Source organism: Caballeronia zhejiangensis (assembly GCF_022879815.1).
GTDB classification, from domain to species: Bacteria; Pseudomonadota; Gammaproteobacteria; order Burkholderiales; family Burkholderiaceae; genus Caballeronia; species Caballeronia zhejiangensis.
Genome location: NZ_CP084285.1, coordinates 171011 through 227678, shown reverse-complemented (window position 1 = coordinate 227678; position 56668 = coordinate 171011). Strand labels below are relative to the sequence as shown.

The 56668-nt window shown below is 62.9% G+C and carries 53 protein-coding genes (1 of these 53 only partly in view); 40 read left to right on the top strand and 13 right to left on the bottom strand.

Annotated features, from left to right (window positions below; all coding sequences use genetic code 11):
• The 7 genes in view from LDZ23_RS22100 to LDZ23_RS22070 are tightly spaced (at most 60 nt apart) and all read left to right on the top strand, a layout consistent with a single transcriptional unit that may run on beyond the window.
• Positions 1-1614, top strand: the 3' portion of a protein-coding gene (locus LDZ23_RS22100) for an aldehyde dehydrogenase family protein (RefSeq protein WP_008348187.1). Its footprint begins 777 nt before the window's first position; 1614 of the gene's 2391 nt are visible here — the last part of the coding sequence; the start codon falls outside the window, past its left edge; its stop codon occupies positions 1612-1614.
• Positions 1615-1674: 60 nt separating this feature from the next.
• Entirely contained in the window at positions 1675-2157 is a 483-nt protein-coding gene (locus tag LDZ23_RS22095; RefSeq protein ID WP_008348185.1) for an RbsD/FucU family protein, read from the top strand.
• The gene (gene rbsK / locus LDZ23_RS22090; RefSeq protein WP_008348182.1) at positions 2154-3086 is read left to right on the top strand and encodes a ribokinase; all 933 of its coding nucleotides are present in this window, start codon (positions 2154-2156) and stop codon (positions 3084-3086) included. Before LDZ23_RS22095 ends, rbsK begins: the two co-directional genes overlap by 4 nt.
• Positions 3083-4126, top strand: a complete 1044-nt coding sequence (locus LDZ23_RS22085) for an ABC transporter permease (RefSeq protein ID WP_008348180.1) — start codon at positions 3083-3085, stop codon at positions 4124-4126. The genes rbsK and LDZ23_RS22085 overlap by 4 nt, the downstream gene beginning before the upstream one ends.
• A gap of 52 nt (positions 4127-4178) precedes the next feature.
• On the top strand, positions 4179-5183 hold the full coding sequence (locus tag LDZ23_RS22080; protein WP_008348178.1) for a substrate-binding domain-containing protein: 1005 nt from the start codon (positions 4179-4181) through the stop codon (positions 5181-5183).
• Positions 5184-5230: 47 nt separating this feature from the next.
• The gene (locus LDZ23_RS22075; RefSeq protein WP_008348176.1) at positions 5231-6751 is read left to right on the top strand and encodes a sugar ABC transporter ATP-binding protein; all 1521 of its coding nucleotides are present in this window, start codon (positions 5231-5233) and stop codon (positions 6749-6751) included.
• A gap of 38 nt (positions 6752-6789) precedes the next feature.
• Positions 6790-7809: an ABC transporter permease gene (locus LDZ23_RS22070; protein ID WP_235366231.1), complete on the top strand. Its 1020-nt coding sequence runs from the start codon at positions 6790-6792 to the stop codon at positions 7807-7809.
• Positions 7810-7883: 74 nt separating this feature from the next.
• On the opposite strand, the gene LDZ23_RS22065 is transcribed toward LDZ23_RS22070, so the two are convergent.
• Together LDZ23_RS22065 and LDZ23_RS22060 are read right to left on the bottom strand one after the other, a co-directional pair.
• Positions 7884-8606, bottom strand: coding sequence for a DeoR/GlpR family DNA-binding transcription regulator (locus LDZ23_RS22065; RefSeq protein ID WP_008348173.1), 723 nt, complete (start codon positions 8604-8606; stop codon positions 7884-7886).
• A gap of 112 nt (positions 8607-8718) precedes the next feature.
• Complete coding sequence (locus LDZ23_RS22060) at positions 8719-9399, bottom strand: dihydrofolate reductase family protein (RefSeq protein ID WP_008348172.1); 681 nt, start codon at positions 9397-9399, stop codon at positions 8719-8721.
• Between the two features lie 125 nt (positions 9400-9524).
• Between LDZ23_RS22060 and LDZ23_RS22055 the strand changes: the two genes are divergently transcribed.
• The 5 genes from LDZ23_RS22055 (at position 9525) to LDZ23_RS22035 (ending at position 13538) form a co-directional block, all read left to right on the top strand.
• Complete coding sequence (locus LDZ23_RS22055; protein WP_008348170.1) at positions 9525-10739, top strand: YeeE/YedE family protein; 1215 nt, start codon at positions 9525-9527, stop codon at positions 10737-10739.
• Between the two features lie 79 nt (positions 10740-10818).
• Positions 10819-11070: a hypothetical protein gene (locus tag LDZ23_RS22050; protein WP_033536209.1), complete on the top strand. Its 252-nt coding sequence runs from the start codon at positions 10819-10821 to the stop codon at positions 11068-11070.
• 262 nt (positions 11071-11332) lie between these two features.
• Positions 11333-11620, top strand: a complete 288-nt coding sequence (locus LDZ23_RS22045; RefSeq protein ID WP_034470895.1) for a DUF3649 domain-containing protein — start codon at positions 11333-11335, stop codon at positions 11618-11620.
• Positions 11596-13245 (top strand): PepSY-associated TM helix domain-containing protein, encoded by a 1650-nt coding sequence (locus tag LDZ23_RS22040; protein WP_244808218.1) that lies wholly within the window; start codon positions 11596-11598, stop codon positions 13243-13245. Before LDZ23_RS22045 ends, LDZ23_RS22040 begins: the two co-directional genes overlap by 25 nt.
• Complete coding sequence (locus LDZ23_RS22035; protein WP_034470898.1) at positions 13242-13538, top strand: DUF3325 domain-containing protein; 297 nt, start codon at positions 13242-13244, stop codon at positions 13536-13538. The genes LDZ23_RS22040 and LDZ23_RS22035 overlap by 4 nt, the downstream gene beginning before the upstream one ends.
• On the opposite strand, the gene LDZ23_RS22030 is transcribed toward LDZ23_RS22035, so the two are convergent.
• Positions 13526-14650, bottom strand: a complete 1125-nt coding sequence (locus LDZ23_RS22030) for a DSD1 family PLP-dependent enzyme (RefSeq protein ID WP_034470899.1) — start codon at positions 14648-14650, stop codon at positions 13526-13528. The two genes, LDZ23_RS22035 and LDZ23_RS22030, sit on opposite strands and share 13 nt — an antisense overlap.
• Before the next feature lie 22 nt (positions 14651-14672).
• Positions 14673-14969 (bottom strand): hypothetical protein, encoded by a 297-nt coding sequence (locus tag LDZ23_RS22025; protein ID WP_034470903.1) that lies wholly within the window; start codon positions 14967-14969, stop codon positions 14673-14675.
• Positions 14970-15135: 166 nt separating this feature from the next.
• On the opposite strand from LDZ23_RS22025, the gene LDZ23_RS22020 reads away from it, so the two are divergent.
• From LDZ23_RS22020 to LDZ23_RS21960, 13 genes are all read left to right on the top strand, one after another.
• A complete protein-coding gene (locus tag LDZ23_RS22020) occupies positions 15136-15441 on the top strand; it encodes a non-heme iron oxygenase ferredoxin subunit (protein WP_034470905.1) in 306 nt (101 codons plus the stop codon).
• Between the two features lie 14 nt (positions 15442-15455).
• Positions 15456-16700 carry an NAD(P)/FAD-dependent oxidoreductase gene (locus LDZ23_RS22015; protein WP_034471019.1) on the top strand — a complete coding sequence of 415 codons (1245 nt, stop codon included), beginning with the start codon at positions 15456-15458 and terminating at the stop codon, positions 16698-16700.
• On the top strand, positions 16687-17979 hold the full coding sequence (locus tag LDZ23_RS22010) for an aromatic ring-hydroxylating dioxygenase subunit alpha (RefSeq protein WP_034470908.1): 1293 nt from the start codon (positions 16687-16689) through the stop codon (positions 17977-17979). The genes LDZ23_RS22015 and LDZ23_RS22010 overlap by 14 nt, the downstream gene beginning before the upstream one ends.
• Positions 17980-18489, top strand: coding sequence for an aromatic-ring-hydroxylating dioxygenase subunit beta (locus LDZ23_RS22005; RefSeq protein WP_034470910.1), 510 nt, complete (start codon positions 17980-17982; stop codon positions 18487-18489).
• Between the two features lie 20 nt (positions 18490-18509).
• Entirely contained in the window at positions 18510-20915 is a 2406-nt protein-coding gene (locus LDZ23_RS22000; RefSeq protein WP_051996433.1) for a xanthine dehydrogenase family protein molybdopterin-binding subunit, read from the top strand.
• On the top strand, positions 20912-21748 hold the full coding sequence (locus tag LDZ23_RS21995) for an FAD binding domain-containing protein (RefSeq protein ID WP_034470914.1): 837 nt from the start codon (positions 20912-20914) through the stop codon (positions 21746-21748). Before LDZ23_RS22000 ends, LDZ23_RS21995 begins: the two co-directional genes overlap by 4 nt.
• A 10-nt stretch (positions 21749-21758) precedes the next feature.
• Positions 21759-22949 (top strand): xanthine dehydrogenase family Fe-S subunit, encoded by a 1191-nt coding sequence (locus LDZ23_RS21990; protein ID WP_034470917.1) that lies wholly within the window; start codon positions 21759-21761, stop codon positions 22947-22949.
• A 71-nt stretch (positions 22950-23020) separates the two neighbouring features.
• The gene (locus LDZ23_RS21985) at positions 23021-23986 is read left to right on the top strand and encodes an amidohydrolase family protein (protein WP_034470920.1); all 966 of its coding nucleotides are present in this window, start codon (positions 23021-23023) and stop codon (positions 23984-23986) included.
• Between the two features lie 34 nt (positions 23987-24020).
• Positions 24021-24773, top strand: a complete 753-nt coding sequence (locus LDZ23_RS21980) for a maleate cis-trans isomerase family protein (protein WP_034471022.1) — start codon at positions 24021-24023, stop codon at positions 24771-24773.
• Between the two features lie 11 nt (positions 24774-24784).
• Complete coding sequence (locus LDZ23_RS21975) at positions 24785-25633, top strand: alpha/beta fold hydrolase (RefSeq protein ID WP_034470923.1); 849 nt, start codon at positions 24785-24787, stop codon at positions 25631-25633.
• The gene (locus tag LDZ23_RS21970; protein WP_034470926.1) at positions 25620-26654 is read left to right on the top strand and encodes a 2,5-dihydroxypyridine 5,6-dioxygenase NicX family protein; all 1035 of its coding nucleotides are present in this window, start codon (positions 25620-25622) and stop codon (positions 26652-26654) included. Before LDZ23_RS21975 ends, LDZ23_RS21970 begins: the two co-directional genes overlap by 14 nt.
• Positions 26655-26672: 18 nt before the next feature.
• Positions 26673-27296, top strand: a complete 624-nt coding sequence (locus LDZ23_RS21965; RefSeq protein ID WP_008348163.1) for an N-carbamoylsarcosine amidohydrolase — start codon at positions 26673-26675, stop codon at positions 27294-27296.
• Positions 27297-27343: 47 nt separating this feature from the next.
• Positions 27344-28939, top strand: a complete 1596-nt coding sequence (locus LDZ23_RS21960; RefSeq protein WP_008348160.1) for an MFS transporter — start codon at positions 27344-27346, stop codon at positions 28937-28939.
• Here the strand turns inward: LDZ23_RS21960 and LDZ23_RS21955 are convergent, their stop codons facing one another.
• Positions 28940-29446, bottom strand: coding sequence for a MarR family winged helix-turn-helix transcriptional regulator (locus tag LDZ23_RS21955; protein WP_200889168.1), 507 nt, complete (start codon positions 29444-29446; stop codon positions 28940-28942).
• Positions 29447-29736: 290 nt separating this feature from the next.
• Between LDZ23_RS21955 and LDZ23_RS21950 the strand changes: the two genes are divergently transcribed.
• Both LDZ23_RS21950 and LDZ23_RS21945 read left to right on the top strand, forming a co-directional pair.
• Positions 29737-31059, top strand: coding sequence for an MFS transporter (locus LDZ23_RS21950; RefSeq protein WP_033536208.1), 1323 nt, complete (start codon positions 29737-29739; stop codon positions 31057-31059).
• Between the two features lie 75 nt (positions 31060-31134).
• On the top strand, positions 31135-32343 hold the full coding sequence (locus LDZ23_RS21945) for a benzoate/H(+) symporter BenE family transporter (RefSeq protein WP_008348155.1): 1209 nt from the start codon (positions 31135-31137) through the stop codon (positions 32341-32343).
• A 1-nt stretch (position 32344) separates the two neighbouring features.
• Here the strand turns inward: LDZ23_RS21945 and ptsG are convergent, their stop codons facing one another.
• Both ptsG and ptsP read right to left on the bottom strand, forming a co-directional pair.
• Positions 32345-34129: a PTS glucose transporter subunit IIBC gene (ptsG, locus tag LDZ23_RS21940; protein ID WP_008348153.1), complete on the bottom strand. Its 1785-nt coding sequence runs from the start codon at positions 34127-34129 to the stop codon at positions 32345-32347.
• A gap of 21 nt (positions 34130-34150) precedes the next feature.
• Complete coding sequence (gene ptsP, locus LDZ23_RS21935) at positions 34151-36682, bottom strand: phosphoenolpyruvate--protein phosphotransferase (RefSeq protein ID WP_033536207.1); 2532 nt, start codon at positions 36680-36682, stop codon at positions 34151-34153.
• Between the two features lie 320 nt (positions 36683-37002).
• On the opposite strand from ptsP, the gene LDZ23_RS21930 reads away from it, so the two are divergent.
• Together LDZ23_RS21930 and LDZ23_RS21925 are read left to right on the top strand one after the other, a co-directional pair.
• Positions 37003-37215 (top strand): DUF6900 domain-containing protein, encoded by a 213-nt coding sequence (locus tag LDZ23_RS21930; protein WP_008348149.1) that lies wholly within the window; start codon positions 37003-37005, stop codon positions 37213-37215.
• Positions 37216-37367: 152 nt separating this feature from the next.
• On the top strand, positions 37368-38279 hold the full coding sequence (locus LDZ23_RS21925; RefSeq protein ID WP_008348147.1) for a LysR family transcriptional regulator: 912 nt from the start codon (positions 37368-37370) through the stop codon (positions 38277-38279).
• A gap of 9 nt (positions 38280-38288) precedes the next feature.
• Here LDZ23_RS21925 and LDZ23_RS21920 read toward each other — a convergent pair whose 3' ends face one another.
• Both LDZ23_RS21920 and LDZ23_RS21915 read right to left on the bottom strand, forming a co-directional pair.
• Positions 38289-39593 carry an MFS transporter gene (locus LDZ23_RS21920; RefSeq protein WP_008348144.1) on the bottom strand — a complete coding sequence of 435 codons (1305 nt, stop codon included), beginning with the start codon at positions 39591-39593 and terminating at the stop codon, positions 38289-38291.
• 100 nt (positions 39594-39693) lie between these two features.
• On the bottom strand, positions 39694-40503 hold the full coding sequence (locus tag LDZ23_RS21915; protein ID WP_008348142.1) for a class II aldolase/adducin family protein: 810 nt from the start codon (positions 40501-40503) through the stop codon (positions 39694-39696).
• Between the two features lie 337 nt (positions 40504-40840).
• Here LDZ23_RS21915 and LDZ23_RS21910 point away from each other — a divergent pair, with 337 nt between their 5' ends.
• From LDZ23_RS21910 to LDZ23_RS21865, 10 genes are all read left to right on the top strand, one after another.
• Positions 40841-42073, top strand: a complete 1233-nt coding sequence (locus LDZ23_RS21910) for an urea ABC transporter substrate-binding protein (protein WP_008348141.1) — start codon at positions 40841-40843, stop codon at positions 42071-42073.
• A 72-nt stretch (positions 42074-42145) separates the two neighbouring features.
• Positions 42146-43015 carry an ABC transporter permease subunit gene (locus tag LDZ23_RS21905; protein WP_008348139.1) on the top strand — a complete coding sequence of 290 codons (870 nt, stop codon included), beginning with the start codon at positions 42146-42148 and terminating at the stop codon, positions 43013-43015.
• 8 nt (positions 43016-43023) lie between these two features.
• The gene (locus tag LDZ23_RS21900; protein ID WP_008348137.1) at positions 43024-44106 is read left to right on the top strand and encodes an ABC transporter permease subunit; all 1083 of its coding nucleotides are present in this window, start codon (positions 43024-43026) and stop codon (positions 44104-44106) included.
• Positions 44103-44813 (top strand): ABC transporter ATP-binding protein, encoded by a 711-nt coding sequence (locus LDZ23_RS21895; RefSeq protein ID WP_008348134.1) that lies wholly within the window; start codon positions 44103-44105, stop codon positions 44811-44813. Before LDZ23_RS21900 ends, LDZ23_RS21895 begins: the two co-directional genes overlap by 4 nt.
• Positions 44810-45517 carry an ABC transporter ATP-binding protein gene (locus LDZ23_RS21890; protein ID WP_008348132.1) on the top strand — a complete coding sequence of 236 codons (708 nt, stop codon included), beginning with the start codon at positions 44810-44812 and terminating at the stop codon, positions 45515-45517. Before LDZ23_RS21895 ends, LDZ23_RS21890 begins: the two co-directional genes overlap by 4 nt.
• 12 nt (positions 45518-45529) lie before the next feature.
• A complete protein-coding gene (locus LDZ23_RS21885) occupies positions 45530-46516 on the top strand; it encodes an acetamidase/formamidase family protein (RefSeq protein ID WP_008348131.1) in 987 nt (328 codons plus the stop codon).
• 81 nt (positions 46517-46597) lie between these two features.
• On the top strand, positions 46598-47752 hold the full coding sequence (locus tag LDZ23_RS21880) for a transporter substrate-binding domain-containing protein (protein ID WP_008348129.1): 1155 nt from the start codon (positions 46598-46600) through the stop codon (positions 47750-47752).
• A gap of 1 nt (position 47753) precedes the next feature.
• A complete protein-coding gene (locus LDZ23_RS21875; protein ID WP_008348127.1) occupies positions 47754-48404 on the top strand; it encodes an ANTAR domain-containing response regulator in 651 nt (216 codons plus the stop codon).
• 46 nt (positions 48405-48450) lie between these two features.
• Entirely contained in the window at positions 48451-49215 is a 765-nt protein-coding gene (locus tag LDZ23_RS21870; protein ID WP_008348126.1) for an SDR family NAD(P)-dependent oxidoreductase, read from the top strand.
• A gap of 29 nt (positions 49216-49244) precedes the next feature.
• Positions 49245-50786 (top strand): amidase, encoded by a 1542-nt coding sequence (locus LDZ23_RS21865; RefSeq protein WP_008348121.1) that lies wholly within the window; start codon positions 49245-49247, stop codon positions 50784-50786.
• 63 nt (positions 50787-50849) lie between these two features.
• On the opposite strand, the gene LDZ23_RS21860 is transcribed toward LDZ23_RS21865, so the two are convergent.
• The gene (locus LDZ23_RS21860) at positions 50850-51722 is read right to left on the bottom strand and encodes a DMT family transporter (protein ID WP_034470932.1); all 873 of its coding nucleotides are present in this window, start codon (positions 51720-51722) and stop codon (positions 50850-50852) included.
• Positions 51723-51856: 134 nt separating this feature from the next.
• Between LDZ23_RS21860 and LDZ23_RS21855 the strand changes: the two genes are divergently transcribed.
• Positions 51857-52708: a LysR family transcriptional regulator gene (locus LDZ23_RS21855; protein WP_008348117.1), complete on the top strand. Its 852-nt coding sequence runs from the start codon at positions 51857-51859 to the stop codon at positions 52706-52708.
• 21 nt (positions 52709-52729) lie between these two features.
• Here LDZ23_RS21855 and oxlT read toward each other — a convergent pair whose 3' ends face one another.
• The 3 genes from oxlT to LDZ23_RS21840 form a co-directional block, all read right to left on the bottom strand.
• Positions 52730-54010, bottom strand: a complete 1281-nt coding sequence (gene oxlT / locus LDZ23_RS21850; protein ID WP_244808217.1) for an oxalate/formate MFS antiporter — start codon at positions 54008-54010, stop codon at positions 52730-52732.
• 101 nt (positions 54011-54111) lie between these two features.
• A complete protein-coding gene (locus LDZ23_RS21845) occupies positions 54112-55731 on the bottom strand; it encodes a gamma-glutamyltransferase family protein (RefSeq protein WP_008348114.1) in 1620 nt (539 codons plus the stop codon).
• Between the two features lie 134 nt (positions 55732-55865).
• Positions 55866-56624, bottom strand: a complete 759-nt coding sequence (locus LDZ23_RS21840) for a GntR family transcriptional regulator (RefSeq protein ID WP_008348112.1) — start codon at positions 56622-56624, stop codon at positions 55866-55868.
• Positions 56625-56668: the final 44 nt, after the last annotated feature.

The window sequence follows — 56668 nt, the reverse complement described above, 5'->3', positions numbered from 1 at the left end:
GGCAAGTCGCTCACGCTCGAACTCGGCGGCAAGTCGCCGTTCATCGTGTTCGACGATGCCGATATCGACAGCGCCGTCGAAGGTGTCGTCGATGCGATCTGGTTCAATCAGGGACAAGTGTGTTGCGCGGGCTCGCGTCTGCTCGTGCAGGAAGGCATCGAAGCGCGCTTCGTCGAGAAGCTGAAGCGCCGCATGGATACGCTGCGCGTCGGCACGTCGCTGGATAAGGGCATCGACATGAGCGCGGTCGTCGACGACATTCAGCTCGAACGCATTCGCGCGCTCGTCGACAAGGGCGAGCGCGAAGGCTGCGAAGTCTATCGATCGCCGCGTGCCACGTTGCCCGAGAGCGGTGCATTCTTTCCGCCGACGCTCGTCACCAACGTCGCGCCGGCATCGACGCTCGCGCAGGAAGAGATCTTCGGGCCCGTGCTCGTGACGATGAGCTTCCGCACGCCGGAAGAAGCCGTTGCGCTCGCAAATAACACGCGCTACGGCCTTGCCGCGAGCGTGTGGAGCGAGAACATCAGCCGCGCGCTCGACGTCGCGCCGCGCCTGCAATGCGGCGTCGTGTGGATCAACGCGACCAATCTCTTCGATGCGGCCGTCGGCTTCGGCGGATATCGCGAGTCGGGCTTCGGACGCGAAGGCGGACGCGAGGGCATCTACGAATACCTGAAGCCGCGCGCATGGGCCAAGCTTCCGGTGCGCGGCGAAACCAAATCGTTGCAGGCGCAACCGGATTCGCTCGTCGATGCGGGCAATGTGAGTGCGCTCGATCGCACGGCGAAGCTCTTCATCGCCGGCAAGCAGGCGCGGCCCGACAGCGGTTATTCGCGGCTCGTGCATTCGCCCGCCGGTGAGATCGTCGGCGAAGTGGGCGAAGGCAATCGCAAGGACATACGCAATGCGGTCGCAGCCGCGCGCGGCATGACGAAATGGTCGTCGGCGAGCGCGCACAACCGCGCGCAAGTGCTGTACTACCTCGCGGAAAACCTGAGCGCACGCGCCGATGAATTCGCGAAGCAGCTCGTCACGCGCGCCGGTTCGAGCGAGCGCGATGCGAAGCGCGAAGTCGATGCATCGATCGCGCGGTTCTTCACGTATGCCGCTTGGGCCGACAAGTACGACGGCGCCGTGCATGCGCCCCCGCTGCATGGCGTCGCGCTGGCGATGCACGAAGCGCTGGGCGTGATCGGCATCGTGTGTCCCGATGAAGCGCCGTTGCTCGGGTTCGTGTCGCTCGTCGCGCCCGCGCTCGCGCTGGGCAATCGCGTGGTCGTCGTGCCGAGCGAGACGTGTCCGCTGATGGCGACGGACTTCTATCAGGTCGTCGAGACATCGGATGTGCCGGGCGGCGCGCTGAACATCGTCACCGGCGATGCGCGTTCGCTGGCTCAAACGCTCGCGCAGCACGATGACGTCGATGCGCTCTGGTGCTTCCACGGCGCGGCGCTATCGGCGATGGTGGAGCGCGAGTCGATCGGCAATCTGAAGCGCACGTTCGTCGATCAGGGCCGCGTGTTCGACTGGCACGATGCCGCAAGCGAAGGGCTGCCGTTCCTTCGACAGGCGGTGCAAGTGAAGAACATCTGGGTGCCGTACGGAGACTGATCAAGGAATTGACTCGGCGCGATTCCGATACGGAACGCGCTCATGCATGGAGGAGACGCTGTGCTGAAGAACATCGATCCGCTCTTGAACGCCGATATCCTGTACGCGCTTGCCGCGATGGGCCACGGCGACGAAGTGGTGATCTGCGATGCCCATTTCCCCGCTGACTCTGTCGCGCGCAAAACGGTGCTCGGCCGCGTGCTGCGCATGGACGGCGTGAGCGCGCCGCGTGCGGTGCGCGCCGTGTTGTCGGTGCTGCCGCTCGATACGTTCGTCGACGATCCCGCGGGCCGCATGGAGATAGTTGGCGATGCAACTACCTTGCCCGCCGTGCAACGGGAAGCGCAACGCGAAGTGGACGATGCCGAAGGCCGCGCGCTGCCCTTCGCGCCGGTCGAACGCTTCGCGTTCTACGAGCGCGCGAAGAACGCATATTGCGTGATCGCGACGGGCGAAGCGCGCGGCTATGGCTGCTTCATCTTCAAGAAGGGGGTGCAACTCGCGCCGGATGCGCCCGAAGCCGCGCACGGAGGCACGCGATGAAAAGCGTCGTCATTCTCGGCATCTATGTGACGGACCTCGCGTTTCGCGCGCAACGCATGCCGCTGCTCGGCGAAACGGTCGCGGGTTCCGCGTTCCAGATGGGACCGGGCGGCAAGGGCTCGAATCAGGCGGTGGCCGCCGCACGCGCGGGCGCGGACGTGATCTTCTGCACCCGCATCGGCGCGGATGCGTTCGGCGATATCGCGCAGGCGACATGGAGCGCCGAAGGCATCACATCGCGCGCAACGGTAATGAACGATGTCGCGACGGGCGCCGCGCATATCTATGTCGATGAGAACACGGGCGGCAATGCGATCATCGTCGCGGCGGGCGCCGCGGGCACGCTCGCGCCCGAAGACGTCGATGCGATCGAAGACGATATCGCGCGTGCCGGCGTCTTCGTCACGCAGCTCGAACAACCGATTCCGGCCGCGCGCCGTGGACTCGAACTCGCGCGCAAACATGGCGTGACGACGGTGTTCAATCCCGCGCCCGCCTTGCCGCTGACGGACGATATCTATCCGCTGTGCGACTACATCACGCCGAACGAAACCGAAGCGCAGGCGCTCACCGGCATCGAGATCGCTTCGGCGGACGACGCACGCCGCGCCGCGAACGTACTGCTCCAAAAAGGCGCACGCGCCGTGATCGTCACGCTCGGCGAAGCGGGCGCGCTCTTGCATACGTCGAACGAATCGACGCTCGTGCCTGCTTTCGAATGCGGCCGCGTCGTCGAGACGGCGGGCGCGGGCGATGGCTTCACCGGCGGCTTCGCGGCGGCGCTCGCACGCGGCGAAAGCCCTGTGGATGCAGTGCGCTTCGGCTGCGCGCTCGCGAGCATTTCGGTGACGCGTCCGGGCACCGCGCCGTCGATGCCGCGTCTCGATGAAATCAACGCGCTGCTAGCGGAAAGGAGCGTCACGCAATGAAAGCGTCGAAGTGGCTCGCGGATCGCCAGTTCAACTTTCTGATCGGCGTGAACGTGCTCGTGGTGATCGTCGCAACGTGGATGTCCCACGGCCAGTTCCTCGACATCGACAATCTTCAGTCGATGGGCGGCCAGTTGCCCGAGCTCGGCCTGCTTGCGCTCGGCATCATGCTGTCGATGGTGTCGGGCAACGGCGGCATCGATCTGTCGGGCGTGGGCCTTGCGAATCTCTCCGGCATGGTCGCCGCGATGATGCTGCCGCATATGGTCTCCGCCGACGATTCGCCCGCGCTCTATACCGCGGTATTCGTATGCATCGTCATGGTGATGGGTGCGCTCGGCGGCTTGCTCAATGGCGTCGTCATCGCGAAGCTGAAGCTCACGCCGATTCTCTGCACGCTCGGCACGCAGTTGCTCTTCACCGGCATCGCGGTGGTGTTGAGCAACGGCGCATCCGTACGCGTGGAATACGTCGATCCGCTGTCGAACATCGGCAACGGCACCTTCCTGCAAGTGCCCATTTCACTGTGGATCTTCATCGCCGCGGTTCTGCTGCTCGGCTGGATTCTGAAGCGTACGCCGTTCGGCCTGCGTCTCTATCTGATGGGCACGAACCCGAAGGCCGCGTTCTACGCGGGCATTCCGCGCGCGCGCATGCTGATTCTCACGTATGGCATGTGCGGCGTGCTCGCCTCGCTCGCGGGTCTCATCAGCGCGACGCATACGTCGAGCGCGAAGTGGGACTACGGCAATTCGTATCTGCTGATCGCGATCCTGATCGCGGTGATGGGCGGCGTGAATCCGGCGGGCGGTTATGGACGCATCGTCTGCGTGTTTCTCGCCGCGACCGTGTTGCAATTTCTGTCGAGCCTCTTCAATCTGCTCGGCGTATCGCAGTTTTTCGGCGATTGCGCGTGGGGCTTCCTGCTGCTCGCATCGCTTGCATTCGCGGGCGGCGATCGCGTGCGCGCGATCTTCGGCATCGGCGGAGCCGCGCCCAAGAGCAATGTTCCACCGCCGCCCGCATCGACCGGACGTTAGTGTTGCGTGTGATGTTCAAAGAGACCAATGGATAGATAAAGGAGACAACGCAATGAAGCTGAACAAACTGGGCACCGCACTCACCGCGATCGCACTCGCGGCGGGCGCGATCGCAGCGGCGCAGGCCGCAACCAACGAAACCATCGTGACGGTCGTGAAAGTGACCGGCATCAACTGGTTCAATCGCATGGACGAAGGCGTGAAGGAGTTCGGCAAGGAGAATCCGAACATCAATGCATATCAGACGGGTCCGGGCCGCGCCGACGCCGCGCAGCAACTCAAGATCATCGAGGATCTGATCGCGAAGAAGGTCACGGCAATTGCGGTAGTGCCCTACGATCCGCCGACGCTCGAACCCGCGCTCAAGAAAGCGATGGATCGCGGCATCAAGGTCGTCACGCATGAAGCGGACAACGCGAAGAACACGATGGTCGACATCGAAGCCTTCGACAACACCGCATACGGCGCGGGCCTGAACGAGCGCCTCGCGAAGTGCATGAATAATCAGGGCAAGTGGGCCGTGCTGGTCGGCTCGCTCGGCTCGCGCTCGCAGGTGCAATGGGCCGATGGCGGCATCGGCAATGCGAAGGCCAAGTATCCGAAGATGGATCTGGTCGAACCGAAGCTCGAAACGAATAACGATGGCGAGCGCGCGTATCAGGTCGCGAAGGAAGTGCTGCGCAAGCATCCGGATCTGACGGGCTTCCAGGGTTCGTCGTCGCTCGACGTCATCGGTATCGGCCGCGCGGTCGAAGAGGCCGGCAAGGTCGGGAAGATCTGCGTGTACGGCACCGGCTTGCCGACCGAAGCGGCCAAGTTCCTCGAAAGCGGCGCGATCAACGGCATCGCGTTCTGGGATCCGAAGCTCGCCGGTCTCGCGATGAACAAGGTCGCGCAGATGCTCGTCGACGGCAAGGAAGTGCAGAACGGCGCAGACCTCGGCATCACCGGCTATAACAAGGTGACGGTCACGAAGGGCCCGGGCAAGGGCGTGATCGTGCGCGGCACCGGCTGGGTCGATGTCGACAAGTCGAACTACAAGCAATACAACTTCTGATGCCATTCGCGAGGCGCACTGCGGTGTGCCTCGCTCGACTACACGATATGACACCGCTCCTCGAAGTCGTCGATATCCATAAACGTTTCACCGGCGTCTATGCGCTGCGTGGCGTAAGCCTCTCGTTCGAGCGCGGCCAGATCTATCACTTGCTCGGCGAGAACGGTTGCGGCAAGAGCACGCTCATCAAGATCATCTCGGGCGCGCAACCGCCCGATGAAGGCGAGCTCGTGATCGAAGGCGCGCGTCACAAGAAGCTTTCGCCGCTCGAATCGCTTTCGGCGGGCATCGAAACCGTTTATCAGGACTTGTCGCTGCTGCCGAACATGAGCGTCGCGGAGAACGTCGCGCTGACATCCGAACTCGCGGAACATGCGGGCAAGCTCGCGCGCACGTTCGATCGCAAAGCGCTCGCACAAACCGCCGCGCGTGCGTTAGAAGCCGTCGGACTGCCGGGCGACGCGGATTTCCAGAAGACGCTCATCGAGCAACTGCCGCTCGCGACGCGCCAGCTCGTTGCGATCGCGCGCGCCATTGCGAGCGAAGCGAAGTTCGTCATCATGGACGAGCCGACGACATCGCTCACGCAGAAAGAAGTCGATAACCTCATCGCCGTGCTTGCGCGTTTGCGCGCGGATGGCGTCGCCGTGCTGTTCGTGAGTCACAAGCTCGACGAGTGCTATGCGATCGGCGGCGAAGTGATCGTGCTGCGCGACGGCCAGAAGATGGCGCAAGGTCCGATCGAAAACTATACGAAGGCGCAGATCAGCGAGCTCATGACCGGCAAGCATCTGTCGACGGAACGCTATCGCGCGGAAGGTGACGGAGCCGCGTCGCAGATCGTGCTCGACGTGCAAGGTCTCGGCCGCAAGGGCCAGTTCGCCGATGTGTCGTTCAAGCTGCACAAGGGCGAGATTCTCGGCGTGACGGGGCTGCTCGATTCGGGCCGCAACGAACTTGCGCGTGCGCTTGCGGGCGTCGCGCCTGCGGACACGGGCACGGTGACGCTCGACGGCATGCGCGTGCGTCTGCATTCGCCCGCGGATGCGAAGGCGCAACGTATCGGCTATGTGCCCGAAGACCGCCTGAACGAAGGGCTTTTTCTCGACAAGCCGATTCGCGACAACGTCGTCACCGCGATGATCGCGAGCCTGCGTGACCGCTTCGGTCAGATCGATCGCAAGCGTGCGCAAGAGCTTGCCGAGCGCACCGTGAAGGACTTGCAGATCGCGACGCCCGATGTCGACAAGCCGGTGCAATCGCTTTCGGGCGGCAACCAGCAGCGCGTGCTGATCGGCCGCTGGCTCGCGATCGATCCGCGCGTGCTGATCCTGCATGGTCCGACCGTGGGCGTCGATGTGGGATCGAAGGACATCATTTATCGCATCATGCAGCGGCTGTCGAAGGAGGGCATCGGCATCATATTGATCAGCGACGACCTGCCCGAACTGCTGCAGAACTGCGACCGTATTCTGATGATGAAGAAAGGCCGCGTCGCGAACGAATATCGCGCGGACCGCTTGAACGAGGCCGATCTTTATCACGCGCTACTTTCAGAGGCAGCATGAGCATGAGCGAATCCATCCGCCGCACGGGAAGCGAGACGATGCCGCAACACGCGGCCCAGGTCGCGCCGCGCGTGCGCAAGGGCAATCTGTATGCGCAACTGATGCGCAATCCGGAGTGGTTCACGGTCGGGCTGATCGTGGTGACGTGTCTCGTCGTGGGCAGCATCAATCCGCGCTTCTTCCAGTTCGCGACACTGTTCGACATGCTCCATTCCGCGACGACGGTCTCGCTCTTCGCGCTCGGCACGCTCGTCGTGCTGGCGTCGGGCGGCATCGACGTGTCGTTCACGGCAATCGCCGCGTTGACGATGTATTCGATCACGAAGGCTGTCTTCGCTTGGTGGCCGGAGTGCCCGTTCGTGCTGATTCTGCTTGCGGGCGCAATCGGCGGCGTGATTCTCGGCGTCATCAACGGCATGCTCGTGCATCGATTGAAAGCGCCTTCCCTGATCGTCACCATCGGCACGCAATATTTGTATCGCGGATTGTTGCTGACGTTCGTCGGCACGCAGTTCTTCATGAACATTCCGCACAGCATGGATACGTTCGGGCGCCTGCCGCTGTTTTTCTATCACACGCCGGATGGCTTGCGCGCGGTTTTGCCGGTGTCCGTGCTCGCGCTCGTGATCGCGGCGATCGTGACCTGGTGGCTGCTCAATCGCACGATGATGGGCCGCGGCGTCTATGCGATGGGCGGCTCGCTCGCCATTGCAGAACGTCTCGGTTATAACTTGCGCGCCATTCATCTTTTCGTGTTCGGCTATACCGGCTTGCTGGCGGGCGTGGCGGGCATCCTGCACGTGTCGACGAACCGGCTTGCGAACCCGTTCGATCTCGTCGGCACGGAACTCGATGTGATCGCGGCGGTGATTCTCGGCGGTGCCCGCATCACGGGCGGTACGGGAACGGTGGTGGGTACGCTTTTGGGCGTCGTGCTGGTGACGCTCATCAATAGCGTGCTGATTCTCATCGGCGTGCCGAGCACCTGGCAGAAGGTCATCATCGGCGCGTTCATTCTCGTTGCGGGGACGTTGTTCGCGCTGGGACGCAGACAGTAACGCCCTTCGAAAAGCGGAACAAAAAAGGCTCGTTCGAAACCTGAACGAGCCTTTCTGATTTTTATCGGAACGATTCAGACGCGTTTGCGGAGCTTCTGACCTTCCTCGGTAATCACCGAATCGAACTCGGAAAGCTGCGAGAAGCGCACGGCCTTGACCTTGCCGAACTTGCTCGCGTCGACGACGAGATGACGTTCCACCGAACTCGCCATCGCGGCTTGCTTGATGGCGACTTCATGAAAGTTCCAGCACGTCACGCCGCGCGCTTCATCGACGCCGCCCGCCGACATGAACGCCTTGTTGATGCCCATGCGCCGCAAGGTTTCGACGCTCTCGTCGCTGGCGAACGATTCCGATGACGGCACATAGACGCCGCCGAGCAGGATCATCCGCACGTTGGGCTTGCGCCGCAAAATTTCCGCGACATTGAGCGAATAGCACACGACAGTGAGATGCATCTCCGTGGGAATCTGCCGCGCGAGCGTGGTCAGCGTCGTGCCGCAATCGATGAAGATGGTTTCGCTATCCGCGAGCAGACGCGCCGCGTGATTCGAAGCGACCGCCTTCGCTTGCGCGAAATGGTCTTTCTCTTCCTCGATCGTGTAGCCCGCGTTGGGGACATCGGCGGCGCTGACGATATAGCCGCCGAGATAGGTGAACTGGCCGGGATGCGCGGCGATATCGCGGCGCACCGTCATCTCCGAAACGCCGAGCAGCGCGGCCGCATCGCGCAGACGCATCACGTTCTGTTTTTCGAGCGCGCCGGAAAGGGCACGCAGGCGGTCGTTCTTGGCCATCGGAGCGGCGCGAGGAATGATGTTAGCTTTTATTCGCGGGATGAAAGAATTATAACAATGCAAGCCGCATTTTTAACGGCTTGCATGCGGTGGCGCGGGTAAATCCCGAGGTTCAGGACTTGCGCGTATAGCGCAGCCAGACGACGTCGTGTTCCAGTTTTTCGATGGAATCCAGCTTGAGGTAGGCGGGCGTTTTCCACTTGTCCATCGCGACTTCGAACGCCGACGTATGCGCTTCGCGTCCATCGACGAGCGGCATGATCAGCACGCTGACTTCATCGGCAAGCTGCGCATTGACGAACGCGCCCGACACATGTCCGCCGCCTTCGACGATCAGCTTCTTGATCTTCAACTCGCGTTCGAGCGTTTCGACGACGCGCTTCAGTTCGATATCGTCCTTGCCGCCGAACACATACGATGCGTCGATCGATTGCAGATACGCGAGGTAATCGTCATCGACGCTCTCGCTCAGCACTTCGACGATATGCGATTCGAGCGCCGTATTGCTCTTCCAGGCGACACGTCCCTTCGGATCGATGGAAATCGCGTACTGGCTCGCGTCGCGTTTCGCGAAATGATCGGTGCGTGGAATCGGACGCTTCGCGAGCCCGCGCGGATAGTCGCGGTCCTTGCCATGCGAGATTTCCTGCATCGTGACGCGGCCGCATACCCACGCATCGGCGTTGAAACGCGCGGCGGTGTCTTCGTAGGTGGGCGACGCGAAATCGAGGTTCCAGTTGTCGGTGAGACTGCGGCCGTCGATCGACGACATCATGTGACAGACGATATGCATCTTCTTCTCCGTGCAGGAAAGGGCTTCGATGCAACGGCCGATGCAAGCGCTGTGCCGCCTGCGAAGATCAGCCAAACGCGAGAAAATAGGTAGCTGTTCCGCATTTTTTCGAAACGCTTATCGTCATGTCAGATCTCGCTACTCCTCTTGCACGCCGCGCGGATATCGATCCGAAGCCGCTCGGCATCGCCGCGTTGTTGATCGTGCTCGGCGCGGTGTATCTCGGGCAAACCGTCGGCGCGCGCCAGGCTGCGCTTTACGTGGTCGGCGCGCTGCTCGGCGTCTCGCTTTATCACGCGGCGTTCGGTTTCACGTCGGCGTGGCGCGTGTTCATCTCCGATGGCCGCGGCGCCGGGCTGCGCGCGCAAATGCTGATGCTCGCGGTCGGCGTCGCGCTGTTCTTTCCCGCGCTCGCGGCAGGGTCGCTGTTCGGCACGCCGGTGACCGGGCTCGTGTCGCCGGTAGGGACGTCGGTGGTCGTGGGCGCGTTCATCTTCGGTATCGGCATGCAACTGGGCGGCGGCTGTGCGTCGGGCACGTTGTACACGGTCGGCGGCGGCAGCACGCGAATGATCGTGACGCTCGCTGCGTTCATCGCGGGTTCCGTCATCGCGACCGCGCACATGCCGTTCTGGACCGCATTGCCGCAAATGCAACCGGTATCGCTCGTGAAGACGCTCGGCGCGGGGCCCGCGCTCGCCGTCAACTGGATCGTGTTCGCGCTGATCGCGGCGGTCACGGTCGTCATCGAGAAGCGCCGTCATGGCAAGCTCGTCGCCGCGCACGTGCAGCCGGCGCATACATCGCCATGGCTGCATGGACCGTGGCCGCTCGTGGCAGGCGGCATCGCCCTCGCCGTGCTCAACTTCGCGACGCTCGCACTGTCCGGGCGTCCGTGGGGCATCACGTCGGCGTTCGCATTGTGGGGCGCGAAAGCGGCGGCCCTGTTCGGCGTCGATACCGCGAGCTGGCCATACTGGATGAGCAAGGCCAACGCGGCCGCGCTCGCCGCGCCGATTTCTCACGACGTTACATCCGTGATGGATATCGGCATCGTGCTCGGCGCGATGCTCGCCGCCGCGCTCGCGGGCCGCTATGCGCCCGTCTGGCGCGTGCCGATGCGCTCGCTGATCGCGGCGATCGTCGGCGGCTTGCTGCTCGGTTATGGCGCGCGGCTCGCGTACGGCTGCAACATCGGTGCGTATTTCAGCGGCATCGTATCGGGCAGCCTGCATGGCTGGCTGTGGCTCGTCGCGGCCTTCTTCGGCAATGTAGTCGGCACGCGACTGCGTCCGTTTTTCGGACTCGAAGTCGAGCGCGTGCGGCCGACGGCTTGCTGAGAGTCACACCGCGCGTGACACGTTCGTTCCGTTTTTTTGCGGAACGGAGCGGTCCGCGCGATATGCGAAAATCGCCGGCATGAAAAAGACCACCTTGCTCATCGTTCCGGCCTTGCTGATCGCGCTCGGCCCGTTGGCACATGCGAGCGTCGAATCGGGCGCCCATCAGTTCAAGGAAGACGTGAAATCGGCCGGGCGCCAGACCGGACATGCGGCGCGCGATGCGGCGCACGCCATCGGCGACGGCGCGAAATCGGCCGGACATGCCATCGCCGATACGTCGAAGCGCGGCTATCACGCGACGAAAAAGTGGGTCACGGGCAAAGAATAAACGCCGCCAGTTCGTCCATTTTGTGCTCGCCGATGCGCCACACGCGCATCGCATTGTGTTCGCGCGATCGCGCCACAGCGTTCCACTTTTAAGCGTTGCTTGACAAGCTTGCGGAGCGTTATTGATAATTATTATCATTTACGCCGCGCAACGCGGACCTCAACGCGCCTGATTCCGTCTCGTCGTTGCAGACGTGCATCCGGCCAATCTTTCGCATAAGAACGCCTTGAAAGCCTATGACGCGCCGACGCGTACACGACCAATGAGCGCGCTCGTCCGGCACGGCCCGCTCGTCTCTCGCATCGTGGCCGCGATATTCGGCGGATACGCGCTCGCCGCGCTCGCGAGCGTCGCGGCACTGGCCCTGCCGATGAGCAAGCCGCAAGCCGTGCTCACCGGCATGCTCGTGAGCTTCGTCGTCTACGTGTGCGCGGTGATCTGGGTGTTCGCGGTTCGCAGCGCGCGTCGGGCATGGAGCGGGCTCGCGTTCATCGCCGTGCCGCTGTTGATGGCCGCATGGACGGTATGGCCGGGAGGACACGTCTCGTGAGAAGCGCGCGCGATTCCAAAGCGAAAGGCCGCGGCATTCGCCAGAGCATGTCCGATCTGCATACGTGGGCGGGCCTGCTCGCAGGCTGGATTCTCTACGCGATGTTCCTTACCGGGACCGTCAGCTACTTCAAGGACGAAACGTCGCAATGGATGCGGCCCGAGCAAGCGCAGCAGCGCGACATGCCGGATGCGGCGCTCGTCGCGCAACGCGTCGTCGAGACGCTCGGCAAGATCGCGGCGGGCAGTACGCAGTGGAGCTTCGCATTGCCGGACGAACGCACGAGCGTCATCGATTCGTTCTGGCGTACGCCGGGCGCATCCAAGGGCAACCGCGCATTCGAATCAGCCCGTTTCGATCCGGTCACGGGCGAGCGCACAACCGCGCGCGAGACCCTCGGCGGTGAATTTTTCTATCGCTTTCATTTCCAGTTTTATTACATGCCGGTGTTATGGGGGCGCTGGCTCGCGGGCCTGTGCGCCATGTTCATGCTCGTCGCGATCGTGAGCGGCGTCATTACGCACAAGAAAATTTTCGTCGACTTTTTCACATTCAGATGGGGCAAGGGTCAGCGTTCTTGGCTCGACGCGCATAACGCGCTGTCGGTATTCGGTCTGCCATTTCACGCGATGATCACCTACACCGGCCTCGTCACGTTGATGGCGATGTACATGCCGTGGGGCGCGCAGACCGCCTTCAGGACACCCGCCGAACGCGCCGCAATGACTTCGCAACTCAGCGCGTTCATTCAGCCTCGCGAGTCTTCCGGACAGAACGCGCCGCTTGCACCCGTCGATGCGATGGTGCGCGAAGCGCAAGCGCGCTGGGGCCGCGACAAGGTCGGTCGCGTGACGATCACCAATCCCGGCGACAGCACCGCGCGCGTGGCTGTTTCGCGAGGTGAGGCGTCGCGCGTGTCGATGAGTCCGCAGTACATGCTCTTCGATGGCGTGACGGGCAAGCTCATCGAAGTGAAGGACAGCGTCGGCGGCGCGGCCGAAACGCGCGGCGTGCTGTATGCGCTGCATCTCGGACGCTTCAGCGATATGCAACTGCGCTGGCTGTACTTCATCGTCAGTCTCGCGGGCACGGCGATGGTCGGCACGGGGCTTGTCATGTGGACGGTCAAGCGCCGTCAGAAGCTGGCCGACCCGGCGCGGCCGTACGTCGGCTTCTGGCTCGTCGAACGTTTGAATATCGCGAGCATCGCGGGACTTTCCATCGCGATGACGAGCTTTCTGTGGGGCAATCGGCTGCTGCCGCTCGGCATCGCCGCGCGTGACGATGCCGAGGTCAATGTTTTCTTCGCGATGTGGGGCGCGACGCTGCTATATGCGTTCGTGCGTCCCGCGAGGCGCGCGTGGATCGAACTGCTTTGGCTCGCCACGGCGATGCTCGCGTTCGTGCCGGCGCTCAATGCGCTGACCACGAACCGGCCCTTGTGGCGCAGCATCGCGCAAGGCGATTGGGTGTTCGCCGGCTTCGATCTGATGATGTGGGCATTCGCCCTGCTGCATGCGGCATTGGCGATACGCGTGACACGCCATCGTCCGCGCACGAAGCCCGTCGGCAAGCGCATCGCGGCGCGTGCCGTCATGCCCGAGCGCGAAAAGGAAAGCGCATGACGCATCTCTTGAGCATCGTTTTCTGCCTGATGGCCTTCGCTTGCCTCGCGGTCTCGATGGATCGTCATCAGATGATGCTATTCGGCCGCGCGCTTCGCGCAGGGCAAACGCGCGGCTTTCGAATAGCAGGATGGTGCGGTCTCGTGCTCGCGCTGCGCTTCATCGTCGACTATCAAGGATGGGCGCTCGGCCTCGTCAGCTATAGCGGCTGCACGAGTGTTTCGGCGGGAATCGTGTTTGGCGGTCTCATCGTTTATGAGCGGCTTTCCGCTCGTCGATCTCACCAGCCGTGAAAGCGCGGCCATGCGATGGTGCTGCCGTCGGCGGCTAACGCCTGGTACTCGGGGTATTGCGCGCCCGTCGCGCATGCATGATTCGGCAGGATGCGCAGCTTCATGCCGATGGGAAACCGCTTCGTGATCTCATCGCGACATTCGACGGCGAGAATGCCGTGCTCCTGATTCGCACCGACGAGTTCGCAGCCTTCGAGAGGCGTACCGTCGAGCGCGCATGCAAGTCCATAACCGTAATCGTGCGTCTGCTTCGACGTGCCGCGGTCGCGGCTCATCGCCATCCATCCCGCATCGACGATGACCCAGCCCTTGTCGGGTTGATGACCGATGACGCTCGTGAGCACGCTCAACGCGATATCGTTTGCATCGCAAACACCGACGTTCGCCATCACGAGATCGAAGAACACATAAACGCCGGCGCGCACTTCGGTGACGCCTTCGAGATGCTTCGCGGCGAGCGCGGTCGGCGTCGAGCCGACGCTCACGGTCCTGCATGCGATGCCCGCAGCGCGAAGCCGTTCGGCCGCGCGCACGCATCCCGCGCGCTCCTGTTCCGCGAGCGCGGCGAGCGCTTCTTGATCGTTCAATTCGTAGCTGGAGCCAGCGTGCGTCATCACGCCGCCGACTTCGATGCCGCCTTCCTGAAGCACGCGGCCGATCTCGATGAGCGCGTCGTCATCGGGCGCGAGGCCTGAGCGATGACCATCCGTATCGATTTCGAGCCACACTTCGAATATGTCGTTCGCGTGCTTGCAATACGCGACGATCGCCGATGCCGCCGCTGCGTTGTCGGCGATGATCTTCAGATCGCAGCCTTTTTGCTTGAGGGCCATCGCGCGCGGCAACTTCGCGGGCACGATACCCACCGCGTAGAGAATGTCGTCGATGCCCGCCGCGAAGAATGCTTCCGCTTCTTTCAGCGTGGATACGGTGATGCCTTGCGCGCCTGCTGCAATCTGCGCGCGCACGACGCCGGCGCATTTCGTCGTCTTCACATGCGGCCGGAACTTCACGCCGAGCGCGTTCATGCGCGTCTGCATCCGGTCGATGTTGTGCTGCATTCGCGCGATATCGATGATCGCGGCGGGCGTGTCGAGTGCTTCGAGATTCATGATGTCCTTGGTCGAGCGATGATCAGGCGATCGGTCCCGTCGGCAGCGCTATCGCCGTTGCGTGGCAGCGCCAGGTCTGTCCCCTGAAGTGGAGGCGCTTCACGCGATCGATCAGCGAGCGCTGGCCGACAGCGCACATCGCCACGGGCGGAATCAGGCCGAACAACATGCAAAAGAACGTGAGCTCGTTGGCGGGATAGCGCAGCGCGATGGCTTTCGCGAGCGGATCGACAATTGCGAGGCACAGCATCGATGCAAGGATGAAGCCAATGCTCGCGAGCGGCAGCGGGTTCGTGCGCGTGACGGCGGTGGAAGGCATGACGCTGATCGATGGGACGAATCTTCGAATCATCGCACGAACGCGTTCTTGCCGGATTCTCTACGGGAAAGCCATTATTTTTGATCGGTTGACTCGGCGAAAAGTCCTGCTAGCATACGAACAACAGATTCATCAGCATACTGATCGATTTTCGAAGGGGCGACGAATGGCACTCAAGTTCGCGGCGAAGCTCGCCGATCTAGTGGAAGACGAACCGCTCGGCCTGACGATCGGCGAAGAGCGCATCGCGCTCTATTTGCTCGACGGAGAAGTGCATGCCACGCACAACGTTTGCACGCACCAGTTCGCGCTCTTGAGCGACGGCTATATGGAAGACGGCTGCATCGAATGTCCGCTGCATCAGGGGCGTTTCGATATCCGCACGGGCGCTGCCCTTTGCGCGCCAGTCACGCAACCGATTCGCGTATACGGCGTGCAGGTGGAAGGCGGCGAGATCTACGTCGATCTTTGATGCACGCGCAAATCATGACTCGGACTGCATTGATCATCGGAGCGGGGCAGGCTGGCGCGCGCGCGGCAGAAGCGTTGCGCACGCATGGTTATGAAGGGCGCATCGTGCTGGTCGGCGATGAGCGTCATGCGCCGTATGAAAGGCCGCCGCTGTCAAAGGATGTCCTCATCGCGAAGGACGATGACGATTGCTTCAACGGCTGGGTGCATGCCGTCGAGCGATACGGCGATGCGCGCATCGAATGGCTCAACGATCGAGTGCTGCGGCTCGATACGCAATCGTGCGTCGCGACGCTCGAACGTAATGGCGAACTGCGCTACGACCATTGCATCCTGACGACGGGTGGTCGTGCGCGGCAGTTGCCGGGCGCGCCGGAAGGTCCGCATACGTTCTATCTGCGCACGCTCGACGATGCGATGCGCTTGCGTGCGCGGCTCGCAACGGCGCAATCGGTGGCTGTGATCGGCGCTGGATTTCTAGGGTTGGAATTCGCGGCGAGCGCAAGAACGCGCGGCCTCGACGTGAGCGTGTTCGAAACGGCATCGGGCTTGCTGAGCCGCGCGCTGCCGCCCATGTTCGCCGAACGTCTGCGCATGAAGCACGAAACTCACGGCGTGCGCTTCATATTCGACGTGAAGCATCTGCAAGTCACGGAGCACGCGGACGGCGTGCAAGTCGATGCAACGCCGTTCGACTTGGGCGTGATCGCTATCGGCCAGGAGCCGAACGACGAACTCGCCAAAGCTGCGGGCATGGCGACGAACAACGGCATCGTCGTCGATCGGCATTGCCGCACGTCCGCCGAGAATGTCTATGCGGCAGGCGATTGCGCCAACTTCCCATACGGCGCAAACGGTCGCGCGACGCGTCTCGAATCGTGGCAGAACGCGCAGGAACAGGCGATCGTGGCGGCGCGCAACATCGCCGGAGAAGAGATTGCTTATGCACCGACGCCGTGGTTCTGGACCGACCAATACGACTGGAACATCCAGATGCTCGGCCTGCCCGATGGCGAGATCGATCAGTGGATCGAACGCGCGGGCGTCGATGACAAGACCGTGCTGATGGGTCTGCGCGGCGGCGTCATCGCGCATGTGCTCGCGATCAATCAAGGCGGCGAGTTGCGCGCCATCAGAAGGCTCGTCGAAGAAGGCGTTGCGGTCGATCCCCGCATGCTCGCCGACCCCACGATCAAGCTGCGCCAGCTCGACAAGCTGGTTCGCTCAACACACTCGGGAGATCAAGGTGTACTCGTCTGAAACGATCATCGGCATTCATACGCCTCAATCGAAAAACCCGCCGATAGAAGGGCTCGTTTGGCCCGAAGAAGGGCTGCAATGCATCCCGGACTGGGTGTACACGAGCGAGGCGGTCTATACGCGCGAAGTCGAACGGATCTTCCACGGGCGCACCTGGAACTTCGTCGCGCTCGAAGCGGAAGTGCCCAATTCCGGCGATTTCAAGCGCTCTTATGTCGGCCCGACGCCGGTCGTCGTATCGCGCGCGGAAGACGGCTCGATCAACGTGTTCGAAAACCGTTGCGCGCATCGCGGGGCGGAGTTCTGCCGGCATAGCCGCGGCAACAACAAGGAGTTCGTGTGCCCGTATCACCAATGGTCGTATGACCTCAAGGGCAATCTGCAAGGCGTGCCGTTCCGGCGTGGGGTGAACAAGCTGGGCGGCATGCCGAAGGATTTCCGCAACGATGATCACGGTCTGCGCAAACTTGCGGTTGCGACGCGCAATGGGGTCGTGTTCGCATCGTTCGCGCACGACATGGAATCGCTTGAAGACTATCTCACGCCCGAGATACTCGAGGACTTCGACGCGGTGTTCAACGGCAAGCGCCTGCGCGTGCTCGGCTTCTACAAGAACGAGCTGCCGTGCAACTGGAAGATGTATCACGAGAACTTGAAGGACCCGTATCACGCGACGTTGCTGCACTCGTTCCTCGTCGTGTTCGGCCTGCTCGTGGCGGGCAATCGTTCGGCGATGGTCGCGGACAGCAAATACGGCATTCACGGCACGATGGCCTCCGCAAAAAGCGATTCGCTCTACGCCACCATCGATGAAGACAAGAAGAAGGAGATGCGTTCCTTCCACGACGGCATGATCTTGCGTGACGAGCGCTTCCTCGAATTCATCAAGGAGTTCGATTCCGAATGGTCGGTGACGATGCAGACCATCTGGCCGAACCTCATCGTGCAGCGCGAGATGAATACGCTCGGCATTCGGCATATCGTGCCGAACGGACCGAACAGCATGATCATGCTCTGGACGATGTTCGGTTATGAAGACGACACGGAAGACATGGTGCGTCACCGTTTGCGTCAGGGCAATCTGATGGGACCGTCGGGCTTTCTCGGCCTCGAAGACAACGAAGCGATGAAGTTCGTTCAGGAAGGCGTGCGCCGCTCGGTGAGCGACCGCAGCATCATCAAGCTGGATGGCGACAAGATCGGAACGGCCGACAACCTGATCTCCGAAGCCGCCATTCGCGCCATGTACAAGCACTATCGTGAAGTGATGGGGTTCTAGATGCTGCCAGGATTCGAAAAACAGAACATCGCGCACGACAAGGCGCTGATCGCACGCGCGGCGGTCGAAGACTTTCATGCGGAGTATTGCGCGGCGCTCGATGGCGGGGACATCGAGCGCTGGCCTGAATTCTTTACCGAGAACTGTCTTTATCGCGTGACCGAATACGAGAACGCGGCCAATGGATTTCCCGTCGGGCTCGTATACGCCGAAGGACGCGACATGCTGCGCGATCGTGCGGTCGCGATTGCGCGCACGCAGATGTTCGCGCCGCGTCAAATGCTGCACTTCGTTTCCAACGTGCGTATCTTGAACGCGACCGACGAGGAAATCGTCGCGCAGAGCAACTACATGCTGCTGCAAACGCTCGTCGAAGGCGCGACTACGCTGCATCAGGCGGGCAGGCTTTTTGACCGCTTCGCGCGCAATGGTAACGTTCTTCTGCTGAAGGAAAGACAGGCTGTCTACGACACCGCGATGATCGCGAACGATCTCGCCTACCCTGTCTGAACATCGTTGGGAGAGAGCGCATGAGTGACACGGAACACATGGAAGCGCCAGCCGAAAGCGGTGGCGTCGGCGTGCGCGTGAGGCGGCGCGAAGACGAGCGGCATCTTCATGGCAAGGGCAAGTTCGTCGCCGACTACACGTTTCCCGATCTGCAGGAGGTCGCGTTCTTGCGCAGTCCGGTTGCGCATGCGCGTATCGTGCATATCGGCAAGCCGGCGAGTCATGCGGCACAGGTGATCGTGCGCGACGACATGCACGACGCCACGGATATCGTCGCCGATTCGAGCCTGCCGACGTACAAGCCTTCGTCGCATCCGCCGCTCGCATCGGGCAAGGTGCGCTTCGTCGGCGAGCCGGTCGCGATGTGCTTCGCGAAGACCCGCGCGCAAGCCGAAGATATCGCCGAGGAAATCGAGCTCGATCTCGACGAACTGCCAGCCTTCGCCAGCGCGTTCACCGCTCGCGAACGCACCGACGTGCGCGTGCACGATCACTGGACGGACAATCTCTTTCTGGACCTCAAGGCGGACATCGACTTCGACGAGCGTTCGAAGGACGCGCCCGTTGTCGTCAAGCAGAAGGTCGATCTCGCGCGTCAATGCATGGTGCCGATGGAAGGCAAGGCCGTGCTCGCGTATTGGGACCATACGCATTCGCAACTCGTGGTCATCACCTCGACGCAAGTGCCGCATATGATTCGCACGGTGCTGTCGCAATGTCTCGGCATCGATCATGCGCAGGTGCGCGTCATTTCGCCCGATGTCGGCGGCGCGTTCGGCTACAAGTGCGTGTTGCAGCAGGAAGAGCTGTGCATTGCGTGGCTCGCGCTGACGTACAAGAAGCCTTTTCGTTTCATCGAGGATCGGCGCGAGCATTTGATCGCGGGCGCGAACTCGCGTCAGCATCACTACGAACTCACTGCGTATGCCGATACAAACGGCCGTCTGCTCGCGCTCGATGCGGAGCTTTTGATCGACGGCGGGGCATACTCCGCATGGCCCTTTACGATCGGTCTTGAAACAGGGCAGGCGCTCGGCAACCTTCCGGGGCCTTACGATTTCAGCGGCTATCGCTGCCGTACGCAATGCGCCGCGACCAACAAGCCGGGCTTTCTGCCGTATCGCGGCGTAGCGCGCACGGGCGTGTGCTTCGCAATCGAACTCACGATGGATGCGATCGCGCGCGCGGTCGGACGCGAAGCGTGGGAAGTGCGCCATGACAATCTCGTGCGTGGCGCGGACATGCCTTATACCAATGTCGTGAAGAAACACTACGACAGCGGCGACTTCCAGGAGAGCCTGCGACGCGCAGTGGCGCAACTCGATGTGCCGAAGTGGCGCGCACGGCAGAAAGAGGGCGAGAACGATGGGCGTCTCGTCGGCATCGGATTCGCGACGTTCACCGAGCAATCGGCGCATGGCACGGCCGTGTTCGCATCATGGGGCTTGCCGGTCGTGCCGGGATACGATCTCGCGACCGTGCGTATCACGGCCGATGGAGGACTCGAACTGCGCGCGGGCATCCACTCGCACGGACAAGGCATGGAGACGACGCTCGCGCAGATCGCGAACGAAGTGCTCGGCGTGCCGCTGCAAAAGATCAAGGTCGTGCATGGCGATACCGCGCTTACGCCGTATTCGACAGGCACGTACGCATCGCGCAGCATCGTCATGGCTGGCGGCGCAGTGGCCGCGACGTGCCGCGAACTCGTGCCGCGCCTGCTCTTCATCGGTGCTCATCTGCTTGGGGAAGAACAGGAGGTGGTGCGCTTCGAGAACGGTGAAGTGATCGGCGTAACGGGCCGCGTGACGATTCAGGAGATCGCGGCTGCATGGTATCTCCGTCCCGAGCGCTTGCCTGCGGGCGTGAATCTCGCGGGTCTCGAAGCGACGCAAGGCTTCAAGCCGAAGGTCGATACCGGCGCGTTCAGCTATGCGACGCACGCGGCGGCAGTCGCCGTCGATCCGAGGACAGGCGACGTCGAGATTCTCGACTATGTGATCGTCGAAGATTGCGGTCGCATGATCAATCCGATGGTCGTCGAAGGGCAGACAATCGGTGGCACGGCGCAAGGCATCGGCACCGCGTTCTATGAGGAAACGCTCTACGACGACAACGCGCAACCGCTCACGTCGACACTCGCCGACTACATGTTGCCGGGACCGACCGAGTTGCCGTCGCTGACGATCATCCATATGGAAACGCCGTCGCCTTATACGGAATTCGGCGCGAAGGGCGTGGGCGAGGGCGGAGCCATCGCGCCGCCGGCTGCACTCTTCAATGCAGTGAACGATGCGCTCACGCCCATCGGCGCGCTCGTGTCGGAAACGCCGTTGACGCCGCGCCGTTTGCTCGCCGCGATCGAGGCCGCGAAGGCTCGCAAGGCGGCGCGCAAGGAAGAACTCAGTCAGGAGGTGGCGGGATGAAAGCCGCTGCGTTCGAGTATGTAAGGGCGATCTCATTGCCCGACGCGCTCAAGGAGTTGACTCGCGCAAAGCCGATATCAGGCAGTCAGTCGATGGGCCCGATGCTCAACTTGCGGCTTGCACGGCCTGGCCGCGTAGTGGATGTATCGCGCATCGCGGACCTGCGCAGTGTCTCCGACGCGGGCGATCACGTGCGTATCGGCGCGGCGGTCACGCATGCGGAGATCGAAGACGGCAAGCACGCACTGCTGCGTCATCCGTACATGCAGCATGTGGCGGGCGGCATCGCGTATCGTGCGATTCGCAATCGCGGGACCATCGGCGGCAGTCTTGCTCATGCCGATCCCGCCGCCGACTGGCCGCTTGCATTGTCCGCTGTCGATGCCCGTCTGGAGCTATCGAAAGCAGGCGGCGCGCGGCAAGTCCGCGTGAGCGAATTCATGCTGGGTGCGTTCACGACGTTGCTCGTTGACGGCGAGATCATTACCGCCGTGTTGCTGCCGAAGCTCGGTCCGACGCTTCGCTGGGGTTATTACAAGCTGTGCCGCAAGACCGGCGAATTCGCACATGCAAGCGCAGCGGCTGCGTTCGATGCACGCACGGGACTCGCGCGCATCGTGCTCGGCGCGCTCGATGGCCCGCCCGCCGCACTCGATGAACTCGCACGGCAGATCGCGCAACGCGGCCCGTCTGCCGCCAACGGCGAAGCGCTCGCGCAAGCCGTGACGAGTGCGATGCCGAACGCGGACGGCATCGATCGGCAGATTCATACCGCAGCGCTCGAACGTTGTCTTCTGCAGGCGTTCGGCGCGTCGAACGCGAATACGGTTTAAAGAGACTGCCATGTCCGTCATCGAACTTACTATCAACGATCGATCCGTGCGCGAGGATGTCGAATCGCGCGTGCATCTCGGCGACTTTCTTCGCGATGCACACAACCTGACCGGCACGCACCTCGGTTGCGAGCACGGCGTGTGCGGCGCCTGCACCGTGCTCGTCGATGGCGAACCGGTGCGCTCGTGCATCACATTCGCCGTCGCTTGCGATCAGCAGAACATACGCACCATCGAAGGCTTCGACGACGACGAACTGATGAAGCGTCTGCGTCGTGCGTTCTCGATCCATCACGGCCTGCAATGCGGTTATTGCACGCCCGGCATGCTGATCACCGCGCGGGATATCGTGCGCCGCTTTCCCGATGCGGACGAAGCACGCATCCGGCTCGAACTGTCGGGCAATCTGTGCCGCTGCACAGGCTATATGGGCATCGTCGCTGCGATCAAGGCGGTTCTCGCCGATCTGAAAGCGGAACCGATTGCGGATGCGCCTATCGCACGCGCAATAGTTAGCGATGCAACTATTTCGGCGCCAGCGTTTCAGACGTTCGCCGCTACACCGGTTGCCGCGCCGCAGGCACCCGTGGCCGCGAGCACTGCATCGACGGATCAACCCGCCGCGCAACGCAAAGGGTGGACCGCAATAGACGACAGCTTCGTCGTTCCCTTCGCGCTCGACAAGGTGTGGGCGTTCATGGGCGATCTGCCTTCGGTCACGTCGTGTCTTCCGGGCGCGGAACTCGTGGAGCACGACGGCGAAAGCGTGAAGGGCAAGATCGCGATCAAGTTCGGACCGATGTCGGCGAACTTCGCTGGCGCGGCGCGCCTGGAACGCGACGATGCCGCGCATCGCGCGGTCATGCGTGGAGCGGGGCAGGACAACATCAGCCGTTCGCGAGCGAATGGCGATGTGACATATGCATTGACGAGCGAAGGCGGGGGCGCGCAAACGCGGGTCGCGGTCACGCTCGAATACATGTTGCAAGGACCGCTCGCGCAGTTCTCGCGTTCGGGCCTCGTGAAGGATTTCGTGCGCAGGATGATCGCGGATTTCGGCGCGCGCATCACGGCGCAGCTCGGCGGTAACGCGGCGCCCGAGGCGGCGCTGTCCTCATCGTCCGCGAAGTTCAATGCGGGCAGCCTCGTGTGGAGCGTCATCTGGGCGCGCATCAAACAGCTTTTCGGAAAGGGCGATTGAGCACGCGAGATGAGCCGGTCCCGGCTCGTCGCACGATCATATCGTCAGCCTACTGATCAAATGGAGTTCAAATGAACAAGCGGATTCGCAAGATCGCCCTGGAAGAGCATTTCAGCACGCCCGGTTTCCAGAGCTATTCGAAGAGCTTCACGCAGCACATCGCGCCTGAAGTCCTGCGCGATCTCGCCGCGCGCCTGACCGATTTCGACGAACAGCGCATCGTCGAAATGGATCGCGCGGGCATCGACTACACGATACTTTCGCAAACGGGCCCGAGCGTGCAGGGCGAGCCGGATGCGGCGCTCGCGATCAGCCGCGCGAAGGCGAGCAACGACTTTCTCGCGCAGCAGATCGCGCGTCATCCGTTGCGCTTCGGCGGCTTTGCGACGTTGCCGATGCATACCGCGAAGGCCGCATCCGATGAACTGACGCGCGCCGTGCGCGAACTCGGCTTCAAGGGCGCGCTCGTCAATGGTCACACACTCGGCACCTACTACGACGACCGCGCTTACGATCCCTTCTGGGCGACGATGCAGGAACTCGACGTACCTTTATATCTGCATCCGACGGATGCATTCGTGAGCCCGCGCGTGCTCGACGGTCATCCCGAACTCACCGGCGCGACCTGGGGATGGGGCATCGAAACCGGCAGCCACGCACTGCGCCTGCTGTTCAGCGGCGTGTTCGATCGCTTCCCGAATCTGAAGATCATTCTCGGGCACATGGGCGAAGGTCTGCCGTTCTTGCGCTGGCGCTTCGACAGCCGTTTCGCGGTTTATTCGCATGGCCTGAGTCTTGAACGGGCGCCTTCGGATTACATCGGCACCAACATCCTGATCACGACCTCGGGCGTGTGCTCGGCCCCGGCGCTCATCGGCGCGATCGGCGAAATGGGCGCGCAAGCGGTGATGTTCTCGGTTGACTATCCGTATGAATCGACGGAGATCGCAGCGGACTTCATAGAACGCGCGCCGCTCGACGACGCCACGCGAGCGCTCGTCTGTCACGGCAATGCGGAACGCCTCTTCCGCCTTTGACCACCCCGAAGAACACAAGCACATGGAGCAGCACATGACCAAGCACTACCGCATCGGCCAGATCGTGCCGAGTTCGAACACGACGATGGAGACCGAGATTCCCGCGATGTTGCTCGCGCGCCAGACGATTCGCCCCGAGCGCTTCACGTTTCATTCGAGCCGCATGCGGATGAAAAAGGTCGTGAAGGAAGAACTCGCCGCGATGGATGCCGAGTCGGACCGCTGCGCAGTTGAACTCTCCGATGCGCGCGTCGATGTGCTCGGCTATGCGTGTCTCGTCGCGATCATGGCGATGGGTCATGGCTATCATCGCGTATCGCAAAAGCGCTTGCACGAGCGCACCGTCGACAACGGCGGCGATGCGCCCGTCATCACGAGCGCGGGCGCGCTGGTCGATGCATTGAAGGTGATCGGCGCGAAGCGCGTGGTCGTCGTCACGCCTTATATGAAGCCGTTGACCGAACTCGTGGTCGACTATATCCGCAATGAGGATTACGACGTGATCGACTATCGCGCGCTCGAGATTCCCGACAATCTCGAAGTCGCGCGTCATGATCCGAGCCGCCTTCCCGAGATCGTCATGTCGATGCGATATGAGGAAGCCGATGCCATCGTGCTGTCGGCATGCGTGCAGATGCCTTCGTTGCCGGTGATCGCGAAGGTCGAGGCAATGACGGGCAAGCCGGTCGTCACCGCGGCCGTCGCGACGACCTATGCGATGCTCAAGCAACTCGGTCTCGAAGCCGTCGTGCCGGGCGCGGGCGCGTTGCTGTCCGGCGCATATTGAGCGAGGGCGACATGTCGACCTATCTGTACGGCGCGAACGTTCAGGCGAATGGCATCCGTCAGCACTATCTGCGTTACGGTGGCGCACGCACGGGACTCGATCCGGTGATCATCGTGCCGGGCATTACGAGTCCTGCGGTGACGTGGGGCTTCGTCGCGGAGCATATTGGCCAAGTGTTCGATACCTATGTGCTCGATGTGCGCGGACGAGGCTTGTCGTCGGCATCGGATTCGCTCGACTACAGCCTCGACGCACAAGCCGCCGATCTGGTTGCGTTCGCAACTACCTTGGGATTCGAGCGCTACAGCGTCGTCGGTCACTCGATGGGCGCGCGCATCGGCATACGCGCTGCGCGTTCGGAGCCCGCAGGCATGACGCGTCTCGCGATGATCGATCCGCCCGTTTCGGGACCGGGACGTCGTGTCTATCCGTCGCAATTGCCGTGGTACATCGATTCGATCCGGCAGTCGCGCGAAGGCATGACGGCCGACGCAATGCGCGCCTTCTGTCCCACATGGACCCATGAACAACTCGCGTTGCGCGCGGAGTGGCTTCATACATGTGACGAACGCGCGATACGCGCGAGCTTTGAAGGCTTCCATACCGACGACATTCACGCCGATCTCGCGCATCTGCGGATTGCCGCGCTGCTCGTCACCGCGGGCAGAGGCGACGTCGTGCGCGACGAAGACGTCGAAGAGATTCGCGCACTCGTGCCGCATCTTCAGCACACGCGCGTGCGTGACGCTGGTCACATGATTCCGTGGGACGACGAAGCTGGCTTTCACGCCGCGCTCGGCGATTTCCTCGGCGCATCCATTCCGACGCTCGTTGAAGGAGGCAATCATGCCAGTCAGTGATTATCAGATGGTCGATGCGTGGACGAAGGTGCTCGAGCTCTCGCGTCTCGAAGCAGGGCAGACCGTCACCATTCTCACGAGCGCGTCGACGCATCCGCAAACGCTATCGACCGCACTGATCGCGACGCAAGCGATGGGCGCAATCGTCAATCGCCTCGACTTGCCGCCAGTGAACGGCGAGAAGGCGCTGAGCCGCGATTCCCTCGCGTATCTCGGCACGACGCCGTTGACCGGCAACCGGGCCGCGATTGCCGCGTTGAAGGAAAGCGATCTCGTGCTCGATCTGATGACCTTGCTGTTCTCGCCCGAGCAACTCGACATACTCAAGGCCGGCACGAAGATCCTGCTCGCGGTCGAGCCACCCGAAGTGCTTACGCGCCTCGTGCCGACACCCGCCGATCGCGAACGCGTGCTCGCCGCACGGGCGCGCATCGCGCGCGCTAAGGAGATGCATATCGTCTCCGCCGCGGGGACGGATTTTCGCTGTCCGCTCGGCGAGTTCGAACCGATCGCCGAATACGGTTTCGTCGATGAACCGGGGCGCTGGGATCACTGGCCAAGCGGATTCGCGCTGACGTTTCCTAACGATGGCAAGGCGCATGGCCGCATCGTGATCGATCGCGGCGATATTTTGTTGCCGCAGAAAAGCTATGTGCAGGAACGCATCGAACTGACCGTCGAAGGCGGTTATGCAAAGCGCATCGAAGGCGGCATCGACGCGCAATTGCTCAGCGAATACATGGCGACGTTCAACGATCCAGAGGCCTACGCGATTTCGCATATCGGCTGGGGCCTGCAGCCGCGCGCTCACTGGTCGACGCTCGGGCTCTACGATCGCGAGGCGACCATCGGCATGGATGCGCGCGCGTTCGAAGGCAACTTCCTGTTTTCGCTCGGACCGAATAACGAAGCCGGCGGCAGCCGCTCGACGACCTGTCATATCGACATTCCGCTGCGTCATTGCGATGTATTCCTCGATGGCGAAGCCGTCGTGCGCGATGGCGTGGTCCTCGACCGCTGACCCAGGAAAACCACGCACATGTCCCACGATATCGAAACCTACAAGCGTCAGAGCTTCGGCTCGACGCTCGAACCGAAAGCGCCGGTCGGCCTTTTGATCGTCGATCTGGTGAACGGCTTCGCGAATCCCGAAGTGTTCGGCGGCGGCAATATTCCGCAAGCCATCGAGAACACCGTGCCCTTGCTTGCGCATGCGCGCGAGAAGGGCTGGCCGGTTGCGCATAGCCGTATCGTCTTCGCCGACGATGACTCCGATCACAACGTCTTCACGATGAAAGTGCCGGGCCTGCTCGCGCTGAAGGAAGATTCGCACGACAGCGCGATCGTGCCGCAGCTCACGCCGCGCGCAGGCGAACTCGTCGTGCGCAAAACAGCGCCATCGGCGTTCTTCGGGACGTCGCTCGCGGCATGGCTCACGCAGCATGGCGTGCGAACGCTCGTCGTCGCGGGTGCAGTGACGAGCGGTTGCGTGCGGTCGTCCGTCGTCGATGCGATGCAATACGGATTTCGTCCATTCGTGTTGTCGGATTGCGTCGGTGATCGCGCGATTGCGCCGCACGAGGCGAATCTCTTCGACATGGCGCAGAAATACGCTGCCGTGATGAAGCGTGATGAAGCGCTCGAATTGCTCAAAGACCTTTGATCATCTCGTAGCACGGCTCGCCTGATGCCAGGGCGCATGGGATCGACATGGCCACGTCTCTTTCGGAGCGGTCGCACCGCGCAGTCACGCGTCATGAATTCACGCTGATCGTCGCGTCTTCGTTCGGTGCGTTGCTCGAATGGTATGACTTCTATATCTACGCTGCGCTAGCGGGCACGTTCAGCACGTTGTTCTTTCCGAGCGGCAACGATACGGTGGCCTTTCTCGCGAGTCTCGCGACGTTCGGTGCGGGCTTCCTCGTACGTCCGCTCGGCGCGCTCTTCTTTGGCAGGCTCGGCGATCGCATCGGGCGAAAGTACACGTTCATGGCGACCATCGTGTTGATGGGCGTCGCGACCATCGGCGTGGGCTTGCTGCCGTCGTTCGACAAGATCGGCATGCCGGCGCCTGGCTTGCTCGTTGCGTTGCGGCTCTTGCAAGGCTTCGCGCTCGGCGGCGAAACGGGCGGCGCGGCGACCTATCTCGCGGAACATTCGCCTGTGGATCGGCGCGGCTTTTATACGAGCTCGCTGCAAACGACAGCGACGCTGGGCCTGCTCGCATCGATCGCGGCGGTCAGCATCAGCCGTGCATCGATGGACGAAGCCGCATTCCAGAGTTGGGGCTGGCGCGTGCCGTTCCTCGTGTCGATCGTGTTGCTCGCGATCTCGGTGTATCTGCGCACGAAGCTCGCCGAATCGCCGACCTTTCGTGAGATGAAGCGCGCGAACAGGTTATCGACTTCGCCGATAGGCGAGAGCTTCGGCGAATGGGCGAACCTCAAATACGTGTTGATCATGCTGTTCAGCACGGCATCGGGCGTGGGTGTCGTCTTCGGCACTGGACATTTCTACTCCATGTACTTTCTGCAGAACACGCTGAAAGTCGCGCCCAATACGGTGAACCTGTTCCTCGCGATTGCATTGATCGCGGTATTTCCGTTCTACCTCGTGTTCGGCTGGCTATCGGATCGCATTGGACGAAAGTGGATCATGATGCTCGCGTGCCTGTTGCTCGCCGCGACGACGCAACCGATCTTTCATGCGCTCACGCACTACGCGAATCCTCGGTTGGAAGCGTTTCAGAAGAGCGCACCTGTCACGGTCCACGCGGACGATTGCCGCTTTACGCTGTTCTCCGCGCCAGTGACGGAATGCGATCGCATACGCTCGTTTCTCAGCGCATCGGGTGTTTCGTATGACCGCGCTCCGTTGCAAGCGGGAGAAGCGGCATCGACGCAAATCGGCTCGATCGTCGTTCATGGAAGCGACAAACGCGAACTGGAAAAGGCGTTGATCGCCTCGGGCTGGTCGGCGCATGCGGATGCGTCGAAAATCAACGCGCCAATGGTCGTATTTCTGATGTGGCTTCTGCTGCTTTATCTCGCGATGGTCTACGGCCCGATGGCCGCATTCATGGTCGAGCTGTTTCCGGCGCGCATTCGATATACGTCGCTATCGTTGCCGTTCCATCTGGGTTCGGGCTGGTTCGGCGGAATGCTGCCGTTCGTGGTGTCGGCGATGGCTGTGGCGCGCGGCAACGTATACTTCGGGCTCTGGTATCCGATCGTGATCGCGGTAGTGTCGTTCGCGGTCGGCGCGCTCTTCGTGCCCGAAACGTACCGCCGCGATATCACGCGATAGTCAGTCGAAATGCTTCAGGGAAGTGCGGCCGTACTGGTTATTGCCTTCGACGAGCTGCATCATCATTCGCACGAAATGAGCGCGATCTTCGGGGCTCAGCGGGCCAAGGAATCTGACTTGAGCTTCACGCATGCTGCCGTACATGTCCTTCATCGTGCGGCGTCCTTTCGCCGTGATGTTCGCGATCTTGAGGCGCCCGTCGTGCGGACTCGGCTCGCGCTTGACGAGTCCGCGTTCCTCCAGACGGCGCAGCACGTCGGCCATCGTCGTGCGATCGACGCCCACTTCCGCACACAGCGATGTCTGGTCGAGACCGGGCCGCTCGCTCAATGTGGTCAGCAAGCCGTACTGCACGGGCGTGATGGCGAAGTCCTTGCAGCACTCGAAGAAGAGCGCGATATGGATCTGATTGAGCCGCCGGATCAGAAACCCCGGCCGCTGCCACAAGTGTCCGGTCTCGATGCCGCCATCGGAAACAGCAGCTTTTTTATCGGCAACGGTACTCATCCTTAACCCTTTATCGAAGAAGTTTTGCCACGCAGGAATCTAAAGATTGTAGGTGCAATCACAGTTGCGCTCCCAATTTTTTCCGGATACAAATCTATCCGTCAGCGTACTGACGAAATGCTGATGGCTGGAGCGCCGGATGTCAATGATTGAAGTCAATACGCGAAGTCAATAGAACGATGCGTCGCACAGGGTCATGCGCAGGTGAAGAAGGCGCGCATGAATAATCAGCATGCTGATTAAATGGCGAATGCGTTGAACGTCACCTCACTCAGAGTTTGGAGCCAAAGATGAGTTCTACCCCGGTACAGACGGACGACGTCGCCATTCATGGGCGGTCGATGTCACGCAACGATATCAAGACGCTGATGCTGGCGTCGCTAGGCGGCGCGCTGGAGTACTACGACTTCATCGTCGCGGTGTTCTTCACGAAGCTGCTCGCCACCGTGTTCTTTCCGCCGCAGACGCCCGAATGGCTCGCGCAGCTCGAAGTGTTCTGCATCTTCGCAGCGGGTTATCTCGTGCGTCCGATCGGCGGCATCTTCTTCGCGCACTTTGGCGATCGCATCGGCCGCAAGAAGATGTTCGCGCTGAGCCTTTTTCTCATGGCCGCGCCGACGTTGCTCATCGGCTTGTTGCCGAGCTATGCGACGCTCGGCATCGTCGCGCCGTTGCTCTTTCTCTTGTGCCGCGTTTTGCAGGGTCTTTCGGTCGGCGGGGAAGTGCCGGGTGCGTGGATCTTCTGCTCCGAGCATGTCAGGCGCGATCGTATCGGTCTCGCATGCGGTCTTCTGATGTCGGGTCTTTGCACCGGCATTCTGCTCGGCGCGCTGTCGGCGAAGTTCCTCATCGGCAACATGGAGCCGGCGGATCTGAAGAGCTGGGGCTGGCGTCTGCCGTTCATCGCGGGGGGCGCGTTCGGTCTGATCTCCGTTTATTTGCGCCGCTATCTGCAGGAAACGCCGGTGTTCGAAGCGCTGCGTGCGAAGCGTGAAGCGGATGCGCGTCTGCCGCTCGCGGTCGTGCTGAAAGAGCATCGCGGCGCGGTGATCGTCTCGCTGCTGGCGACGTGGGTGTTCTCCGGCATCTTCGTGCTGTACTTCCTCTACACGCCGACGTTCCTGCAATCGCAGTTCCACTTCGCGCCGAAGGATGTCTTCACGAACAACTCGTGGTCGATCTTCGGGCTGATCGTCGGCAGCACCTTCGCTGGATGGGCAGCCGACAAGATCGGCGGCGGGCGCGCGTATGCGATCGGCAGTGTCGCGATGCTGCTCGTCACCGGCGCGTTCTACATGAACCTGAACGCGGGCAGTCAGTCCGTGTGGGCGCTGTATATCCTCGGCGGCTTCCTGATCGGGACGATCACGCTCGGGCCTTACATCATCGTGAAGAGCTTTCCGCCGGAAGTGCGCTTCACCGGTTTCGCGCTCTCGTACAACACGGCGTATGCGATCTTCGGCGGCACCGCGCCCGCAATCGCCTCGTTTCTGGTAGGGCGGCAGGGCATCACGATGGCCCCCGCCTGGTACATTGGCGCGCTTTGCGTGCTCGGCGTGATCATCGGTCTCGCATGGCGTGCGCCCGTACATGCCGAATCGATGGCGCATTGAGGCCGGCCCTTCAATCCGCAGCGTTTTTCTGCGTCGATGCCGACGCGAGAAAACGCTTCCGTTCGAGCGAGACACATGTCTGTTGGCGGCGCTTCCGATAGCGGCATCGGCCGGTCATGGCTTTTGTACTTTTCGCTTGCGTTCGTGAGCATGACTTTTTCCGCGACGGGACCGGTCGCGATCATCATCGCCGCGTCGCGCGAGGGCGGCTTGAGCGTCGCGCAGACATCGTCGTGGCTGTTCGCGTCGATCGGCATGAACGGGCTGGCGAGCATCGTCATCAGCTGGAAGACGCGTCAGCCTTTGCTCTTTCTGTGGACGATTCCCGGCGCGATTCTCGCCGCGCCGGTGATCGCGCAATACGGATTCGGCGCAGCCGTGGGCACGTATCTCGTGTGCGCCGCGGTGCTGCTCGTGCTCGGCGTGACGAACCTCGTCGCGCTGCTCGACCGATGGGTGCCCATGGCGATCGTCATGGCGATGATCGCCGGACTCTTCATCAAGTACGTGCTGGCCGTCGTGCATTCGACGATAGCCGCGCCGCTCATAGGCGCCAGCATGTCGATCGCGTTCTTCGGGCTGATGTGGCTCGAGCGACGCAACGCAGCGCCCATGCCGCCGCTCATCGGCGCGATGCTGGCAGGCGCGGCGATTCTCTTCGCAACGGGCTTCCGTTTGCCGAGTCACAGCGGCGGTGCATGGACGGCGACGCCTGGGCTGGTCGCGCCGCGCTTCGATATTCGCGCGATCTCGCAACTCTTGTTGCCGATGCTCATCACCGTGATTTTCGTGCAGAACGCGCAGGGAATCGCGGTGACGCGGGCATCGGGATATCGCACGTCGTTGCGGCTCGTGACGATCTATAGCGGCGTGCTGAGCGCGATCACCGCGCCGTTCGGCGGCTGTCCTTCGGTGCTTGCGGGGCCGAGCAATGCGATTCTCGTGTCGGGCGGCACGCATGGCCGGCATTACATCGGCGCGTTGATCGCGGGCGTCATATGCGTGGCGATCGGCGTGTTCGCCACGGCATATGTGTTTCTGCTGGCGAATCTGCCCGGCGCGTATATCGCGATTCTCGCCGGGCTCGCGATGATGGGCGTGCTCGAAAAGTCTTTCGTCAGCGCGTTTCGTTCGGCGTTGCCGCTGAGCGCGATGATCGTGTTCGTCGTTACGCTCAGCGACGTGACCTTGCTTGGTATCGGCGCGGCTTTCTGGGGCGTCGTGGCGGGGTGCCTCGCTTACTACGCCGTGGAAAAGCCGCGCTCGGGCGACGTGCCCGCGTGAATCAACGCATCGCGCCCGCAAGGTTCTCCGCTTCGAGTCCAACGATCAGATCGAGTTCGCCGTTGGCAAGCGGCTGCGTCGCCGGCACGCCCGCTGCTTTCAGCGCGGCGCCATCGAGCCGCGACGCATCGCCGAGCGCGACGCGCAAGCGCGTGGCCGCGAGCGGTTCGAGCTTGAGGATATTGGCCGCGCCGCCCAGCGCCGCGCGAATCTTTTCCGCGCGCGCCTTCTGCTGCGCTGCATCCTGCGCGGGCGCCGCAGCCGGGGCGCTCATCGCGTCGGAAGCTGTGGCGGTGGATGCTGCGCTCGCCACTGGCAGATCGGCGTCGCTTCCCGCGGTCTTCAGATAGTCCTGCATGTCGGTCTTCATGTTCTCCGACAGCGGCCCGAAAATCGCCTGCACGCCGTTGCCGACGCGCACGACGCCCGCAGCGCCGAGCGCCTTCAACCTTGCATCATCGACGAGCGACGGATCGTTCACCGTGATGCGCAGGCGCGTGATGCACGCATCGAGGCTCTTGATGTTCGAGCGGCCGCCGAACGCGAGCACGAGATCGCGCGAGCGTCCGCCGACGCCACTGGAACTTACCGCGGCAGTGGCCGCCGTATCGTCCTCACGTCCCGGCGTCTTGAGATTGAAGCGCGTAATCACGAAACGGAACACGACGTAATAGATCGCCGCATAGATCGGCCCGAGGATGAACACGTACCACGCGTGCGTCGCCTTGTTGCCGATCAGGTTGAACATCAAAAAGTCGATCGCGCCTTGCGAGAACGTGAAGCCCATGTGCATGTTCAGCGTATTGGCGACGAATTGCGCCGACGCCGCGAGACACGCGTGAATGAAGTACAGCACGGGCGCGACGAACAGGAACGCGAACTCGATCGGCTCCGTGATGCCGGTGAGGAAGGAAGTCAGCGCTGCCGACACCATCATGCCGCCGACCGCAACCTTCTTTTCGGGTTTGGCGCAATGCCAGATCGCGATCGCGGCGGCGGGCAGGCCGAACATCTTGAACAGGAAGGCGCCCGACAGAATGCCCGCGGTCGGATCGCCGGCGAAGAAACGGTTGATGTCGCCATGAACGATCTTGCCTGTCGTCGGATCGAGGAAGCTGCCCGCCTCGAAAAAAAACGGAACGTTCCAGATGTGATGCAAACCGAACGGAATCAGCAGACGTTCGACAAAACCGTACACGGTGGCTGCGGTGCGGGGATCGGAGACCGCCGCCCATTGCGAGAACGCCTTGATGACACCGCCGATCGGCGGCCACACGACCGACAGCACCGCGCCGAGCACGATCGCACCGATGGCCGTGACGATCGGCACGAAGCGCTTGCCGGCGAAGAAACCGAGATAGGCTGGCAGCGTGATGCGGTAATAGCGGTTGAACATCCACGCCGCGAGACCGCCCGCGAGAATGCCGCCGAACACGCCGGTCTGAATCGACGGAATGCCCATGATCATCGTCGGCTCGACGCCTTCGAGCTTCGCGATGACGCCGAGCGTCGCCGTCATCACGAGATAGCCGATGGTCGCGGCGATTCCCGATACGCCATCGTTTTCCGTGAAGCCGAGCGCCACGCCGATCGCGAAGATCAACGGCAGATTGCCGAAGATCACGTCGCCGGCGTTCTTCATCAGTTCGAGGATGATGGCGGGCACGTAGCCATGAAAATCGGTCGCGCCGAGACCGAGCAAGAGGCCGGCGACGGGCAGCACCGCGACCGGCAGCATCAGCGACTTGCCGACCTTCTGCACCACGCCGAATGCGTTTTTGAACATTTTTTTCTCCGCTTGTTCCGCTTATTCCGCGTACGGGGCGAGCAGGGCGCGCACTTCGGCGGCCGTGCCCAACGTGATTACCTTTGCCGCGAGCTGGCGGGCTTCGCCCATCGTGAGGCGCGCGAGTTGCGCCTTGATCGAGCCGACGGCAGGCACGCTGACCGACAGCTCGTCGATGCCGAGGCCGACGAGCACCGGCACCGCCATCGCATCGGACGCGATGCCGCCGCACACGCCGACCCACTTGCCATGCTTGTGCGCGCCATCGACGGTCATGCCGATCAGACGCAGCACCGCCGGATGCAGCGCGTCCGCCTGTTTCGCGAGCTTCGGATGTCCGCGATCCATCGCGACCGTGTACTGCGTCAGATCGTTGGTGCCGATGGAAAAGAAATCGACTTCGCGCGCGAGCGGCTCGGCGATGAGCGCGGCGGACGGCACTTCTATCATCACGCCGACCTTGACGCTGTCGATGCGATCGCCGGCTTCTTCCTGAAGAAGCCGCTTGGCCGCGCGCACTTCCTCGATGGACGCGACCATCGGGAACATGATGTGCAGATTGCCGATCGGCGCGGCCCGCAAAATCGCGCGCAATTGCGTGCGGAACATATCGGGACGATCGAGGCTCACGCGCACGCCGCGCAGCCCGAGGAACGGGTTGTCCTCTTTCGGCAGCGGCAGGTACGACAGCGGTTTGTCGCCGCCGACGTCGAGCGTTCGCACGACGAGCGGACGCTCGCGGCCGAGCGCTTCGGCCACGGCGCAATATTCGGCGGCCTGTTCGTCTTCCGACGGCGCGGTGTCGCGGTTATCGAACAAAAATTCGGAACGCAGCAGTCCGACGCCTTCCGCGCCCGCCGCGACCGCATCGCGCGCTTCCTGCGCATTCCGGATATTTGCAACGACTTCGACGCGATGCCCGTCCGCCGTGACGGCCTGCTTGCTCGCGGCGACTTTCTCTTCCTCGCGCTTTTTCGTCTGACGGTCGATGCGCTCGCGCGCCTTGGCCAGATCGTCCGCACTGGGATTGCGCCGCAGGCTGCCGTGCGAACCGTCGAGCACGACGAGCGTGCCATCGGGCAATTGCAGCGCATCTTCGTCGATGCCGCAGATCGCCGGAATGCCGAGCGAGCGCGCCAGAATCGCGACGTGACTCGTCGCGCCGCCGGTCGTCGTGCAGAAACCGAGCACCTTGCTGCGATCGAGCGAGGCCGTGTCCGAGGGCGAAAGCTCCTCGGCGATGAGGATCGATTCGTCCGCCACGTCGATATGCGCCTGCTTTACGCCCGCGAGCAGCGCCAGCACGCGGCGGCCGACATCGCGGATATCGCCCGCACGCTCGCGCAGAAGCGCGTTGTCGACCCTCTCCAGATTGCTCGCCTGCGTCTCGAACGCGGCGCGCCACGCAAAGCCCGCGCTCTTGCCGTCGCTGATGCCGGCGATGGCCGCGTCGGTGAGATCGGGATCGTCGAGCAGTTCGAGGTGCGCGTCGAGGATCTGCGCCTTGGACGGATCGGTCAGATTCGCCTTCAGCGCCTCGATTTGCTGACGCGCTTCGTGATGCGCGGCGTCGAGCCGTGCGCGTTCGCGTTGCGGCGATTCGCCCGCCTCGGCCACGTCGATGACTTCGCGGCGGAACTGCACGATCTTGCCGACCGCGAGTCCCGGCGACGCGGAGACGCCCGTGAATTCGTTGGCGTTCGTGGACGGGGCTCGCGCCGGTGCGACCGGTTCGGCCGCGGCAACGGCGGGCGCGGGCGCGTCGCCGGGCTTTTCGCCCGAGCCCGACGCGAGCAGGCGCGCGAGCGCGGCGGCGGCTTCGCCGGCATCGGGGCCGGCGGCCTCGACGCGCAATTTGTCGCCGAAGCTCGTCGCGAGCGCCATCAGCGCGACGACGGATTTCGCGTTCGCGCTGTCGTCGCCGCGCAGGACGCGAATGTCGGATTTGTATTTCTTGGCTTCGGCGGCGAATACCGCAGCGGGCCGCGCGTGCAGGCCTTGCGGATTCGGCAGCGTGATTTCGTCTGACCGGATGGCGCCTGCTGGGCCGCCGCTCGCGTCGTCCGCGGCGGCGCCGACGAATTCGACCGTCAACGCGACGTCCTTGCCCGCCGTGACGAGGCCCGTGGCGGGCACGTAGCGGGTCACGAGCTCACCGTTGGCGATGACCATCTGCGTGAGCAGGCTCACGGCCCGCGCGCCGACGACGACCGGATCGAAGCGGATCAGCGGCTGGCCGGTCGTGACGGTGTCGCCTTCCTTGACGAGCGGCGTGAAGCCTTCCCCGCGCAGCATCACGGTGTCGAGGCCGATGTGGATCAGCACCTGGAGACCGCTTTCGCCGGTGATCGTCGCCGCGTGCGCCGCTCGATGCAGCTGCGTGACTGTCCCCGAGAGCGGGGCGAGCAATTCGTCCGAAGTGGGATCGATCGATACGCCGTCGCCGACCATCTTCTGCGCGAAAACTGGATCGGGCACGGTGTCGAGTTGGACCATCACGCCTGACAACGGCGCTATCAACTCGATTCGTGCCAAACGTTGAGGAGCTTTCATGTGAACGACTCCTTGTCCTTTGACGATGAGCTGGAACCGGCCTGAGATCAATCATAGGCAACGGCTCCATGATTCGCTGACCGAATGGATGTGCGTTCGCAAAAGCACGCAGTACGTGCCGGAATGCCCACATCGATTCGGATTCTGAAACGCCGCGTTCTGCTTTCAAGAGCAGTGGCGGCAAAAAGCGCGCTATTGTTTCGCGGCGCAATGACGATTTCTAGAGACGACATTCGAATCGCGGCGATCCGTCGCAGGTAACGGGGGCTCGCGCTCCTAAGCTTGTTAAGTAACAAATGCAAGAGAAAGGAGCGCAAACCATGACCTACCGCAACAAGACTGAAGCTCATTGGGAGCCGCTGTTGACAATCGCGCGCGACGAGCTAGGCATTCAATCGTTCGATCCGATCGGCAAGCCGAGCGCGGACATCCGCATGTGTCGCGTCGACGAAATCGGGCGCGCGCTCGAACGCGCTTACGACTTGGGTCTTTTGGTCGGAAACGGCGTGAAGCGCGCGGCGAGCACCGTCTGAAGACGGTTGGCGAGACGGTTTCTGAGGTCGCGAGCCCGTGCTCGAGCCGCTCGAATCCGCCGGGAATCCATACCCGTGCAACTCCCGATATAGAAGTAAGCAGCCGCTGGCTAAGATCGCTGGTTGATCATCGCTTAGGCCGCACCGAGTACATGAAGGACGAACGCCTCGTCGAAATGAGGATTTTCAAGGCCGTCGCGGAAACCGGCGGATTCACCGCTGCGGCGCTCATGCTCAACCTTCAGCAGCCGTATGTCAGCCGCGCGGTCTCGGCGCTCGAAAAGCGCCTCGGCGTCGCGCTGCTCAGGCGCTCGACGCGCAGTCTGCAGGTCACGCAGGAAGGCAACGAATATCTCGCGCTGTGCAAGCGCATTCTCGACGACATCGACACCGGCGAAGCCCAACTCGCGCGCGCGGGTCAGCACATGACCGGCAGTATCCGCGTGACGGTCGCGACTTCGTTCGGCATGGATCAGATCGTGCCGCTCATTCCGGGCTTTCTGGAGCGCTATCCCGGCCTGCGGGTGCGCCTGTCGCTGTCGGATACGCTCGCGGATGTGATCGGCGAAGGATTCGATGTCGCGATCCGCATGGGAAGCCTGCAGGACTCGAATCTCGTCAGCCGCAAGCTGTGTCATCTGCAACGCGTCGTGACCGCGTCGCCTTCGTATATCGCGCGGCACGGCGTGCCTTCGGTGCCGGCGGATCTCGTCAACCACAATTGCCTGATGTGGGAGCCGCCGATGGATCATCTCAACCATTGGCCCTTCATGGTCGATGGCGAGCGCACGTCCATGCTCATCGACGGCAACTTTCAGACGAGCAGCGGCGTGAGCTCGGTGTACATGTGCCTCGCTGGCGTCGGCATCACGCGCATGGCCGAGCATATGGTGCTTCCGTCGATTCGCAGCAACATGCTCGTGCCGCTCTTGACCGACTTCCAGCCGAAGGACGAAACCGCGATTTATGCGCTGTATCCGCGCGACTCGTCGCTGCATCCGCGTGTGCGGGCGTTCATCGACTACGTGACGGAAAGGCTCAAGCGGCCGCCGTGGGCCGCCTGAGCCGGCGCTTCACTTGTCGTCGAGCGTCTTCGGCAGACGCATGGTCATCGCCGCGCCGAGCACGAGAAACGCGGAGATCACGTACATGCCGACTTCCGCGTGACCGACCATCACATTGAGCATGCCGACGAGATAAGGCGATACGAAGCCCGCGATATTCCCGACCGAATTGATGAACGCGAGCGCCGCCGCGACCGATGCGCCGACGAAGAGGCTCGTCGGCAGCGCCCAGAAGAGCGCGACGCACGAATAGACGCCCGCCGCCGCGATCGACAGACAGAGCGTCGTCATGATCGGGCCTGCCGAAAGCCACATGCTCGTGGCCAGTCCAACCGCGCCGATCAGCATGAAGAGGGCGAAATGCGCGCGGCGTCCGCCGGTGCGGTCGGCGCTGCGATTCGACACGAACAGCGCGATCGCCGCCACGACGTTCGGCACCGCCGAATACAGGCCGATGGACAACGGATCGGTCACGCCGCTGCGCTTGATGAGCGAGGGCATCCAGAAGCCGAGCGCGTAGAGGCCCATGATGAGGCAGAAGAAGATAGCGCAGAACCACCACAGCTTCCGGTTGGCGAGAAACGCGCGCACGCTCGGATGATCGATCTTGCCGGCGTTCTCCGCGCGAATTTCGGCCAGCACGTTCGAGCGCTCGTCCTCGCTGATCCATCGCGAGCGCGCGGGATCGTCATCGAGAAAGGCAAGCACGACGAACGCGAGCACGACGGCCGGAATCGCTTCGATCAGAAAAAGCCATTGCCACGCAGCCATATGCGCGTTGCCGGAGAACGCATGCAGGATGTAGCCGGAGATCGGACCCCCGACGACGAACGCGAGCGGCGCGCCCATCACGTAGATGGACATCGCGCGGCCGCGATAGCGGGCCGGAAACCACAGCGTGAGCAGATACATGATCGCGGGCGCGAAACCGGCTTCGGCGGCGCCGAGCAGAAAGCGCGCGATGTAGAACTGCATCGGCGTCTGCACGAAGATCATCGCCGCCGAGATGACGCCCCACGTCAGCATGATGCGGGCGATCCACTTACGCGCGCCGACACGGCGCATGATGAGGTTGCTCGGCACCTCGAAGAAGAAGTAGCCCGCGAAGAAGATGCCCGAGCCGAGGCCGTAGATCGCGTCGTCGAAACGCAGTGCGTCGAGCATCTGCAGTTTCGCAAAGCCAACGTTGACGCGGTCGAGATAGGCGACGAGATAACAGATCAGCAATAGCGGCAACAGCCGCCAGTAGGCTCGGTAGTAAGTGCGGCTCATGTCCGTCTGTCTGACGGCTTCTTCGCCATATAGCGCGTCCATGCGTGTCTCCAATATAGATTTTCTTGAGCGCTCTCGGGCGGCATGCGCGGGCAAGTTGCGACATGGCGCATGCCGCCGCCGTACCTCGCACACCGATGGGTCAGTCGAGGTAATCCGGCTCCTGCTCGTTGATTTCGTAGAGCATGGTCTGGAAATGCAGCCAGCTGATGAACGAATTGCCCAGATGGCGATGCGAATACTCCGCGAACTCCGGATCGATCTCGATCGGGCGCGACTCGGCCGCGTCCATCAGCAGTTGCATCCTGCAGCAATGATCGAGCGCGATGAACGTCCACACGGCATCGTCGATACTGTGACGGCTCGCGGTCAGCAGCCCGTGATTCTGGTGGATGATGGCCTTGTGATCGTTGAAGGCGCGCGCGATCGGATTACCCGATTCATTCGCGACCGGCACCTTGCCCGCGCCATCGCGCACCACCGTATGGCTGCCGTAGAACATGCACGCGTCCTGCGTCACGTAGTCGAGCGGCTTGCCCATCGCGGCCCAGGCGTCGCCGTTGACGGTATGCGCGTGACACGAGCCGATGATGTCGGGGTTCTCCGCGTGAATCGCCGAATGCAGCACATAGCCCGCGCGATTCACGGCGTACTTGCCTTCGATCACCGTGCCCGAATGATCGACGAGCACCAGTTGCGATGTCTTCGTGCGCGACCACGGCACGCACATCGGATTGGTCCAGAAAAGCTCCGGATGCTCGGGATCGCGCACCGTCAGATGGCCTCCGAAGCCGAAGCTGAAGCCATGACGCGCGAAGATCCGGCACGCGGCCGCGAGATGCTCCTTGCGATAGCGGCGTTCCTCGGCGGAACTCGAAAACGTCGGTTCTTGCGGAAAAATCAGGTCGTCCTGTGTCGGACTGTAGACCGAGTCCTTGGCGTCCATCAACATCGTTTCGTCTCCTCGTGAAGGTATGGAATGCCAGTATAGAAGCGGACTTTCGGCGGATTCAGGGGCTATCCGGAATAGGATTTATGCATATCGTCCGGCCCGCCGCTTCACCGGCGCCTGTGCCGCGCGTGCGATTTCGGCCATCCGGCGATTTTTGTCCACCGTTGACAAGGAAAAATTTGACGCATTAGACTGGGCTCCATACCTCGCGGCCTGACAAAGATGTCCGCCCGAGGATCCGGCACAGAAGCCCCCTGACGAACCCGCGGTTCGTCAGGGGGCTTTTTTTTGTCCGCGTTTTTCCCCCTGTTCTAGCGCTCATTTCTGGAGAATCCGCATGTTGCTGAAGCCGTCGGGCTGGATGCGTCTCGCCCTTACCGCAGGACTTGCACTGACTTCGCTCGCATCGAGTGCCGCCGATCCCGTGAAGATCGGCCTGCTGGAAGATGCCTCGGGAAACTTCGCACTGGCGACCATTCCGAAAATTCACGCCACGCAACTCGCAGTCGATGAGATCAACGCGAAGGGCGGCATCCTCGGACGTCCTGTCTCGCTGATCGCCTACGACACGCAATCCGACAACACCAAGTTCCAGGAACTGGCACGGCGTCTCGTTCAGACCGACAAGCCCGATGTGATCTTCGGCGCATTCTCGAGCGCATCTCGCGAAGCGATTCGGCCGATCATGGACCGCGCGAAACAGCTTTACTGGTACGACAATCAGTACGAAGGTGGCGTGTGCGATACCAACACGTTCGTCACGGGCGCCGTGCCCGAACAGCAATTCTCGACGCTGATCCCGTGGATGATGCAGAAGTACGGCAAGAAGGTGTACACCATCGCCGCCGACTACAACTTCGGGCAGATTTCCGCCGAGTGGGTCCGCAACATCGTCAAGGAGAACGGCGGCACGATGGCCGGCGAGGAATTCATTCCGCTGTCGGTATCGCAGTTCGGACAGACGATCCAGAACATCCAGAAGGCGAAGCCCGACTTCGTGGTGACGTTGCTGGTCGGCGCGAATCAGGCGTCGTACTACGAGCAGCAGGCGTCGGCACATCTGAATCTGCCGATGGCGAGTTCGGTCAACGTCGGTCAGGCGTACGAGCACAAGCGCTTCAAACCGCCTGCGCTGAAGGACATGTACGTGACGGCGAACTACGTCGAAGAAGTCGATACGCCCGCCAGCAACGACTTCAAGAAGCGCTTCCACGCGAAGTTCCCGAACGAGCCGTACATCAATCAGGAAGCAGCGAACGCGTACGACGCCATCTATCTCTACAAGGCAGCCGTCGAAAAAGCCAAAACGACGAATCAGGACGCGGTGCGCAAGGCGCTCGAAAGCGGCATCTGCACGGAAGGCGCGCAGGGCAAGGTGTGCATGGACCCGAAGAGCCATCACGCGAGCCACACCATTTACCTCGTGCATGTGAAGGACGATCACTCGGTCGATATTCCGAAGGTCTGGGACGACGTCCAGCCGTACTGGCTCGGCAAGGTGGGCTGCGATCTGCCCAACAAGCCGGATCATCGCCAGTACACGCCGTCGAACCTGCCCAAGAAGTCCTGATCGTCCTGATCCGGGCCGGCGCGCGCGCCGCACACGACGGGCGCGCGCAGGTCTCTTGAACGTGGAGCATGCATGGCCACCTTTTCGGTTCTCTATTCGCTCGTCTATCAGTTCGGCGACAGCTTCGCCTATCTGGTGCTCGCGGCGCTCGGTCTCGCGGTCATCTTCGGCATGATGGGCGTCATCAATCTCGCGCATGGCGAGTTCATCATGTGCGGCGCCTACGTGACGATCATCGCGGCCAAGCGCGGCTTGCCGCTTCCTCTCGCCATGCTGCTCGGGGCGCTCGCGGCGGCGTTCGCGGGCGTGGTGATCGAGCGGCTCGTGATTCGCCACTTGTACGACCGCTTGTTCGATTCCGTCGTGGCGACGTGGGCAATCAGCCTCATCGTGCAGCAGACCATGCTGCTCGTCGCCGGACCTTCGATAGAAGGCATCGGCACGCCGTTCGGATCGTTCTCGCTCGGCGATTATTCGTTTTCGACGTACCGCGCCGTGCTGCCCGGCATCGCCCTGGCCATCCTGTTCGCGCTCTATCTGCTGTTCTTCAAGACGAACTACGGCGTCTGCGCCCGCGCGACGATCCAGAACGCCAGCATCGCGCAATGTCTCGGCCTGCGCACGGACCGTCTCTATACGCTGACGTTCGCGCTCGGCGCGGGACTCGCGGGCCTGACCGGCGCGCTCTATGCGCCGACCATGACCGCCGTGCCGACGATGGGCAGCAACTTCATCGTGCAGGCGTTCGTGTCGGTGGTCGTCGGCGGCGCGAACGTGATCGCGGGGACGACGCCCGCCGCGGCCGTGCTCGCCGTCATCCAGACCGCGCTCACGGCCTCGTATGGTCAGTTGTTCGGGCAGATCGGCCTGCTGGTGACGGTCATCGTCGTGATCCGGCTGATGCCGCAAGGTCTCGGCAACCTCTTTTCCCGCGCGCGCTAGGAGGCAATGTGAAGCAAACGAAAGAGCCTTCGCGGCTATCTCCCGCGAGCGCCACGACTCGCGCGGCGCACTACGTGCCCTGGCTCGTGGCGCTCACGCTGCCGCTCGTCGTGGATGCCACAACGAGCGGCAATCTCGCGTACTGCCTGTTGTGGGCGTTCGGCGCGGTCGGCCTCGCCGCAATGTGGGGCTATGGCGGCATCCTGTCCTTCGGGCAGACCGCCTTCTTCGGATTGGCGGGCTACAGCTACGGCATCTTCACGCTGAATTACGGCGATGCCTGGTTCGATTCGTGGCTCGGTCTCGGCGCGGGACTGGTGGTGAGCATCGTCGCGGCGGCGCTGATCGGCTACATGATCTTCTATGGCCGCATCAAGGGCGTGTTCATCGGCATCGTCACGTTGTCGGTGACGCTCGTGCTCGAAACGTTCATGTCGCAGACGGCCGGTCCGCAATGGGCGATCGGCGAAGCGCGCCTGAACGGCTACAACGGCATGGGCGGCATGCCGCCGCTCACGGTTCCCTGGCCGGGCGGACCGCTCACGCTGGAAAACGCGAGCTTCTACTACCTCGTGCTGATTCTGCTGATCGTCGTCTATGCCGCGATGCGCAAGCTGCTCGACGGCACGTTCGGCCTCACGCTCATCGCCATTCGCGAGAATCCGCAGCGCGCCGAGATGCTGGGCGTCGATATCCGCCGGCATCAGTTGCTCGTGTTCGTGCTCGGCTGCGCGCTCGGCGGATTGTCGGGCGCCCTGTACACGATCTGGGGCTCCTACATCACGCCCTCGACGATGGGCCTCACGTCCGCCGCCATGCCTGTGATCTGGGTGGCGACGTCGGGCAGAAAGAGCATCGGCGGGACCATTCTCGGCACGGCGCTCCTCGTGTGGCTTTCGCAGAATCTCGCGGTGTACGGCAGCCAGTACGCGCTGATCCTGCTCGGCGCGATCCTGTTGATCGTCGTGCTCGCGGCGCCGGAAGGTCTGCTGCCGTTCGTCGCGCGGCATCTGCGGCGTATGCAGGGCCGCGCGGGTCAGGATGCGCCGCGCGGCGGCGCATGTCTCAAACGGGAGGAGGGCAAGTCATGACCACGCTGCTGGAAACGCGCGGACTCAAGAAGCACTTCGGCGGCGCGCACGTCATCAACGGCATCGACTTCCGCATCGATGCAGGCGAGATTCGCTGCGTGATCGGGCCGAACGGCGCGGGCAAGAGCACGTTCTTCAAGCTCATCACGGGGGAGCACCGGCCGTCGGAAGGCAGCGTGATGTTTCTCGGCCAGGACATGAGTCATGTGCTGCCGCACGAACGCATTCGCATGGGCATGAGCATCAAGTTCCAGATTCCCGGCGTGTTCCCGGACCTGAGCGTGCGTCAGCACTTGCAACTGTCGCTGCATCGCGCGAAGGACGATCGCCCCGAAAGCCTCGATGAACTCTTGCAGCGCTTCATGCTGGAAAACGAGGAACATGTGCTCGCGCGCAATCTGTCGCACGGCAAGAAGCAATGGCTCGAAATCGCGATGGCCGTATCGCTGCGTCCGAAGCTGCTCTTTCTCGATGAACCCGTCGCCGGCATGTCCGTCGAGGAAACCCATGCGACCGGCGAGCTCATCAAGCGTCTGTCGGCTGCGGGTCTCACGATGATGGTGGTCGAGCACGACATGACCTTCGTCAAGCAGATCGCGTCGCGCGTGACGGTGTTGCACGGAGGAAGCCTGCTCGCCGATGGCCCGCTCGACGAGATCCTCGCACGCGACGATGTCGCGGAAGTCTATCTGGGGAAGAAGAAATGAGCGCGTTGCTTCAAGTGTCGGGCGTGGAAGCGGGATACGGCGGCGGACGCGTGCTCAACGGCGTGTCGTTGAGCGTCGGGGCGGGCGAAGTGCTGGCGCTCATCGGGCGCAACGGCGTCGGCAAGACGACGCTGATGCGCGCGTTGATCGGGCTGATCGATCTCGATGCGGGGAGCATCGAACTCGATGGCGAATCCATCGGCCACGAAAAGCCGTATGTTCGCGCGCAGAAGGGCATGGGCTACGTGCCGCAAGGCCGCGAGATTTTCGGCGCGTTGACGGTCGCGGAAAACCTGCAGGTCGGCGCGCAGGCGAATCGCGCGCAGGCGGCGCAGATGAAGGACAAGGTGGTCGGCTATTTTCCGATTCTGAAGAAGCGCTACCAGCAGAAGGCCGGAACCATGAGCGGCGGCGAACAGCAGCAGCTTGCGATCGCGCGGGCGCTCATCAGTTCGCCGAAAGTGGTATTGCTCGATGAGCCGTCCGAAGGCATCCAGCCATCGATCGTCGATCTGATCGGCGAGACGCTTCAGCAGATCGCGCGTGAAACGGGCATCGGCGTGGTGCTGGTCGAGCAGGACATGGGGATGGTCGAACGCATCGCGACGCGCTGCTGCGTGATGGACAAGGGCCGCATCGTCGAGACGCTGAGCCCCGCGCAGCTCGCGGACGAACAACTGATTCGCCAGTATCTGGCACTGTGACGGAGACGAAACATGAAATGGCTTGAAGACTCGATCATGATGAAGCGTGGCGTCGGCGCCGATCGCGAGCCGGTGGAACACCATCTGACCGAGGAAATGCAGAAGACGTATCACTACACGATCGGCCCGTACTCGCAGCCGGTCTTGCATGTGAAGCCCGGCGATCGCGTCGTCGTGGAAACGCGCGACGCGTTCGAAGGCAAGATCAGGGAGGAGACGGACAAGCCGTCGCAAGTGCTGCAGGTGCCGTTCCTCAATCCGCAGAACGGGCCGATCATGATCGAGGGCGCGGAGAAGGGCGATGTGGTCGCCGTCTACATCGAAAAGATGGCGCCGCGCGGCGACGATCCGCACGGCTTCTGCTGCATGATCCCGAACTTCGGCGGATTGACGGGCACGGACTACACCGCGCTCCTGAACGAGCCGCTGCCCGAAGTGGTGCGCAAGATCAAGATCGACGAAGAAAACGTGTACTGGAGCAAACGCAACACGCTGCCGTACAAGCCGCATATCGGCACGCTGAGTCTTTCACCCGAAATCGATTCGATCAATTCGCTCACCCCCGACAATCACGGCGGCAACATGGACGTGCCCGACATGGGGCCGGGCAGCATCACGTACTTGCCGGTGCGCTCGCCGGGCGGACGGCTGTTCATCGGCGATGCACACGCCTGTCAGGGCGACGGCGAAGTCTGCGGCACGGCCGTCGAATATCAGAGCACGACGACCGTGCGCGTCGATCTCATCAAGAAGTGGCAGATCGACTGGCCGCGCCTCGAAAACGAAGATGCGCTGATGAGCATCGGCAGCGCGCGGCCGCTGGAAGACGCGACGCGCATCGCGTACCGTGAACTCGTGCTGTGGATGGCCGCGGAATACGGCTTCGACAAGTGGGACGCGTACATGATGCTGAGTCAGGTCGGCAAGGTTCGACTGGGCAATTTTGTCGATCCAAAATATACGGTTGGCGCAATGGTCGCCAAGCACTACCTCAAATAACGCGTCAGTCAGACGAATCCAGAGCAGTTGGTATCACGCGCGGGGCCGCCGTTCCGCGCGCATTCGAGAGCGTGTCACGAAATGGCTTTGTCCGATCCCATCCGAGTGGGCCTGTTGTGCTCGACGAGCGGCTCGACCGCGTTGCTCGAGCAGTCTCAATGGCGTGGTGCGCGCCTCGCCGTCGAAGAGATCAATGCGCGCGGCGGCATAGGCGGGCGCGAGCTCGTCGCCGTCCACTACGATCCCGCGTCCGATCCGGCTGCGTTCCGCGAGCTTGCGGAGCGTCTGATCGTGAAGGACGGCGTCAATACGATTTTCGGCGGATACACATCGACGAGCCGCAAGGCGATGCTGCCCGTCGTCGAAAAGCACAACCGTCTGCTGATTTACGCGCAGATGTACGAGGGCTTCGAGTATTCGGACAACATCATCTACAGCGGCGCGTCGCCCAATCAGAACGGCGTGCAACTCGCGGACTTCATGACGGAGACGTTCGGCGCGCGCGTGTATTTCGTCGGTTCGAGCTATGTCTATCCGTACGAATGCAACCGCACCATGCAGGAGCTGCTGCTTCAGCATCCGGAAGGCGCGATCCTCGGCGAACGCTATCTTTCGCTCGACGCCACGCGCGAGCAGTTCGAACAGGTCGTCGCGGACATCCGGCGCAAGTCGCCGGACTGGATCTTCAGCACGGTCATCGGCGCGACCGTGCCGTATCTCTACGATGCCTACGCGCACGCGGACTTCGATCCGTCGCGCATGCCGATCGGCAGCCTGAACACATCGGAGACGGAAATCCACGCGATGCAGCGTGGCATCGCGGCGGGGCACATCACGGCGGCGCCGTATTTTCAGAGCATCGACACGGAAGAGAATCATCGCGCGGTGGCGCATCATCAGTCGCGCTACGGCTCCGATACCCCGACCGACATGAACTGGGAGGCCGCGTACTATCAGATGCACATGTTCGCCGAAGCCTACGCGCGCTCGGGCTCCGACGAGATCGGGGCGATCATGCCGCATCTGCTCGGCTCGGAATACGCTGCGCCGCAAGGCCGCGTGCGCATCGATCCGGTCAATCATCACATGGCGCTCTATCCGCGCATCGGCCGCGCGAATGCCGACGGCCAGTTCACGATCCTGCGCGAGTCCAAGTTCGCCGTCGGCCCCGATCCGTACATGACGCGTCAGACGCTCGGGGACTGGGTCACGAAGCTGAGCACGCGAGAGTACTGACGTGAGCGCGCGAACAGACAGAGGCCAGCGAAGCCTGACGGGTTCGATTCTCGAGCGCAATGCGCGCGTCGTCGTGTTTCATCCCGATGACGATGACGGACTGACGCTCACGAATCATCTGAGGCGCATGGGCTTTCAGGTGGAGCGATGCTGGCCGCCCACGGACACGCTGCCCGAGAAGACCGATCTGGTGTTTCGCGCGTTGCTGCCCGAAGAGCGTGCGCCGAAGGGCGAGTGGAGCGGTCCGGATGCGCCGCCCGTCATCTGCGTGGTGGCGTATGAGAACCCGACGTTCATCGATCAGGCCATCAAGCTGGGATCGGACGGCATTGTCACGACGCCCATTCGCGCCTCCGGTCTCTTGTCCACCGTGGTGATGGCGCTCTATCACGCGAGGCGCGCGCGTCAGCATACGCAACGCATCGCGAGGCTCGAACAGAAGCTGCTCGACAGCCGGCATCTGCAGGAAGCCAAGAACATTTTGATGATCATGCATCGCGTGAGCGAGCGCGAAGCGTACGACATGCTGCGCGCGCAGGCGATGGAAAAGCGCGTGACCATCGACGATATCTGCCACTCCGTCATTCAGGCGGGCGAAGTCCTGCAGATCGCGCGCGGACTTTCAACGGAGGACGGGCGCGACCGGGAGTGAGCGCGTCGTGCCGCCATTTTCATCGACGTACAAAGGAGCGACGAACATGGACCTGCAACTGAAGGGCTTGAAGGCGATCGTCACCGGCGGAACCAAGGGCATCGGTCTCGCGATTGCGCGGACGCTGGCTGCCGAGGGCGCCGACGTGGCCATTTGCGCACGCGACGCGGCCAGCGTCGCGGCGACTGCGAGCGCGCTGTCCGAACTGAGCGGCGCTCGGGCATCGGGCGCGGCCGTCGATGTGTCGGATGGCGCGGCGCTCAAGGCCTGGGTCGAGCGCGTGGGTGCCGAGTGGGGCGGGCTCGATATCCTCGTGGCCAACGTGAGCGCGCTTGCTATCGGCAACGACATCGAATCGTGGCGCAAGGAGTTCGAGACCGATCTGCTCGGCACGGTCAATCTCGTCGATGCCGCCATGCCGTATCTCACCGCGAGCAAGGCTGCTTCGATCGTCGCGATTTCGAGCGTATCGGGACGCGAGATCGACTTCGCTGCGGGACCTTATGGCGTCTTCAAGGCCGCGCTCGTGCATTACATGCAGGGGCTCGCGAATCAACTCGCATCGAAGGGAATTCGCGCGAACACGGTTTCGCCGGGCAACGTGTACTTCGAAGGCGGCGTGTGGGACTGGATCGAGCACAACGATCCGGCGCTGTTCGAACGCGCGCTGGCGCTCAATCCGACCGGCCGCATGGGCAAGCCGCAGGAGATCGCGAATGCGGTGGCGTTCGTTGCGAGTCCGGCGGCGAGCTTCGTGAGCGGCGCGAACATCGTCGTCGATGGTGCGCTCACGCGCGGCGTTCAACTCTGACAAACCGGGCAACTCAACGGGGGCATCGAATGGAAACACGCAGTGCGATCGACATCGATCTCGTCAACCTCACGGTCGAGAGCGTGCAGGACGGATTCAAGCGCGGCAAGTTCACGGCCGAGCAACTGGCGCGGGCCTGCTTCGACTGGATCGAGCGCCATAACGGCACCTATAACGCGCTGATCTTTCTGAATCCGGCGGCGCTCGACGATGCCCGCAGCATCGACGAACGGCGCGCGGCCGGTGAATTATTGGGGCCGCTCGCGGGCGTGCCGGTCGTCATCAAGGACCCGATGGACATGGTCGGCTTCCCGACCACCGCGGGATGGTCGAAGCTGTACAGCAAGACGGGCGGCGTCGATCTGATGCCCGAGCGCGATGCGCCGGTCGTCGCGCGCATGCGTCGTGCGGGCGCGATTCTGCTCGGCAAGACGAACGTGCCGATCCTGAGCCACACCGGCTCGCACGCCAACGATAGCTGGGCGGGCCCCACGATCAATGTCCCAATGCGCGACCGCGTGCCGGGCGGCAGCAGCGCGGGCACGGCGTCGGCGGTGGCATCGGGCATGGCGGTGCTCGGGCTCGCCGAGGAAACCGGCGGATCGATCCAGAATCCCGCATCGGCGCAGGATCTCGTGGGCATCAAACCGACCATCGGTCTGGTGCCGAATGCGGGCGTGGTGCCGTTGTCGGGCAACCGCGATGTCGTCGGGCCGATCGCGCGCAACGTGAGAGACGCCGCGCTGTGTCTCGACGTGCTCGCCGGCTACACGAGCGAAGACCCGAAGACGCTCGCGAGCGTGGGCCGGCAACCGGAAGGCGGCTATGCGGCCGCGCTGGACGGCAACGCGCTGCGGGGCAAACGCATCGGGCTCTACGGTCCCGGGTGGCGCAATCAGCCGCTTTCCGACGAAGCCGCCGCGTTGTACGAGCGTGCGAAGGGCGAACTGGTATCGCTCGGCGCGACGCTGATCGACGATCCGTTTCAAGGCTCGGGCTTCGCCGATCTGCGCAAGACGACTGCGCCGCTGGCCAATTTCGATGCGCGCGGTCTCGAATCCATTCCCTACGATGTCGAGAAGTATCTCGAACGGCTCGGCAAGGGCGCGGCGCTGAAGACCTTCGCGGAGTTCGCGCAGGCCACGCAGGACGAAGACGCATTCGGTCCGGACGGCGTGTTGAACTTCATGCATAACCTGGCGGATTTCAAGGCCGCGCTGGCGAATCCGTCGCTGCCGCCGGAGATGCCCGAATTCGTCGCACTGAAGGCGCGTTATCTGCGTATCTTCGACAAGGTGTTCGACGAGCAACGGCTCGACGCGCTCGTCTTCCCGCAGATGCGTTGCGAGCTTCCGCCGCTACACGGCAAGGACACCATTCAGGAAACGACCGTGGGCGAGATCAATATCGCGGGTCTGCCGGGCGTCGCGGTGCCGGCGGGTTATTACGCGTCGGGCTCGCCGTTCGGCCTCATCTTCGTGGGCCGCCAGTGGGACGAAGGCGCCTTGCTCGCGTTGGCCTATGCGTATGAGCAAGGCGCGGGCAAGCGGAAGGCGCCTGTGCTCGCCTGACGCGGGTTGCACGCGCGTGCGTCGAATGGCTCGCCTTTGCGGGCGGGCCGCACGAATCCCGCGCTAGCCGCCATCGCCGCTGCTGCGATTGACGACAAGAAGTATTCCCGCGCCGGAAATCACCGTGCCGAGAGCCATCAGCCACGATAGCGGCTCGCGAAACATCGCCCATGCCCAGATCAGCGTGACGGGCGGGCTGAGGAACAGAACGCTCGTCACGCGAGCAGACGATGTCCGCCGCAGACACGCCCAGTAAAGACCGCATCCGCCGAGCGTCGCGAAGATGACGCTCCACGCGACGCTCGCCGCGAAACCGGCGGACAGCATCGGTGCAATGCGGCCTTGAGATGCTTGCAACGCGAGAAAGATCGGGCACGACACCAAGCTCTGCAGCCAGAGCATGCCGAGCGGAGTCAGGGTGCCGCAGTGCGAAGAACGTTGCTGCCAGACGGTGCCCGCCGCGAGCGATAGCATCCCCGCGACCGGCAGTCCATAGGCCCATGCGGGCGCGCTGCCGAGAGAAAGGGCATCGCGACAGACGATCAGCGTCCCGGCAAGACCGAGCCCTAATCCGGCCCACACGACAGCCGGGCTGCGCTGGCGAAAGAGACACGTGGTAATCAGCACCACGCCGACAGGCAACAAGTCCGCGATGAGGGCCGCCAGACCGGCGGGCACGCCAAGCTGCACGCCACCCGCGACGCCCGCAAGATAGCCGGCCATCGCCAATGCGCCGATGCATGATTGCCGGATCAGAACAGACTTGGGCGCATGCCGCATCTCCCGCGCCACAAACGGAAACAAGCCGATGGACAGCGCGATGAACCGCCACAACGTCACCAGATAGACCGGCGCATAGTCCGCCGAGAACCGCATTCCGATGAAGCCCGAACTCCAGGTGAGCACCATTGCCGCTTCGAGAAAAGGCAGCGGCATGGGGCTCCGTCCCGGCACGGGCTGGTCTGTGTATGTTCTCGCCATGCATCCACACTAGCGCGCCGCCGTGGATTCGAAAATCAAAATATACTGATCCGGTCGTTCAACAACGCTAAACCACCCGGGATCACACGATGAGCACAGTGCTAGACATCGAACTGCTGCGGACCTTTCACGCGATAGCGCGGCTGGGGCGCTTCCGGGCGGCGGCCGAGCACGTCAACCGAAGTCCGGCGGCGGTGAGCCTTCACATTCAGCGTCTGGAAGCCGCTGCGGGCGGCAGATTGCTGGAGCGGGACAATCAGTCGGTCACGCTGACCGTGTTGGGCAAACGGTTGCTGGCGAGCACGGGCGAGTTGCTGGCGGCTCACGACCGGATAATCGACGAGATCAAGGGCAAACGGCTGGCGGGCCGCGTCGTGCTCGGCATCCCCGACGAATACGCTGCTCACGTGATTCATGACATCCTGCCGGACTTCGCGACGAGTTGGCCCGACGTGGTGCTCGAAGTGAAGACCGCGCCGAGCTTCAAGCTGCGGGATCAGATCGCGCGCGGCAAGCTCGACTTGGCGATCTTCGTTCAGCCCGCGCACCGAAGCAGATCGGCGAACGTACTGACGCTGACGACGCCCGTCTGGGTCGGCAGTCCGACGTTCGCGCTCGACGAGTCACGTCCGGTTCCATTGGCGCTGTACGCCGAGCCGTGTCCCTATCGTTTGGCGATGACAGACGCACTGGAAGCCGCGGGGCGCAAGTGGCGAGTCGTGCTCGACAGCGCATCGACGCAAGTCATCAAGGCGTGCGTCGAATCAGGGCTCGCGGTGACGCTGCTCGACCGGGCAAGAGTCACCGCGGACATGCGCGTGATCGACGGTCTTGCGCATGTAGCCGATCACGAGGTGGTGTTGATGCGCGGTGACACCGGACGCGCAACCGAGGCCATCGATCTGCTCGCAACGGCGCTGCGGCAGCAGTTCCGGCTTTAGCGCCGCGCGCGATTCGAGCATTCAAGCGCCGGCTCTTTGGAGAAACTTCGCCCGCATCGGCTTCAGCACGAACATCGCGAGCACGGCCGTCACGATGTCGAGCGTGATCCCGACGCTGAACACCGGCACCCAGCTTCCCGCGTGCTGATGCAAGAGCGCCGCGAGCGGACCGCCGAAGATCGAACCGATGCCCTGCGAGATATACAGCCAGCCATAGTTTTCGGTGGCGTGGCGCGTGCCGAAGGTATCCGTCAAGGTGGACGGGAAGAGCGAGAAGATTTCGCCCCAACCGAAGAAGACGACGCCCGAGAGCAGCACGAACAAGACGGCGTTGTCACGCGTCAGGAGCCACAGCGCCATCGCCACGCCTTCGAGCGCGAAGGCGAAGAACATCGTGTTTTCACGGCCGAATTTGTCGGAGACCCAGCCGAACAGCGGGCGCGTGAGTCCGTTGGTGAAGCGGTCGATGGTCAGCGCGAGCGGCAGCGCGGCCATGCCGAACACGACGACCTTCGTGATGCCGAAGTCCGCCGCGAAGGTCGCCATCTGCGATGTGACCATGAGGCCCGAGGTGGACATCATCGTCATCATGGCGAACATGAGCCAGAAGAGCGGCGACTTCATCATTTGCGAAGGACGCAGATTCGGCACGTTCGATACCGCCACCGCCGATGCCTTCGCCGGCGCTTCGTCACGCGGCACGCGCAAGCCTTGCGATGCGACGAAGCCCACGACCGCGAACGCGATGCCGTAGATCGACAGCGTCGCATCGAGACCGCGCGCCGCCAGCGATGCCGAGATCGGGAACGTCGTCACGATTGCGCCCATGCCGTAGCCCGCGGCCACCGCGCCCGCCGCGAAGCCGCGCCGGTCGGGGAACCAGCGCACCATCAGCCCGACCACGCCGACATACACGATGCCCGTGCCGAGCCCGCCCACGAGACCGTAGGTGAGATACAGCATCGATGTGCTCGCGGCCATCGACGAGAGCACCCAACTCAGGCCCGACATGACGGTGCCGAGCGAAATCAGCAGGCGCGGACCGAAGCGGTCGATCAGCTTGCCCTGAAACGGCGAGAAGAACGTCTGCAGGATGATGAGCAGCGAGAACGTGACCTGCAACTCGGGCAGCGGCACGCCGAGCTTCGCCGACAGCGGTTTGGTCAGCAGCGTCCACACGTATTGCGGGCTGGAAATCGACATCATGCAGAGCAGGCCGAGACCGAGTTGCAGCCAGCGGTTGTGAGCGGCGATCGCGGGCGCGGCCGCATCGTCGTGCAGTGTCTGGATGCGTGTGTTCATAGGCGTTCCCCGGTTGATGTGCGGATAAAAAAGGATGAGTCGTGCCCTCCGGTTCGACGAGCGCGGAACCGGATCACTTCGAAGCAAGAGCGTGTTGAGCGTTACCAGCCGGCGGCTGAGCCGTCGCTGCGTGGATCGTGACCGGCTTCGAATAATCCATCGGGATACCGAACGATTGCGCCGGCGTGCCCCATCGCTTCGTCGTAGGCGGCGAGCACTTCGACGTCGTGACCGAGCGCGCGCAATGCGTCGATGGTCTCGTCGGGAAAGCGCGCTTCCAGCTTGAGCGAGTCGGTCGACTGGCCCCACGTGCGGCCAAGCAGCCAGCGCGGCGCATCGATCGCGGCCTGCGGATTCCAGCCGAATCGCGCGATGCGCGAGAACACCGCACTCTGCGATTGCGGCTGGCCGTCGCCGCCCATGTTGCCGTAGACCATCGTGCGGCCATCGGCGAAACGGGCGAGCGCGGGATTGAGCGTGTGGAACGGACGGCGGCCCGGCATCAGCGGATTGAGCGACGACGGATCGAGCGAAAAGCTGCAACCCCGGTTCTGCCAGTTGATGCCCGACTGCGGGAGAACGATGCCGCTGCCGAACTCGTGATAAATGCTCTGGATGAAGCTGACGGCAACGCCATCGCCATCGATGACGCCCATCCAGACCGTATCGCCGGGACCGCGGCCACGGCCCCAGGGCGCGGCGCGCGACATCGACACTTGCCGGGCCATCGCATCGAGCGCGGCGGGATCGAGTTGCGTGACGGCATCGATGCGCATGTGGTCCGGATCGGTCACGTGTTCGTCGCGCACCTTGAAGGCGAGCTTCGTCGCTTCGACGCATGCATGGACGAACTCGGGGCCGAGCGGGTTCATGTCGTCGGTCAGCACGCGGTCCAGCACGCCGAGAATCAGCAGCGACACGAGACCTTGCGTCGGCGGCGGCATGTTGTAGACGGTGCCCAGCGTATGCGTGAGCGCGAGCGGCGTACGTTCGCGAGCCGTGTGCCGTTCGAGATCGGCGAGGGTGATGAGCGTTTCCAGCGACGACAGGTCGTGCGCGATGCTGCGCGCCAGATCTCCGCGATAGAAGTCGTCGAGACCGGCATCGGCGAGCTGTTGCAGCGTTGCGGCGAGACGCGCGTTGACGAAGCGCTCGCCGGTGCGCGGCACGCGGGCATCGGGCATGAAGGTTTGCGCGAAGCCCGGCACGTTTCCGAGTTCGCCGCACTTGCCCGCCATGCAGTCGGACTGACTGCGCGTGACGGGAATGCCCGCCTTCGCATAATGAATCGCGTCTTCCAGCAGACGCGCAACGGGTAGGCGTCCGCCGAGCGTGTTCTTCGAGAAGCGCTGCGCGAAGTCCCAACCGGAGACGGTGCCCGCGACGGTGTTGGCCGCGAGCGGGCCGCGTGCAGGAATGGCGTCGAGGCCCAGCGCGCGATACGTGCCGATGTCGGCGCGCATCGCTGCCGCACCGCACGCCTCGATGCCGATCGGCGCGTGACCCGGACGCGAGATCAGCCAGAAGCCGTCTCCGCCGATGCTGTTCATGTGCGGATAAACCACCGCGACGGTGGCGGCGGCCGCGATCATCGCTTCGACGGCGTTGCCGCCTTCGCGAAGGACGGCGAGCGCACTTTGCGATGCAAGCGCATGCGGCGCCACGGCCATGCCGCGCGAGCCGCGTGTGGGATTGATTGCAGCAGAGACTTCCAGAGACATCGACGTTTCCTTGTATACAACGAAATCGTCAATGCGAGTTCCGTGCCAGGCGTCCGTGAAAACCCTATGGAGCCTTGCTGACTATGCCTTGCAGCGTGGTTTGCCGCATGTTTGAAGGAAGCGCGGCGATGCCGTCAGATGGTGCGCCGCGGTCGCGCCGGTGCGTGCGCGACGCTCGAACGCCCCGCTTCGGTGCGGGCGCCGAGCAGGCGCTGCATCGTGAGGCCGCTCACGCTTGCCTGGCTGCCGCTGATATGACGCGACACCAGTTCGACGCTCGATGCGCTGTCGCCGCGACGAATGGCATCGAGAATGGCGGCATGCTCTTCATACGTCTCCGCGATGCCATCGCCCTTCACGAGATCGAGCCGGCGCACCACGCGGATACGGTCGGTGACGCGCTGCATCGTCGCGGTGAGTTCATCGTTGCCCGCGGCCGCTACCAGCGCATGATGCAGCGATTCGTCCAGTTCGACGAGCTTTCGTCCATCGACGACCCGGCGCGCACGGCCAACGCGCCAAATGCGATCGAGCGCATCGAGCAGCAAGTTAAGATCGGCTTGCGGCGTTTCGCCATTGCAGAGCTTGCGCACGGCGAAGACCTCGATCATCTGACGCATCTCGTAGAGGTCGTCGAAACGCTTGTTGTCGATGGGCACCACTTCCCAGCCGCCGCGCACATAGCCTTGCATCAGGCCATCGCTTTGCAGGCGTTGCAGCGCTTCGCGTGCAGGCGTACGCGATACGCCGAAGCGTTCCGCAATGGCGCCTTCCGTCAGCCGGTCGCCGGGCAGGATCCGCATGTCGAAGATTTCCTCGCGCAGCGTGTAATAAACGTGATCCGCGCGCGACAGCGCGGCGTCTTGCGCGTTGACAAGGCTTGCGTCGGCCATAACGGTGAGCGGGGTAGCGTGCATGGACGGGAAGCTTATCAAAG

What these genes read in the sequence shown, in the direction of transcription:
- LDZ23_RS21975 (WP_034470923.1), top strand. Translation starts at nt 24,785, where the DNA reads ATGTCGACCTATCTGTACGGCGCGAACGTTCAGGCGAATGGCATCCGT.
- LDZ23_RS22045 (WP_034470895.1), top strand. Translation starts at nt 11,333, where the DNA reads ATGAGCGCGCTCGTCCGGCACGGCCCGCTCGTCTCTCGCATCGTGGCC.
- LDZ23_RS22000 (WP_051996433.1), top strand. Translation starts at nt 18,510, where the DNA reads ATGAGTGACACGGAACACATGGAAGCGCCAGCCGAAAGCGGTGGCGTC.
- LDZ23_RS22060 (WP_008348172.1), bottom strand. Translation starts at nt 9,399, where the DNA reads ATGCATATCGTCTGTCACATGATGTCGTCGATCGACGGCCGCAGTCTC.
- LDZ23_RS21910 (WP_008348141.1), top strand. Translation starts at nt 40,841, where the DNA reads ATGTTGCTGAAGCCGTCGGGCTGGATGCGTCTCGCCCTTACCGCAGGA.
- LDZ23_RS21980 (WP_034471022.1), top strand. Translation starts at nt 24,021, where the DNA reads ATGACCAAGCACTACCGCATCGGCCAGATCGTGCCGAGTTCGAACACG.
- LDZ23_RS22035 (WP_034470898.1), top strand. Translation starts at nt 13,242, where the DNA reads ATGACGCATCTCTTGAGCATCGTTTTCTGCCTGATGGCCTTCGCTTGC.
- LDZ23_RS22015 (WP_034471019.1), top strand. Translation starts at nt 15,456, where the DNA reads ATGACTCGGACTGCATTGATCATCGGAGCGGGGCAGGCTGGCGCGCGC.
- LDZ23_RS22020 (WP_034470905.1), top strand. Translation starts at nt 15,136, where the DNA reads ATGGCACTCAAGTTCGCGGCGAAGCTCGCCGATCTAGTGGAAGACGAA.
- LDZ23_RS21885 (WP_008348131.1), top strand. Translation starts at nt 45,530, where the DNA reads ATGAAATGGCTTGAAGACTCGATCATGATGAAGCGTGGCGTCGGCGCC.
- LDZ23_RS21925 (WP_008348147.1), top strand. Translation starts at nt 37,368, where the DNA reads ATGAAGGACGAACGCCTCGTCGAAATGAGGATTTTCAAGGCCGTCGCG.
- LDZ23_RS21855 (WP_008348117.1), top strand. Translation starts at nt 51,857, where the DNA reads ATGAGCACAGTGCTAGACATCGAACTGCTGCGGACCTTTCACGCGATA.
- LDZ23_RS22075 (WP_008348176.1), top strand. Translation starts at nt 5,231, where the DNA reads ATGACACCGCTCCTCGAAGTCGTCGATATCCATAAACGTTTCACCGGC.
- LDZ23_RS21905 (WP_008348139.1), top strand. Translation starts at nt 42,146, where the DNA reads ATGGCCACCTTTTCGGTTCTCTATTCGCTCGTCTATCAGTTCGGCGAC.
- LDZ23_RS21845 (WP_008348114.1), bottom strand. Translation starts at nt 55,731, where the DNA reads ATGTCTCTGGAAGTCTCTGCTGCAATCAATCCCACACGCGGCTCGCGC.
- LDZ23_RS22030 (WP_034470899.1), bottom strand. Translation starts at nt 14,650, where the DNA reads ATGAATCTCGAAGCACTCGACACGCCCGCCGCGATCATCGATATCGCG.
- LDZ23_RS21955 (WP_200889168.1), bottom strand. Translation starts at nt 29,446, where the DNA reads ATGAGTACCGTTGCCGATAAAAAAGCTGCTGTTTCCGATGGCGGCATC.
- ptsP (WP_033536207.1), bottom strand. Translation starts at nt 36,682, where the DNA reads ATGAAAGCTCCTCAACGTTTGGCACGAATCGAGTTGATAGCGCCGTTG.
- LDZ23_RS21995 (WP_034470914.1), top strand. Translation starts at nt 20,912, where the DNA reads ATGAAAGCCGCTGCGTTCGAGTATGTAAGGGCGATCTCATTGCCCGAC.
- LDZ23_RS22070 (WP_235366231.1), top strand. Translation starts at nt 6,790, where the DNA reads ATGCCGCAACACGCGGCCCAGGTCGCGCCGCGCGTGCGCAAGGGCAAT.
- LDZ23_RS21890 (WP_008348132.1), top strand. Translation starts at nt 44,810, where the DNA reads ATGAGCGCGTTGCTTCAAGTGTCGGGCGTGGAAGCGGGATACGGCGGC.
- LDZ23_RS21930 (WP_008348149.1), top strand. Translation starts at nt 37,003, where the DNA reads ATGACCTACCGCAACAAGACTGAAGCTCATTGGGAGCCGCTGTTGACA.
- LDZ23_RS22080 (WP_008348178.1), top strand. Translation starts at nt 4,179, where the DNA reads ATGAAGCTGAACAAACTGGGCACCGCACTCACCGCGATCGCACTCGCG.
- oxlT (WP_244808217.1), bottom strand. Translation starts at nt 54,010, where the DNA reads ATGAACACACGCATCCAGACACTGCACGACGATGCGGCCGCGCCCGCG.
- LDZ23_RS21920 (WP_008348144.1), bottom strand. Translation starts at nt 39,593, where the DNA reads ATGGACGCGCTATATGGCGAAGAAGCCGTCAGACAGACGGACATGAGC.
- LDZ23_RS21950 (WP_033536208.1), top strand. Translation starts at nt 29,737, where the DNA reads ATGAGTTCTACCCCGGTACAGACGGACGACGTCGCCATTCATGGGCGG.
- LDZ23_RS21985 (WP_034470920.1), top strand. Translation starts at nt 23,021, where the DNA reads ATGAACAAGCGGATTCGCAAGATCGCCCTGGAAGAGCATTTCAGCACG.
- LDZ23_RS21945 (WP_008348155.1), top strand. Translation starts at nt 31,135, where the DNA reads ATGTCTGTTGGCGGCGCTTCCGATAGCGGCATCGGCCGGTCATGGCTT.
- LDZ23_RS21970 (WP_034470926.1), top strand. Translation starts at nt 25,620, where the DNA reads ATGCCAGTCAGTGATTATCAGATGGTCGATGCGTGGACGAAGGTGCTC.
- LDZ23_RS22065 (WP_008348173.1), bottom strand. Translation starts at nt 8,606, where the DNA reads ATGGCCAAGAACGACCGCCTGCGTGCCCTTTCCGGCGCGCTCGAAAAA.
- LDZ23_RS21865 (WP_008348121.1), top strand. Translation starts at nt 49,245, where the DNA reads ATGGAAACACGCAGTGCGATCGACATCGATCTCGTCAACCTCACGGTC.
- LDZ23_RS22005 (WP_034470910.1), top strand. Translation starts at nt 17,980, where the DNA reads ATGCTGCCAGGATTCGAAAAACAGAACATCGCGCACGACAAGGCGCTG.
- LDZ23_RS22055 (WP_008348170.1), top strand. Translation starts at nt 9,525, where the DNA reads ATGTCAGATCTCGCTACTCCTCTTGCACGCCGCGCGGATATCGATCCG.
- LDZ23_RS21880 (WP_008348129.1), top strand. Translation starts at nt 46,598, where the DNA reads ATGGCTTTGTCCGATCCCATCCGAGTGGGCCTGTTGTGCTCGACGAGC.
- LDZ23_RS21965 (WP_008348163.1), top strand. Translation starts at nt 26,673, where the DNA reads ATGTCCCACGATATCGAAACCTACAAGCGTCAGAGCTTCGGCTCGACG.
- ptsG (WP_008348153.1), bottom strand. Translation starts at nt 34,129, where the DNA reads ATGTTCAAAAACGCATTCGGCGTGGTGCAGAAGGTCGGCAAGTCGCTG.
- rbsK (WP_008348182.1), top strand. Translation starts at nt 2,154, where the DNA reads ATGAAAAGCGTCGTCATTCTCGGCATCTATGTGACGGACCTCGCGTTT.
- LDZ23_RS21895 (WP_008348134.1), top strand. Translation starts at nt 44,103, where the DNA reads ATGACCACGCTGCTGGAAACGCGCGGACTCAAGAAGCACTTCGGCGGC.
- LDZ23_RS21860 (WP_034470932.1), bottom strand. Translation starts at nt 51,722, where the DNA reads ATGCCGCTGCCTTTTCTCGAAGCGGCAATGGTGCTCACCTGGAGTTCG.
- LDZ23_RS21960 (WP_008348160.1), top strand. Translation starts at nt 27,344, where the DNA reads ATGGCCACGTCTCTTTCGGAGCGGTCGCACCGCGCAGTCACGCGTCAT.
- LDZ23_RS21870 (WP_008348126.1), top strand. Translation starts at nt 48,451, where the DNA reads ATGGACCTGCAACTGAAGGGCTTGAAGGCGATCGTCACCGGCGGAACC.
- LDZ23_RS21915 (WP_008348142.1), bottom strand. Translation starts at nt 40,503, where the DNA reads ATGTTGATGGACGCCAAGGACTCGGTCTACAGTCCGACACAGGACGAC.
- LDZ23_RS21990 (WP_034470917.1), top strand. Translation starts at nt 21,759, where the DNA reads ATGTCCGTCATCGAACTTACTATCAACGATCGATCCGTGCGCGAGGAT.
- LDZ23_RS22050 (WP_033536209.1), top strand. Translation starts at nt 10,819, where the DNA reads ATGAAAAAGACCACCTTGCTCATCGTTCCGGCCTTGCTGATCGCGCTC.
- LDZ23_RS22085 (WP_008348180.1), top strand. Translation starts at nt 3,083, where the DNA reads ATGAAAGCGTCGAAGTGGCTCGCGGATCGCCAGTTCAACTTTCTGATC.
- LDZ23_RS22025 (WP_034470903.1), bottom strand. Translation starts at nt 14,969, where the DNA reads ATGCCTTCCACCGCCGTCACGCGCACGAACCCGCTGCCGCTCGCGAGC.
- LDZ23_RS21840 (WP_008348112.1), bottom strand. Translation starts at nt 56,624, where the DNA reads ATGGCCGACGCAAGCCTTGTCAACGCGCAAGACGCCGCGCTGTCGCGC.
- LDZ23_RS22040 (WP_244808218.1), top strand. Translation starts at nt 11,596, where the DNA reads ATGGCCGGGAGGACACGTCTCGTGAGAAGCGCGCGCGATTCCAAAGCG.